At 72.7% G+C, this 57,671-nt stretch carries 44 protein-coding genes (2 of these 44 running past the window's edge); 24 read left to right on the plus strand and 20 right to left on the minus strand.

Annotation, left to right across the window (positions count from 1 at the left end; all coding sequences use genetic code 11):
- Positions 1–565, minus strand: partial view of a GH92 family glycosyl hydrolase gene (locus tag ACZ434_RS10860; RefSeq protein ID WP_468454040.1) — the start only. 3,254 nt of this gene lie to the left of the window's left edge; 565 of the gene's 3,819 nt are visible here — the first part of the coding sequence; the start codon lies at positions 563–565; its stop codon lies off the left edge, out of view.
- A gap of 674 nt (positions 566–1,239) precedes the next feature.
- Here ACZ434_RS10860 and ngcE point away from each other — a divergent pair.
- From ngcE to ACZ434_RS10905, 9 genes are all read left to right on the plus strand, one after another.
- Positions 1,240–2,583, plus strand: coding sequence for an N-acetylglucosamine/diacetylchitobiose ABC transporter substrate-binding protein (gene ngcE / locus ACZ434_RS10865; protein ID WP_468454523.1), 1,344 nt, complete (start codon positions 1,240–1,242; stop codon positions 2,581–2,583).
- Between the two features lie 7 nt (positions 2,584–2,590).
- Positions 2,591–3,652, plus strand: coding sequence for a carbohydrate ABC transporter permease (locus ACZ434_RS10870; RefSeq protein ID WP_468454042.1), 1,062 nt, complete (start codon positions 2,591–2,593; stop codon positions 3,650–3,652).
- Positions 3,649–4,557 carry a carbohydrate ABC transporter permease gene (locus ACZ434_RS10875; protein ID WP_468454044.1) on the plus strand — a complete coding sequence of 303 codons (909 nt, stop codon included), beginning with the start codon at positions 3,649–3,651 and terminating at the stop codon, positions 4,555–4,557. Before ACZ434_RS10870 ends, ACZ434_RS10875 begins: the two co-directional genes overlap by 4 nt.
- A 228-nt stretch (positions 4,558–4,785) precedes the next feature.
- Positions 4,786–5,997 carry an ROK family transcriptional regulator gene (locus ACZ434_RS10880; RefSeq protein ID WP_468454046.1) on the plus strand — a complete coding sequence of 404 codons (1,212 nt, stop codon included), beginning with the start codon at positions 4,786–4,788 and terminating at the stop codon, positions 5,995–5,997.
- Between the two features lie 120 nt (positions 5,998–6,117).
- A complete protein-coding gene (locus ACZ434_RS10885) occupies positions 6,118–7,230 on the plus strand; it encodes an ABC transporter substrate-binding protein (RefSeq protein ID WP_468454048.1) in 1,113 nt (370 codons plus the stop codon).
- Positions 7,231–7,410: 180 nt separating this feature from the next.
- Positions 7,411–8,202, plus strand: a complete 792-nt coding sequence (locus ACZ434_RS10890; protein ID WP_037940698.1) for an ATP-binding cassette domain-containing protein — start codon at positions 7,411–7,413, stop codon at positions 8,200–8,202.
- The gene (locus ACZ434_RS10895) at positions 8,199–9,512 is read left to right on the plus strand and encodes a sugar ABC transporter permease (RefSeq protein WP_468454051.1); all 1,314 of its coding nucleotides are present in this window, start codon (positions 8,199–8,201) and stop codon (positions 9,510–9,512) included. The genes ACZ434_RS10890 and ACZ434_RS10895 overlap by 4 nt, the downstream gene beginning before the upstream one ends.
- Before the next feature lie 242 nt (positions 9,513–9,754).
- The gene (dxs, locus tag ACZ434_RS10900; protein ID WP_468454525.1) at positions 9,755–11,686 is read left to right on the plus strand and encodes a 1-deoxy-D-xylulose-5-phosphate synthase; all 1,932 of its coding nucleotides are present in this window, start codon (positions 9,755–9,757) and stop codon (positions 11,684–11,686) included.
- A gap of 148 nt (positions 11,687–11,834) precedes the next feature.
- Positions 11,835–13,361, plus strand: a complete 1,527-nt coding sequence (locus ACZ434_RS10905) for an amino acid permease (protein ID WP_468454053.1) — start codon at positions 11,835–11,837, stop codon at positions 13,359–13,361.
- A 214-nt stretch (positions 13,362–13,575) separates the two neighbouring features.
- On the opposite strand, the gene ACZ434_RS10910 is transcribed toward ACZ434_RS10905, so the two are convergent.
- From ACZ434_RS10910 to ACZ434_RS10935, 6 genes are read right to left on the minus strand one after another with little or no spacing between them, the layout of a single operon-like run.
- On the minus strand, positions 13,576–14,799 hold the full coding sequence (locus tag ACZ434_RS10910) for a beta-ketoacyl-[acyl-carrier-protein] synthase family protein (RefSeq protein WP_468454055.1): 1,224 nt from the start codon (positions 14,797–14,799) through the stop codon (positions 13,576–13,578).
- Positions 14,796–15,056: an acyl carrier protein gene (locus ACZ434_RS10915; RefSeq protein WP_468454057.1), complete on the minus strand. Its 261-nt coding sequence runs from the start codon at positions 15,054–15,056 to the stop codon at positions 14,796–14,798. The genes ACZ434_RS10910 and ACZ434_RS10915 overlap by 4 nt, the downstream gene beginning before the upstream one ends.
- Positions 15,020–16,066, minus strand: coding sequence for an NAD-dependent epimerase/dehydratase family protein (locus ACZ434_RS10920; RefSeq protein WP_468454059.1), 1,047 nt, complete (start codon positions 16,064–16,066; stop codon positions 15,020–15,022). Before ACZ434_RS10920 ends, ACZ434_RS10915 begins: the two co-directional genes overlap by 37 nt.
- On the minus strand, positions 16,063–17,643 hold the full coding sequence (locus ACZ434_RS10925; RefSeq protein WP_468454061.1) for an AMP-binding protein: 1,581 nt from the start codon (positions 17,641–17,643) through the stop codon (positions 16,063–16,065). The genes ACZ434_RS10920 and ACZ434_RS10925 overlap by 4 nt, the downstream gene beginning before the upstream one ends.
- Positions 17,640–18,581, minus strand: a complete 942-nt coding sequence (locus ACZ434_RS10930; RefSeq protein ID WP_468454063.1) for an alpha/beta fold hydrolase — start codon at positions 18,579–18,581, stop codon at positions 17,640–17,642. The genes ACZ434_RS10925 and ACZ434_RS10930 overlap by 4 nt, the downstream gene beginning before the upstream one ends.
- Positions 18,578–19,600 carry a 3-oxoacyl-ACP synthase III family protein gene (locus ACZ434_RS10935; protein ID WP_468454065.1) on the minus strand — a complete coding sequence of 341 codons (1,023 nt, stop codon included), beginning with the start codon at positions 19,598–19,600 and terminating at the stop codon, positions 18,578–18,580. Before ACZ434_RS10935 ends, ACZ434_RS10930 begins: the two co-directional genes overlap by 4 nt.
- Before the next feature lie 160 nt (positions 19,601–19,760).
- On the opposite strand from ACZ434_RS10935, the gene ACZ434_RS10940 reads away from it, so the two are divergent.
- Positions 19,761–27,398, plus strand: a complete 7,638-nt coding sequence (locus ACZ434_RS10940) for an SDR family NAD(P)-dependent oxidoreductase (protein ID WP_468454067.1) — start codon at positions 19,761–19,763, stop codon at positions 27,396–27,398.
- 120 nt (positions 27,399–27,518) lie between these two features.
- On the opposite strand, the gene ACZ434_RS10945 is transcribed toward ACZ434_RS10940, so the two are convergent.
- Complete coding sequence (locus tag ACZ434_RS10945) at positions 27,519–27,890, minus strand: PIN domain-containing protein (protein ID WP_468454069.1); 372 nt, start codon at positions 27,888–27,890, stop codon at positions 27,519–27,521.
- A 67-nt stretch (positions 27,891–27,957) separates the two neighbouring features.
- Between ACZ434_RS10945 and ACZ434_RS10950 the strand changes: the two genes are divergently transcribed.
- A complete protein-coding gene (locus ACZ434_RS10950) occupies positions 27,958–28,974 on the plus strand; it encodes a PLL family lectin (protein WP_468454071.1) in 1,017 nt (338 codons plus the stop codon).
- A gap of 81 nt (positions 28,975–29,055) precedes the next feature.
- On the opposite strand, the gene ACZ434_RS10955 is transcribed toward ACZ434_RS10950, so the two are convergent.
- The 5 genes from ACZ434_RS10955 to ACZ434_RS10975 form a co-directional block, all read right to left on the minus strand.
- A complete protein-coding gene (locus ACZ434_RS10955) occupies positions 29,056–31,185 on the minus strand; it encodes a 3-hydroxyacyl-CoA dehydrogenase NAD-binding domain-containing protein (RefSeq protein ID WP_468454073.1) in 2,130 nt (709 codons plus the stop codon).
- Positions 31,182–32,399, minus strand: a complete 1,218-nt coding sequence (locus tag ACZ434_RS10960; protein ID WP_468454075.1) for a thiolase family protein — start codon at positions 32,397–32,399, stop codon at positions 31,182–31,184. The genes ACZ434_RS10955 and ACZ434_RS10960 overlap by 4 nt, the downstream gene beginning before the upstream one ends.
- A 305-nt stretch (positions 32,400–32,704) precedes the next feature.
- Positions 32,705–33,985 (minus strand): HRDC domain-containing protein, encoded by a 1,281-nt coding sequence (locus tag ACZ434_RS10965; protein WP_468454078.1) that lies wholly within the window; start codon positions 33,983–33,985, stop codon positions 32,705–32,707.
- A gap of 167 nt (positions 33,986–34,152) precedes the next feature.
- The gene (locus ACZ434_RS10970; protein WP_004923664.1) at positions 34,153–34,815 is read right to left on the minus strand and encodes a helix-turn-helix transcriptional regulator; all 663 of its coding nucleotides are present in this window, start codon (positions 34,813–34,815) and stop codon (positions 34,153–34,155) included.
- A gap of 268 nt (positions 34,816–35,083) precedes the next feature.
- Positions 35,084–35,713 (minus strand): DUF3000 domain-containing protein, encoded by a 630-nt coding sequence (locus ACZ434_RS10975; RefSeq protein ID WP_468454080.1) that lies wholly within the window; start codon positions 35,711–35,713, stop codon positions 35,084–35,086.
- A 187-nt stretch (positions 35,714–35,900) separates the two neighbouring features.
- Between ACZ434_RS10975 and hemE the strand changes: the two genes are divergently transcribed.
- From hemE to ACZ434_RS11020, 9 genes are all read left to right on the plus strand, one after another.
- Positions 35,901–36,995 (plus strand): uroporphyrinogen decarboxylase, encoded by a 1,095-nt coding sequence (gene hemE, locus ACZ434_RS10980; RefSeq protein WP_468454082.1) that lies wholly within the window; start codon positions 35,901–35,903, stop codon positions 36,993–36,995.
- 105 nt (positions 36,996–37,100) lie between these two features.
- The gene (locus ACZ434_RS10985) at positions 37,101–39,119 is read left to right on the plus strand and encodes a SpoIIE family protein phosphatase (protein WP_468454084.1); all 2,019 of its coding nucleotides are present in this window, start codon (positions 37,101–37,103) and stop codon (positions 39,117–39,119) included.
- Between the two features lie 157 nt (positions 39,120–39,276).
- Positions 39,277–40,194 carry a ribokinase gene (locus ACZ434_RS10990; RefSeq protein ID WP_468454086.1) on the plus strand — a complete coding sequence of 306 codons (918 nt, stop codon included), beginning with the start codon at positions 39,277–39,279 and terminating at the stop codon, positions 40,192–40,194.
- Positions 40,191–41,228, plus strand: a complete 1,038-nt coding sequence (locus ACZ434_RS10995) for an ABC transporter permease (RefSeq protein WP_468454088.1) — start codon at positions 40,191–40,193, stop codon at positions 41,226–41,228. Before ACZ434_RS10990 ends, ACZ434_RS10995 begins: the two co-directional genes overlap by 4 nt.
- Before the next feature lie 135 nt (positions 41,229–41,363).
- Positions 41,364–42,389: a sugar ABC transporter substrate-binding protein gene (locus ACZ434_RS11000; protein ID WP_468454090.1), complete on the plus strand. Its 1,026-nt coding sequence runs from the start codon at positions 41,364–41,366 to the stop codon at positions 42,387–42,389.
- On the plus strand, positions 42,389–43,963 hold the full coding sequence (locus ACZ434_RS11005; protein ID WP_468454092.1) for a sugar ABC transporter ATP-binding protein: 1,575 nt from the start codon (positions 42,389–42,391) through the stop codon (positions 43,961–43,963). Before ACZ434_RS11000 ends, ACZ434_RS11005 begins: the two co-directional genes overlap by 1 nt.
- An 84-nt stretch (positions 43,964–44,047) precedes the next feature.
- A complete protein-coding gene (gene rbsD, locus ACZ434_RS11010; protein ID WP_468454094.1) occupies positions 44,048–44,503 on the plus strand; it encodes a D-ribose pyranase in 456 nt (151 codons plus the stop codon).
- A 126-nt stretch (positions 44,504–44,629) separates the two neighbouring features.
- The gene (gene deoC, locus ACZ434_RS11015; RefSeq protein WP_468454096.1) at positions 44,630–45,343 is read left to right on the plus strand and encodes a deoxyribose-phosphate aldolase; all 714 of its coding nucleotides are present in this window, start codon (positions 44,630–44,632) and stop codon (positions 45,341–45,343) included.
- A 109-nt stretch (positions 45,344–45,452) separates the two neighbouring features.
- Positions 45,453–46,211: a GntR family transcriptional regulator gene (locus ACZ434_RS11020; RefSeq protein WP_468454098.1), complete on the plus strand. Its 759-nt coding sequence runs from the start codon at positions 45,453–45,455 to the stop codon at positions 46,209–46,211.
- Between the two features lie 43 nt (positions 46,212–46,254).
- On the opposite strand, the gene ACZ434_RS11025 is transcribed toward ACZ434_RS11020, so the two are convergent.
- Positions 46,255–47,076 carry a rhomboid family intramembrane serine protease gene (locus ACZ434_RS11025; RefSeq protein WP_468454100.1) on the minus strand — a complete coding sequence of 274 codons (822 nt, stop codon included), beginning with the start codon at positions 47,074–47,076 and terminating at the stop codon, positions 46,255–46,257.
- A 134-nt stretch (positions 47,077–47,210) separates the two neighbouring features.
- Between ACZ434_RS11025 and ACZ434_RS11030 the strand changes: the two genes are divergently transcribed.
- Positions 47,211–47,531 (plus strand): hypothetical protein, encoded by a 321-nt coding sequence (locus tag ACZ434_RS11030; RefSeq protein ID WP_468454102.1) that lies wholly within the window; start codon positions 47,211–47,213, stop codon positions 47,529–47,531.
- A gap of 33 nt (positions 47,532–47,564) precedes the next feature.
- Here the strand turns inward: ACZ434_RS11030 and ACZ434_RS11035 are convergent, their stop codons facing one another.
- Together ACZ434_RS11035 and ACZ434_RS11040 are read right to left on the minus strand one after the other, a co-directional pair.
- The gene (locus tag ACZ434_RS11035) at positions 47,565–48,962 is read right to left on the minus strand and encodes an FAD-dependent oxidoreductase (protein WP_468454104.1); all 1,398 of its coding nucleotides are present in this window, start codon (positions 48,960–48,962) and stop codon (positions 47,565–47,567) included.
- 44 nt (positions 48,963–49,006) lie between these two features.
- Positions 49,007–50,005 carry a DUF4349 domain-containing protein gene (locus ACZ434_RS11040; protein WP_468454106.1) on the minus strand — a complete coding sequence of 333 codons (999 nt, stop codon included), beginning with the start codon at positions 50,003–50,005 and terminating at the stop codon, positions 49,007–49,009.
- A 156-nt stretch (positions 50,006–50,161) separates the two neighbouring features.
- Between ACZ434_RS11040 and hemG the strand changes: the two genes are divergently transcribed.
- Together hemG and hemQ are read left to right on the plus strand one after the other, a co-directional pair.
- The gene (gene hemG, locus ACZ434_RS11045; RefSeq protein WP_468454108.1) at positions 50,162–51,619 is read left to right on the plus strand and encodes a protoporphyrinogen oxidase; all 1,458 of its coding nucleotides are present in this window, start codon (positions 50,162–50,164) and stop codon (positions 51,617–51,619) included.
- A 5-nt stretch (positions 51,620–51,624) separates the two neighbouring features.
- Positions 51,625–52,356 (plus strand): hydrogen peroxide-dependent heme synthase, encoded by a 732-nt coding sequence (hemQ, locus tag ACZ434_RS11050; protein WP_468454110.1) that lies wholly within the window; start codon positions 51,625–51,627, stop codon positions 52,354–52,356.
- 47 nt (positions 52,357–52,403) lie between these two features.
- On the opposite strand, the gene ACZ434_RS11055 is transcribed toward hemQ, so the two are convergent.
- The 3 genes from ACZ434_RS11055 to ACZ434_RS11065 all read right to left on the minus strand — a co-directional run bounded on the left by ACZ434_RS11055 (position 52,404) and on the right by ACZ434_RS11065 (position 56,309).
- Complete coding sequence (locus ACZ434_RS11055; protein ID WP_468454112.1) at positions 52,404–54,014, minus strand: alpha/beta hydrolase; 1,611 nt, start codon at positions 54,012–54,014, stop codon at positions 52,404–52,406.
- 88 nt (positions 54,015–54,102) lie between these two features.
- Entirely contained in the window at positions 54,103–54,888 is a 786-nt protein-coding gene (locus ACZ434_RS11060) for a TIGR04222 domain-containing membrane protein (RefSeq protein WP_468454114.1), read from the minus strand.
- A gap of 110 nt (positions 54,889–54,998) precedes the next feature.
- Positions 54,999–56,309: an MbnB/TglH/ChrH family RiPP precursor modification enzyme gene (locus ACZ434_RS11065; RefSeq protein ID WP_468454116.1), complete on the minus strand. Its 1,311-nt coding sequence runs from the start codon at positions 56,307–56,309 to the stop codon at positions 54,999–55,001.
- Positions 56,310–56,481: 172 nt separating this feature from the next.
- On the opposite strand from ACZ434_RS11065, the gene ACZ434_RS11070 reads away from it, so the two are divergent.
- Positions 56,482–56,682, plus strand: coding sequence for a DUF2191 domain-containing protein (locus ACZ434_RS11070; protein WP_468454118.1), 201 nt, complete (start codon positions 56,482–56,484; stop codon positions 56,680–56,682).
- Between the two features lie 25 nt (positions 56,683–56,707).
- Here ACZ434_RS11070 and ACZ434_RS11075 read toward each other — a convergent pair whose 3' ends face one another.
- A protein-coding gene (locus ACZ434_RS11075) for a neutral/alkaline non-lysosomal ceramidase N-terminal domain-containing protein (RefSeq protein WP_468454120.1) crosses the window boundary here: on the minus strand, positions 56,708–57,671 show its final stretch. Its footprint extends 1,103 nt past the window's final position; only the last 964 of its 2,067 coding nucleotides appear in the window; its start codon lies off the right edge, out of view; its stop codon occupies positions 56,708–56,710.

Below are 57,671 nucleotides of genomic sequence, written 5' to 3' on the forward strand. Positions count from 1 at the left end.
CGAGGGTGTAGGTCTTCGTCTGGAACCGTTCCGCGAAGGTCTCGCCCGAACGGCTGTCGAGGGTCTTCCAGTTCTCGCCGTCGGTGGAGCCCTTGAGCGTCCAGTCGCGCGGGTCGCGCTCGGCGTGGTCGTTGGCGGAGGTGAGCGCGTAACGGAGCACCTCCGCCGGGGCGTCGAAGTCGAACTCCACCCAGGCGGTGGACTCGAAGGCCAGCCACTTGGTGCTCGAGAGGCTGTCGACGAGGTGTTCCTTCACCTCCCGGCCGTCGGTGTTCTCCGCGCTCGCGCGGACGTCCGTGACATGGTCGGTGATGTTGCCCGGGATGCCGGAGCTGTAGCCGCCGTTGACTCCCGAGGCGCGCTTGCCGCCGCCCGGCGTGGTGTCGACGGTGTTCAGCCAGTCCGGGGCGGGGTCCCCGGACTCGAACGACGACGCGAACTCACGGTCCGCCTTCGGCGGCGCCTGGGGCAGCGCCACGGCGACACCCTGCGAGCCCGCGGCCAGAGCGAAGGCGGCCGCCGAGACGACCGCCGTGCTCCATCTGTGCCGAATCCTCTGTTCCATGCGCGAGCACCCTCCCTGCGCTGGACAACGTTGTCAAACAAAGTGCGCAAGGACCAGTAGTGGACCAAGTGGCCCATGGTGTCAAGGTGTTGAATGTGCCATTCGGGACCGGTGGTAAGGACATTTCCACAATGGAACACGCCGGGCGCTCGTATTTCCGCGAGGTCTCAACTCGGAAAAGACGTATGAGGAACCTTGCATTCGATCTTGCTCCGTCGGTGTGAAGTGGACTATACCTGTCGGCACTCCGGGGCATCTTCACCGCTCCCGACCTTGTACGGCCGCACTTCCTGCACGACCCAGCTTGACCCGAACGCGGTGCCGGGAGGATCCGGTTCACCGCCTGAGTCCTGGAGAAGGCGAGGACTGGAGCAATGGGATCCACCACCGGTGCAGGCCATCGCGATCCGATCAGGTGGAGCGCGACCGCCACTCCGGCCTCGGCGACCGATATGCCGGCATCACTCAGCTGATCATCGGCGCCGCACCGCGGCTCCGAGACGACGGCGACAACGCCCCACGTGCGGCCGGCGCAGGACCGGCCCGGCCACGGCGACCGCACACGCAGCACACCCGCACAGAACCAACCGATCAGTGAGGATGCAGAGATGACCATTCGTGCCGGCTCTCTTGACAGGCGGACGCTCCTGCGCGGGGCCATCGCCACTGCGGCGATGGGCTCGTTCGCGGTCGCGTGCAGCTCTCCCTCCAGCGAGGGCAGCGACGGCGACGGCGGCCCGAAGGGCGAGAAGAGCGCCAAGAACCCGTTCGGTGTCGCCGCGAACTCCACGGTCGAGGCGGCCATCTTCGACGGCGGCTACGGCACCGACTACGTCGACTACACCAACCAGGTGCTCGGCAGCCAGGTCAAGGGCCTCAAGGTCCAGGTCGAGCCGGTCGTCGACATCGCGCCCCAGCTCCAGCCCCGCTTCGTCGGCGGCAACCCGCCGGACCTCATCGACAACTCCGGTGAGGACCAGATCGGCTTCCTCGGCATCCTCGACCAACTGGAGGAGCTCGACGACCTCTTCGAGGCCAACACCTACGAAGGCAAGAAGATCGCCGACATCGTCTACCCCGGCGTCAAGGCCCCCGGCACGTTCAAGGACAAGTTCGTCGCGCTCAACTACGTGATGACCGTGTACGGCGTCTGGTACTCGAAGACGCTCTTCGAGGAGAACGGCTGGACCCCGCCGAAGACCTGGGACGAGGCGCTCGACCTCGGCCAGGAGGCGAAGAAGAAGGGCAAGTACCTCTTCGTCCACGGCAAGGAGGCGGCGACCTACTACCGCACGCTCCTGATCGACTCGGCGATCAAGGAGGGCGGTGACGAGGTCCGGCTCGGCCTGGAGAACCTGGAGAAGGGCTGCTGGTCGCACCCGGCCGTCCAGGGCGTCATCAAGGTCATGGAGACCATGGTCAAGCAGAAGATGTTCGTCCCCGGTGGCTCGGGCACCCAGTTCCAGAAGGCGCAGGCGATCTGGAGCAACGACCAGAAGGCGCTGCTCTACCCGTCCGGTGGCTGGATCGAGAACGAGATGAAGAAGGCCACCAAGGCGGATTTCCAGATGACCGGATTCCCGTCGATGACGCTCACCGACAAGCCGCAGCTGCCCTACGAGTCGCTCCGCGCGGCCGCCGGCGAGCCGTTCATCGTGCCCAAGCAGGGCAAGAACCCGGCCGGCGGCAAGGAAGTGCTGCGGGCGATGCTGTCGGAGAAGGCGGCCGCCAACTTCTCCAGGACGAAGCTGGCCCCGACGATCGTCAAGGGCACCGTGCCCGCCGACGGTTACGGATCGACGGCTCTCGTCTCGCAGACGCAGATGCTGGAGGCCGCGGGCACCAACATCTTCAACTACATGTTCGTCGAGACCTACGGGATGAACACCGACCAGCTGGTGCCGTGGAACTCGTTCCTCGCCGGTGACCTCGACGGCAAGGGGCTGACCTCGGCCCTGCAGAAGATCTCCGACAAGGTCCGGGAAGACGACTCCGTCGACAAGGTCAAGGTCAGCTAGCACCGCGATGAAGGATTCGATCCCCACTGCCGAAACCGCGAGCCGCCGGCCCGAGCCGGCCGCTCGCGGCGGGCGGCCACGACGCCGCAAGCTCACGTTCGACCGGGTGACGTTCTTCCTCGCGTTCCTCGGTGTCCCGCTGGCCATCTTCGTGATCTTCGTCCTGATCCCGTTCGGCCAGGCGATCTTCTGGGCGATGACCGACTGGCGCGGCTTCAGCCCGGACTACAACTTCGTCGGCTTCGACAACTTCACGAAGATGTTCCAGGACGACGTCTTCCTGAAGGCGTTGCGCAACGTCGCCCTCCTCGCGGCCTTCGTACCGCTGGTGACGCTGACGCTCGCCCTCGGGGTCGCCGTGGCCATCACCCTGGGAGGGCCGAGCAAGGGCCCCGTCCGAGGGATCCGGGGAGCGTCGTTCTACCGGATCATCTCGTTCTTCCCCTACGTCGTGCCGGCGATCATCGTCGGTCTGATCTGGGCGCAGATGTACGACCCGAACGCCGGCCTGCTCAACGGCGTCCTCACCGGCCTCGGCCTCGACCAGTTCGACACGTTCGCGTGGCTGGGCGAGAAGGCGACGGCGATGCCGGCCGTGATGTTCGTCATCATCTGGGGGCTCGTCGGGTTCTACGCGGTGCTCTTCATCGCCGCGATCAAGGGCGTTCCCGCCGAGCTGTACGAGGCGGCGAGGATCGACGGGGCCGGCCGGTTCCGCACCACGGTCTCGATCACCTTGCCGGCGATCCGGGACAGCGTGCAGACGGCGTACATCTACCTGGGCATCGCCGCCCTCGACGCGTTCGTCTACGTCCAGGCGATGGTGCCGAACGGCGGCCCGGACAACTCCACCCTGACCATCAGCCAGCGTCTGTTCAACGTCGCTTTCGCCAAGCAGCAGTTCGGCTACGCCACCGCGATGGGCGTCGTCCTCGCCGTCGTCACCCTGGTGTTCGCGGCGCTGGTGTTCCTCGTCAACCGCCTCACGGGCGGCGGCGAGGGCGAGAGCAAGAGGAAAGCACCTGGGTCCAGCGCTCGGCGTGCCGCAGCCGAGGGAGGTGCCCGGTGAGCGTCATTGCCGCCGACCGGAAGCCGGCCAGTGACCGGAAACCGGCGAGCGACCGGAAGTTGACGCGCGTCGCCGCGAGCAGCGACCGCAGATTCGCGGCGATCTCGCACGCCCTGCTGATCCTGTGGTCCGTGATCGTGATCGTGCCCATGCTGTGGGTGCTGATGTCGTCGTTCAAATCGACCGGCGAGATCCTTTCGTCGCCCTTCTCTCTGCCGGACAAGTGGCGGATCGAGAACTACGCGAACGCGTGGACCGACGCGAACATCGGGAAGTACTTCCTGAATTCCGTGATCGTCGTGGTCTCGGCACTGATCCTGGTGATGCTGCTCGGCGCGATGTGCGCCTATGTTCTCGCCCGGTTCGAGTTCCCCGGCCGCCGGCTGATCTACTACGTGATGCTCGCCGGCCTGACCTTCCCGGTCTTCCTGGCGATCGTTCCGCTCTTCTTCCAGTTGCAGAACTTCGGGCTGCTGAACACGCGTCCCGGACTGATCCTCACCTATGTCGCGTTCGCGCTGCCGTTCACGATGTTCTTCCTCTATTCGTTCTTCCGGTCGCTGCCGCACGACGTGTACGAGGCCGCGCTGATCGACGGTGCCGGGGACTGGCGGGCGTTCTTCCAGGTGATGCTGCCGATGGCCCGTCCGGGCATGGCGGCGGTGGCGATCTTCAACTTCCTGGGCCTGTGGAACCAGTTCCTGCTGCCGGTGGCGCTCAACACCGACCAGGACAAGTGGGTCCTCACCCAGGGCATGGCCGCCTACGCGTCCTCGCAAGTCTACGACATCGACTACGGCGCGCTGTTCGCGGCGATCGTGATCACGGTGGTACCCGTACTGATCGTGTACTGCGTCTTCCAGCGGCGGATCGCCGGTTCGGTGTCACAGGGAACCTTCCGCTGACGCCCACCGTCGCTCCACCCGTCGTACGCAGGGGTCCGGCCCCGGAGAGACAACTCTCCGGGGCCGGACCCCTGTGACGCACCGTCGGTAGTCGGCCGGACACGGCCTGGAACCGATTTCTGTCAAGGTCTTGACGGCACTGGGCGATTCAGCGGAGTTTGGACTTCATAACTTGTACAAGGCCTCGTCACCCAAGGTGACGCGGGCCAGGGATGAGGGTGAGAGTCAATGGAGACTCCGGGGTCGCAGTCGTCGCTGCACCGAGCCAACCTGGAGCGGGTCGTCCGAGCGGTACGTCTGGCGGGCTCACTGACCCAGGCGGAGATCGCGAGGACGACCGGCCTGTCCGCGGCCACGGTCTCCAACATCGTCCGGGAACTGAAGGAGCACGGAACGGTCGAGGTCACCCCCACCTCGTCGGGCGGACGCCGGGCCCGCAGCGTCTCGCTGAGCGGGGACGCCGGCATCGTCATCGGGATCGACTTCGGCCACACCCACCTGCGGGTCGCCGTGGGCAACCTCGCCCACCAGGTGCTGGCCGAGGAGTCCGAGCCGCTGGACGTGGACGCCTCCTCGACCCAGGGCTTCGACCGGGCGGAACAGCTGGTCGGCCGGCTGATCGACGCGACCGGCGTGGACCGGTCCAAGGTCGCCGGGGTCGGCGTCGGCGTACCCGGCCCGATCGACGTGGAGTCCGGCACGCTGGGCTCCACCGCGATCCTGCCGGGCTGGACCGGCGCCAAGCCCGCCGAGGAGCTGCGGGCACGGCTCGGCGTGCCGGTGCACGTGGACAACGACGCCAACCTCGGCGCCCTCGGCGAGATGGTCTGGGGCAGCGGCCGGGGCGTGCGCGACCTGGCCTACATCAAGGTGGCCAGCGGCGTCGGCGCGGGCCTGGTGATCAGCGGCAAGATCTACCGAGGGCCGGGCGGCACCGCGGGTGAGATAGGGCACATTACACTCGACGAGTCCGGCCCCGTGTGCCGCTGCGGCAACCGCGGCTGCCTGGAGACCTTCACGGCCGCGCGCTATGTGCTCCCGCTGCTCCAGCCCGGCCACGGCACCGACCTGACGATGGAGGGCGTCGTCAGGCTGGCACGGGACGGTGACCCGGGCTGTCGTCGGGTGATCGCCGACGTCGGCCGCCACATCGGCAGTGGAGTCGCCAATCTCTGCAACCTGTTGAACCCGAGCCGGGTGGTGCTCGGCGGTGATCTCGCCGAGGCCGGTGAGCTGGTGCTCGGGCCGATCCGGGAGTCCGTGGGCCGCTATGCGATCCCCAGCGCGGCACGCCAACTCTCCGTTCTCCCAGGGGCACTTGGGGGCCGTGCGGAGGTGCTCGGAGCGCTCGCCCTCGCACTGGGCGAGATGGGCGATTCGACCCTTCTGGACGGTACTGCGACAGGGTCGCTCACCGCGGCCGGCGCTGCCTTCACTTAGAGAACGGATGGCACCGTTGCCATCTCGTTAAGGATTTACTTCTTGACGTCGCACGTGTGGCCGAGTTGACTTCCAGCCACCTCGGCCGCAACGACGCGGCCTCGTCAGGGAGGTTTCTGAATGAACACGCGTATGCGTCGTGTTGCCTTTGCCGTCGCGGCCGGTGCGATGGCCGTCTCGCTCGCCGCTTGTGGCAGCGCCGCCGAGTCCGGCGACAAGAAGGACTCCGGCGACTCCGCCGCCAAGGGTGACGACATCAAGGTCGGTCTGCTCCTTCCGGAGAACCAGACCGCGCGGTACGAGAAGCTCGACAAGCCCTTGATCGAGAAGAAGGTCAAGGAGCTCACGAACAACAAGGGCGAGGTTGTCTACAACAACGCCAAGCAGGACGCCAGCCTGCAGAACCAGCAGGTCGAGACGATGATCACCAACAAGGTGGACGTGATCGTCCTCGACGCGGTGGACTCCAAGGCCATCGCCGGCTCGGTGAAGAAGGCCAAGGACGCCGGCATCCCGGTCGTCGCCTACGACCGCCTCGCCGAGGGCCCGATCGACGCCTACACGTCGTTCGACAACGTGACCGTCGGCAAGACCCAGGGCCAGGCCCTGCTGGACGCGCTGGGCGACAAGGCCAAGGACGGCCAGATCGTCATGATGAACGGGTCCGCCACCGACCCGAACGCCGCCATGTTCAAGGAGGGCGCGCACTCCGTCCTCGACGGCAAGGTGAACATCGGCCGCGAGTACGACACCAAGGAGTGGAAGCCGGAGAACGCCAACGCCAACATGGAAGGCGCCATCTCGGCGATCGGCAAGGACAAGATCATCGGTGTCTACTCCGCCAACGACGGCATGGCGGGCGGCATCATCACCGCGCTGAAGGCCGCCGGCATCGCCGACGTCCCGGTCACCGGCCAGGACGCCGAACTCGCGGGCGTGCAGCGCATCGTCACCGGTGAGCAGCACATGAGCGTCTACAAGCCCTACCCGCAGGAGGCCGAGGTCGCCGCGGAGATGGCCGTCCTGCTCGCCCAGGGCAAGTCCCTGGACTCCATCGCCAAGGACAAGGTCGACAGCCCCACCACCAAGGGTGTCCCCTCCGTGATCGTCCCCGTGGTCTCGCTGACCCAGGAGAACATCAACGACACGGTGATCAAGGACGGCATCTACACCGTCCAGGAGATCTGCACGGACAAGTACAAGGCCGCCTGCGACAAGATCGGCCTCAAGTAAGCAGTCCCCACGTCCCGTGACACACGAGGGAGTCCGCACGCCGGACTCCCTTCCGGGACCGACTGCCACGCGCTTCCGCCGGCGCCCCGCACACATCAGCCCCGCAAGCTACGCGGGGCGCCGGACGGAACACCCCCCAATCCTCTGCACAACCTCCCGCCGGGTCAGGCGGCGAAGGAGATGGTTCACGTGTCCGCTACGCCCGTGCTGGCGTTGCGCGGGGTCTCCAAGCGGTTCGGTGCCGTCCAGGCGCTCACCGACGTAGAGCTTGAGGTCCACGCCGGTGAGGTGGTCGCCCTGGTGGGCGACAACGGTGCCGGAAAGTCCACGCTGGTCAAGACGATCGCCGGCGTGCATCCCATCGATGAGGGCGTCATCGAGTGGGACGGCAAAGCCGTCCAGATCAACCGCCCGCACGACGCCCAGAACCTGGGCATCGCGACGGTCTACCAGGACCTCGCGCTGTGCGACAACATCGATGTCGTCGGCAACCTCTACCTGGGCCGGGAGCTCCGCAGGCGCGGCGTCCTGGACGAGGTGGAGATGGAGCGCCGCTCCCGCGAGCTCCTCGACACCCTGTCGATCCGCATCCCCAGCGTCCGGATCCCGATCGCCTCCCTCTCCGGAGGCCAGCGGCAGGTCGTGGCCATCGCCCGGTCCATGCTCGGCGAGCCCAAGCTGGTGATCCTCGACGAGCCCACCGCCGCCCTCGGCGTCGAGCAGACCGCGCAGGTCCTGGACCTGGTCGAGCGGCTGCGCGAGCGCGGTCACGCGGTCATCCTCATCAGCCACAACATGGCCGATGTGAAGGCCGTGGCGGACAAGGTCGCCGTCCTGCGCCTCGGGCGCAACAACGGCGTCTTCGAGGTCAAGTCGACCTCGCAGGAAGAGATCATCTCCGCCATCACGGGCGCCACGGACAACGCCGTGACCCGTCGTGCGGCGCGCACCAATGGGGAGATCAAGAAGTGAGCACCGAAAAGACCTCCGCCTCCGCCTCCGCCTCCGCCTCCGCCTCCGCCGAGGACCACGCCGTGGAGAACCCCGAGGCCGCCGCCGCGGTCACCGTGGTCGACCCCCGACTGCTGGTCCGCGAACAGGGCTTCAAGGGCTACTGGAACGAGTTCAAGCGGAAGATGAAGGCCGGTGACCTCGGCTCCATCCCCGTCGTGGTCGGCCTGCTGATCATCTGGGGCATCTTCACCGGCCTGAACCCCAACTTCCTCACCGCCGGCAACTTCTCCGACATGTCCGTCGCCATGGTCGGCACGGGCATGATCGCCGTCGGTATCGTCTTCGTCCTGCTGCTCGGCGAGATCGACCTGTCGGTCGGCTCGGTCAGCGGTGTCGCGGGCGCCGCCTTCGCGGTCATGAGCGTCACCCACGGGATGAACGAGATCCTGGCCCTGGTGCTGGCGATCCTCACCGGCACGGTGGCCGGCGCCATCCACGGCTTCATCTTCGCCCGCATCGGCGTCCCCGCCTTCGCCGTGACCCTCGCCGGACTGCTGTTCTGGCAGGGCTTCATGCTCCAGATCCTGGGTGCCAACGGCACCATCAACCTCGACTCCGAGGGCCTGGTCGTCAAGCTGACCAGCTACTACTTCAGCGATGTGGCCGCCGCCTACGGCCTGGCGATCGTCGTGACCGCGGGCTACTTCCTCACCGCGTTCTTCGACAACCGCCGCCGCGAGGCCGCCGGAGTGCCCTCCCGGCCGCTGAACGAGATCATCGTGCGGACCGTGCTGCTCGCGGTGCTGGCGTTCGCCGCCGCGATCGTCTTCAACCAGTACAAGGGCCTGCCGCTGGCCGTGGTGATCTTCCTGGCCTTCCTGGTCCTCACCGACTTCGTGCTGCGCCGCACCTCCTACGGCCGCAAGGTCTTCGCGCTCGGCGGCAGCGTCGAGGCGTCCCGCCGCGCGGGCATCAACGTGGAGATGGTCCGCATCTCGGTCTTCGCGATCGCCGGTACCTTCGCCGCGATCGGCGGCCTGTTCGTCGCCTCGAAGATCGCCTCCGCCAACCAGGGCGCGGGCACGGGTGAGTTCCTGATGAACGTCATCGCCGCGGCCGTCATCGGTGGTACGTCGCTCTTCGGCGGCCGTGGCCGCACGTGGGACGCGCTGCTCGGTGTGATGGTGATCATCTCGATCACCTACGGTCTGGCGCTGGAGGGCATCGCGTCGCCGGTGCAGTACATGATCACCGGTGGTGTGCTGCTGGCGACCGTCGTCATCGACGCGGTCACCCGGAAGACGCAGAAGACGGCCGGGCGGGCGTAGGTCGTCCGGTGCGGCCCGGCTGTGGCCGGTCGCGCCCACGCGGCGGAGCCGCTTATCGGCCGAGCCCGCGCCCCTGACGTACGTCGCTGTTGCCCGGTGCCTTTCAGGTGCCGGGCAACACTGCCGTGTTTGTGGGTACCGCTCATCGGGTGATGTATGACGCACCGCCCGGAGACCGATCGGTCGAGCGGAACATTAGACTCGACCCGCCCGGCAAACAGCTCTACTGCAAGGAGGCACGGGTGCCGTTGCTGACCCGCATCAGGGGACCGCGCGATCTGGACCGGCTCGGCCCGGAGGAGCTCGACCGGCTGGCCGGGGAGATCCGGACCTTCCTCGTCGACGCGGTCTCCAAGACCGGCGGCCACCTCGGCCCCAACCTCGGCGTGGTGGAGCTCACCATCGCCCTGCACCGCGTCTTCGAGTCGCCGAAGGACAAGGTGCTCTGGGACACCGGCCACCAGTCCTACGTGCACAAGCTGCTGACCGGCCGGCAGGACTTCTCCAGGCTCAAGATGAAGGGCGGCCTCTCCGGCTACCCCTCGCAGGGGGAGTCCGAGCACGACGTCATCGAGAACAGCCACGCCTCCACCGTCCTCGGCTGGGCCGACGGCATCGCCAAGGCCAACCAGATCATGAAGCGCGACAGCCACGTCGTCGCCGTCATCGGCGACGGCGCGCTCACCGGCGGCATGGCCTGGGAGGCGCTGAACAACATCGCCGACGCCAAGGACCGCCCGCTCGTCATCGTCGTCAACGACAACGAGCGCTCCTACTCGCCCACCATCGGCGGCCTCGCCAACCACCTCGCGACCCTGCGCACCACCGACGGCTACGAGCGCTTCCTGACCCGCACCAAGGACCTCCTGGAGCGCACCCCGGTCGTCGGCAAGCCCCTCTTCGACACGCTGCACGGCGCCAAGAAGGGCCTGAAGGACTTCATCGCCCCGCAGGGCATGTTCGAGGACCTCGGCCTGAAGTACGTCGGCCCCATCGACGGCCACGACATCGAGGCCCTGGAGTCCGCGCTGACCCGCGCCAAGCGCTTCGGCGGCCCGGTCATCGTGCACTGCCTCACCGAGAAGGGCCGCGGCTACCAGCCCGCCCTCCAGGACGAGGCCGACCGCTTCCACGCCGTCGGCAAGATCCACCCCGACACGGGCCTGCCGATCGCCAGCTCCGGCGCCGACTGGACCAGCGTCTTCGGCGAGGAGATGGTGAAGCTCGGCGAGGAGCGCGAGGACATCGTCGCCATCACCGCCGCCATGCTCCAGCCGGTCGGCCTCGACAAGTTCGCCAAGCGCTTCCCCGAGCGGGTCTACGACGTCGGCATCGCCGAGCAGCACGGCGCCGTCTCCGCGGCCGGCCTCGCCCACGCCGGCGTGCACCCCGTCTTCGCCGTGTACGCCACCTTCCTCAACCGCGCCTTCGACCAGGTGCTGATGGACGTGGCCCTGCACAAGTGCGGTGTGACGTTCGTGCTCGACCGGGCCGGTGTCACCGGCACCGACGGCGCCTCCCACAACGGCATGTGGGACATGTCGATCCTCCAGGTCGTCCCCGGCCTGCGGCTCGCCGCCCCGCGCGACGCCGACCAGGTCCGCGCCCAGCTGCGCGAGGCCACCGCCGTCGAGGACGCCCCCACCGTGGTGCGCTTCTCCAAGGGCGCCGTCGGCCCTGCCGTGCCCGCCGTGGGCCGCGTCGGCGGCATGGACGTCCTGCGCGAGCCGGGCACGGACGCGCCCGACGTGCTGCTGGTCTCCGTGGGGGCGCTCGCGCCGATGTGCCTGGAGATCGCCGCGCTGCTGGACCGGCAGGGCATCTCCACCACCGTCGTCGACCCGCGCTGGGTCAAGCCGGTCGACGAGGCGATGGCCCCGCTCGCCGAGAAGCACCGCGTCGTCGTCACCGTCGAGGACAACTCCCGCGTCGGCGGCGTCGGCTCGACGATCGCCCAGGCGCTGCGCGACGCCGGCGTGGACGTCCCCCTGCGCGACTTCGGCATCCCGCCGCGCTTCCTCGACCACGCCTCGCGCGCCGAGGTGCTGGCGGAGATCGGCCTGACCGCGCCCGACATCGCCCGTCAGGTCACCGGCCTGGTGGCGAAGCTCGACGGGAAGTACGAGCGCTCCTCCGCGGACGCCGTCGACTCGGTGCAGCCGGCCCGCGACTGACGTCGCCCACGCGTCGCCCGGACGGGCCGCCCGTGCCACTGTGAAGAGTGGCGCGCGCGGCCCGTCTGCGTGAAAGAGCCCGCGCCGGGGCATACGAGCTACGCCCCCTCTCGATCATGTCGAGGACGACAAGCGTGGGAGGTTACCCGTGACAAGCCCCCTCTTCCGGACGAAGAAGGTCGAACAGTCCATCCGTGACACGGAGGAACCCGAGCACGCGCTCAAGAAATCCCTGTCGGCGCTGGACCTCACCGTCTTCGGCGTCGGTGTCATCATCGGCACCGGCATCTTCGTCCTCACCGGTACGGTCGCCAAGGACAACGCCGGACCGGCCACGGCCCTGGCCTTCGTGGTGGCCGGTGTCGTCTGCGCGCTCGCCGCGCTCTGCTACGCCGAGTTCGCCTCCACCGTGCCGGTGGCGGGCTCCGCCTATACGTTCTCGTACGCATCCCTGGGCGAGCTGCCCGCGTGGATCATCGGCTGGGACCTGGTCCTGGAGTTCGCGCTCGGCACGGCGGTGGTGGCCGTCGGCTGGTCGGGCTACATCCAGTCGCTCATGGACAACGCGGGCTGGCAGATGCCCGCGGTGCTCGGCAGCCGCGAGGGCTCCGACGTCTTCGGCTTCGACATCCTCGCCGCCGCCCTGGTGCTGGTCCTCACCGGCATCCTCGTCCTCGGCATGAAGCTGTCCGCCCGCGTCACCTCACTGGTCGTCGCCATCAAGGTCACCGTGGTCCTCGTCGTCATCATCGCGGGGGCCTTCTTCATCACCGCGGACAACTACGACCCGTTCATCCCGGAGTCCAAGCCCGTGCCGGCCGGGCAGAGCCTCGACTCCCCGCTCATCCAGCTCATGTTCGGCTGGGCCCCGGCCAACTTCGGCGTGATGGGCATCTTCACCGCCGCCTCGGTGGTGTTCTTCGCCTTCATCGGCTTCGACATCGTCGCCACGGCGGCCGAGGAGACCAGGAACCCGCAGCGCGACATGCCCCGCGGCATCCTCGGCTCCCTGTTCATCTGCACCGTGCTGTACGTGCTGGTGTCGATCGTCGTCACCGGTATGCAGCACTACAGCGAACTGTCCGTGGACGCGCCACTCGCGGACGCCTTTAAGGCCACCGGGCATCCGTGGTTCGCGGGCTTCATCAGCTTCGGGGCCGCCGTCGGCCTGACGACCGTCTGCATGATCCTGCTGCTCGGCCAGACCCGGGTCTTCTTCGCGATGAGCCGCGACGGACTGCTGCCGAGGTTCTTCTCCCGGGTCCACCCCCGGTTCCGGACCCCGCACCGGCCGACCATCCTGCTCGGTGTCGCCATCGCGATCCTCGCCGGCTTCACCCCGCTGAACGAGCTCGCCGCGCTGGTGAACATCGGCACCCTGTTCGCCTTCGTCATCGTCGCGATCAGCGTGATCATCCTCCGCAGGACCCGGCCCGACCTGCACCGGGCGTTCCGCACCCCCTGGGTGCCGGTGCTGCCGATCGTGTCGGTCGCCGCCTCCCTGTGGCTGATGCTGAACCTGCCCGCCGAGACCTGGGTCCGTTTCGGGGTCTGGATGGCGATCGGCGTCGTCGTCTACTTCCTCTACAGCCGCACCCACAGCCGTATGGCCAAGGGCGAGGACGCGGAACCCGGGGCGCCGCTCGGACCGTCCGGCGGCCCGGACCCCCGCTGAACCCGCGCGCCGGGCGTCCCTCCCGCCCGGCGGGCTCCCCGGGCGGCCGTGTCCCACGGCGGGGTGCGGGGGATCGAGCACTCGGCGTTTCCGGTACGAGGACCGTGGCGATCCCGGCACGGGCGGCAGCCGCGAAGCGCCGAGCCGGGTCGAGTGCCCGGCCCGCGGACCCCTGCACCCGGATGCCCCGCGCGGCCTGGCGGGATGCCGTCCCTCAGGCTCGGGCCAGGACGAGGACGACGTTGTGCCCGCCGAAGCCGAAGGAGTGGCTGACGGCGACACGCACGTCCTGGCGGCGGGGCTCCTTGGTGACGCAATCGATGTCGAACCCCGGCGCCGGGGCGTCCAGGTTCGCGACCGGCGGCACCGTGCCGTGCTGAAGGGTGAGCACGGTCAGCGCCGCCTCCACGGCGCCCGCCGCGCCCAGGCTGTGGCCGAGCACGCCTTTGGCCGCGGTGACACTGGGCCGATGCGGCAGGACCCGGGCGATCAGGGCCGCCTCACCGGCGTCGCCCAGCAGTGTCGAGGTGCCGTGGGTGTTCACGTGGTCCACGTCGTGCGGAGCCAGCCCGGCGTCCGCCAGGGCGGTGCGCAGGGCGGCCTCCGCGCCCCGGCCGTCCGGGGCGGGCGCGGTGGGGTGGTGGGCGTCCGAGGTGCTGCCGCAGCCCAACAGCCTGGCGCGCACGCGCGCACCGCGGGCGGCCGCGTCCCCGGCCCGTTCCAGGACGACGACACCCGCGCCCTCCGCCATGACGAAGCCGTCACGGTCGGCGGCGAAGGGCCGTGACGCGCCGGCGGGGTCGCCGGTGCGCCCGGAGAGGGTGCCCGCGCGCCGGAACGCGGTGACCGCGAGCGGGGTGACGGCGGATTCGGTGGCCCCGGCCACCGCAATGTCGCACCGGCCCAGGAGCAGGAGGTCGCGGGCGACCGCGACGGCGGTGGCACCGGTGGCACAGGCGGTGGCGGGGGCCAGCCCGGGGCCGCGGGCTCCCAGGTCGATGGAGACCTCGCCGGCCGCCATGTTCGGGATCAGCTGCGGAGCGGTGAGCGCCGAGACCATGTCGGCCCCCAGCTCCCGCAGCCGCCTCCCCTGCTCCTCGCGTTCCGCGTCCGCCCCCATCCCGCAGCCGATGACGACGGCGACCCGGTCCCCGTGCCACGTCCGGGGGCCGAGCCCGGCGTCGCGCACCGCCTCACGGGCGGCGAGCACCGCCAGCACGGCGTTGCGCGACATGCGCCAGGAGGTGCGCCCGGCGCGCCGGTCCAGGTCCTCGCGGGACAGGGGGACGCGGCAGGAGAAGTCCACGGGCAGTCCGGCCAGCGCCGGATCGTGGGAGGCGGTCCCGGCCCCGCGGCAGACGCCGTCCCAGGTGGCGTCGGCGCTCTCCCCGGCGGGGGTCAGCATGCCGAGGCCGGTGACGGCGACGGCGTCCGTCACGGTGTGCTCACCGCTCCCGTGCCGTCGGCGCGCAGCGCGTCGAGATGGTCGGCGATCTGCGCGAGGGTCGTGCCGCGGGAGACGTACTCGTTGCCGATCCGCACCCCGAGGCGTTCGTGGACGATGAGCACCAGCTCCGTCAGGGCGAGGGAGTCCAGGTCCAGTTGGCCCAGGGTGAGCTCGGGCCGGATCTCGTCCTCGGGGACGCGGAAGGCGCCGGTCAGGATGGAGCGGAGGGTGTCGTAGGCGGACGGCACGGTGTCTCCTCGCTGGTGTCGGGGGCGGGTGGGGCGAGCCGGGTGAGTTCCGCGACACCGTCGTCGAAGCCGACCGGCGGCTCGAAGCCGAGGTCGCGGCGGGCTGCGGTGAGGTCGAACCAGTGCGGGTGCAGCAGCTCCGCGACCAGGAAGCGGCTCAGGGCGTGGGTGCGGCGGCTGCGGGCCGCGCGCAGCACGGTCTCGGCGGCGGCGGCCCCGGCGGTGGCGAGCCGCGGCGGCAGGGCGCACCAGCGGGCGTCGATCCCGGCGGCCCGCAGGAAGTGCCGGGTGATCTCGCGCAGCGGCCGGGGGTCGCCCTGGGCGATGAAGTAGGCGCGCCCGCCCGCCTCCGGTGACTGCCGCAGCCGGTCCAGTGCCAGCAGATGGGCGTGGGCGGCGGTACGGACATGGGTGGTGTCGACGAGGTTGCCGCCGTCGCCGGGCATCGGCAGCCGGCCGGCCCGTACGGCCCGCGCGAGGGCGGGGGCGAAATGGGGGTCGCCCGGCCCCCAGATGATGTGCGGTCGCAGGGAGACGGTGGCCAGTTCCGGGCCGTGGGCGGAGAGCACCAGAGCCTCGGCGCGGGCCTTGGTGGCGGGGTAGGCGGCCAGGTGGCAGGGGACGGGCGGAAGGCCTTCGCGGACGCCCTCCAGACCGCCGGGACGGAAGACGACGCTGGCGGTCGAGGTGTAGAGGAGGGTGCGCACGCCGTGGGCGCGGCACTGCTCGATCACCCGGCGGGTGCCGACGACGTTGGTGCGCCAGTAGGGCCGCGGCGGGCCGCTGACGCCCGCGAGCGCGGCGTTGTGGACGACCGCGTCGCATCCGGCGACGGCCCGGGAGACCGCGCCGGCGTCGGCGAGATCGCCCAGGTGCTGCCGGACGCCCAGCCGTTCCAGCGCGGTGCTGGGGCGCCGGGCCAGGGAGGAGACGACGACGCCGCGTGCCGTCAACTGCCGGCAGATCTCCCGGCCGAGGAAGCCGCTGCCCCCGGTGACCAGTACGTTCATCGTGTCCTCCCGCGCAGGCGCCGCGCGGCCCAGCCGGCCAGCCGCATGCGGTCGATCTTGGAGTTGTGCCGGGGGTCGGTGGGGAAGCCGGTGCGGATCAGCAGGGCGCCGACGCGGTGTCCCTCCGGATGGTCCATCAGGACGGCGCGTACGGCCGCCAGGGCGGCGGCGCGGGGGGTGAGGGGCAGCGGTTCCACACAGAGCACGGGCAGTTGGCACACGGCGGGGCCGACACCGACCAGGGCGGTGCGCCGGATGCCCGGGGCGGTGTCCGCCGCCGCCTCGATGTCCTCGGTGGCCAGGGTGAATCCGGTGCCGGTGACCAGGTGGGCCTTGCGGCCGGCGAACCACAGCCGGCCCTCGTCGTCGAGCCGGCCGAGGTCCCCGGTGCGGTGCAGCACACCGTGGCCGGTGGCGGTCTTGGCGGCGGCGTCGGCGTCGGGACGCGCGTGGTAGGCGGGGCTGACGGTGGGACCGGTGACGGCGATCTCCCCGAGCCCGGTGGCGTCGGCGTCCAGGATCCGGGCGCGGATGCCGGGCAGGGGCCGGCCCAGGCAGGTGCCGGCGTGCCCGGTGGGCGGCCGGAGGCGGGTGGCCCGCAGGTCGTGGTCGGCGATGGCCGACACGGGCAGGCACTCGGTGGCACCGTAGACGCTGAGGATCTCGGCGTCGTCCGGCACGGCCCCGCGCAGGGCGTCGGCGAGGCGGACCCGCAGCGGGGCGCCGAAGGACAGGATCTGCCGGACCGAGGGCAGGGTGATGCCGCGGCGGGAACAGTGGCGGGCGATCAGGGTGAGCACGGCGGGCGACGCCAGGACGACGGTGGCCCGGTGCCGCAGGATCGGCCCGACGAGTTCCCCGGGTGACGTGCGCGCCGGGGCCAGGTGGTTCACGGCCGGGACCACGGTCGTCATGCCCAGCAGCGGACCGAGCAGCGCGACCGGGAGGAATCCGGCGAGGAGTACGTCGTCGGGGCGGGGGCCCATCAGGGTCGTCAGCGCGTCGAGCTGTCCGGCCAGGGTGGCGTGGCGGTACTCCGCGCCCTTGGGCCGCCCGGTGGAGCCGGAGGTGAAGGCGACGAGCGCCGGCTCGTCGTCACCGGCCGCCCGCACCTCCTGGGCGAGGGCGTCGTCGCCGGCCGGGGTCCGGGTGGCCAGCCGCCGGACCCCGGGAAGCGGTACCGGGCCGGTGACCAGGGAGATCCGGACATGGGCGCGGCCCCAGCCCAGGGCGCGTCGTCCGAGGTGGGCCAGCGGCTCCCCGACGAAGACGTCCGGGACGACGTCCTCCAGGCAGCGGCCCACCTCGGCGCGCGGTTCGATCAGCACCGGCACGGCGCCGAGCAGCCCGAGGGCGTAGGAGACGGCGGTGAGATCGTGGGCGTCGCGGGTCATCACGACCGCCTTGTGGCCGGCCCGGACACCCGCGTCGTGCAGGGCACGGGCGATGTGGTGGCAGCGTCGCACCAGTGCGCCGCGCGAGGTCGTACGGGAGGACCCCTCGCGGCATTCGACGAGGGCGACGGCGTCCGGCCGGTCGGCCATGCGCGCGGCGATGGGGGGAAGAGACGCGGTCATGGGGCTCCCTGGAGGAAGTCGCGGATGAGATCGCCCAGTTCGGCGGCGGCGTCCTCCATCACGAAGTGCCCGGCGTCGGGGAAGCGGTGCACGGCGGCGTGCGGATGACGGCGGACCCACTCCTCCAGCAGCACCGGGGTGAAGACGGGGTCGCGCATGCCCCAGCCGATGAGCAGCGGCAGTTCCGACAGGCCTCCTCCGCCGCCCGGGGGTTCGAGCAGCCGCCACGCCGGATCCGCGGGGCCGCGGGGGATGGCGCGGACGGCGTCGGTGACCGCCCCGCGTTCCGTGCGGCGGGCCAAGGGCCGCAGACAGGCCCGGCGCTCGGCGGTGAGCAGGGGGCGCCGCACCCCGGCGCGTACGGCGACGCGGGCGAACGCGTTGGTGGCGTGGACGAGTTCGGCGACCGGACGGTGGTCGCGGATCCACCGCAGGTAGAACGGCAGCCGGAAGCCGTCCGGGAAGGGGAAGGCCACGGTGTTGCAGACGACCGCCCGGGCCACCACGCCCGGGTTGCGCAGGGCCCAGGCGACGCCGAGCGGGCCGCCCCAGTCGTGCAGCACGAACGTCCAGCCGCGCTCGGGCAGCCCCGCGTCCCGCACCAGGTGCCGGTACAGGATGTCCAGGCCCTCCAGCTGGGCCTCGTACGGGTCCGGCACCCCGTCCGCCGGGCGCAGCCGCCGGGACAGCCCGAAGCCCGGCAGGTCCGGGGCCACACAGCGGGCGTGCGGGGAGAGCCGGTGCAGCAGCGCGCGCCACACGTAGCTCCACGACGGGTTGCCGTGCAGGAACAGCACCGGCGGGCCGGAACCGAGGTCGAGGTAGTGCTGGCCGGTGAGCGGCACCCGCCGCCAGTGCCGGGGCGCGGGATAGCCCGGCAGCAGCCGTGCCAGGGCGGCGGAATCCGGTGCCGGGGTCTGCCCGGCTCGTGCGGTCACCACCGGACGAGAGCCAGGCCGAAGCTGAAACCGCTGGCCAGACCGATCATCGCGACCAGGTCGCCGCTCTCGACGCGGTCCGCCTCCCGCGCCTTGACCAGTTGGAGGGGCAGGGAGGCCGCCGCGCAGTTCCCGTGCTCGGCCACCGCGGGCAGGCACCGGTCCTCGGGCAGCGAGAACCCTTCGACCATCTCGCGGTACTGCGGCATGGCGATCTGGTGGAAGGCGACGAAGGCGGCGGAACGCGCCGTCTCCAGCTCGGCCCCGGAGGTGTCCAGGATGCGCGGGAGGACGTCGATCATGCTCTGGCGCAGATCCCCGTTCAGCCGCAGTGTGGTGTGGTCGTCGTGCACGGAGAGGTGGTGCATGCTGCCCCCGCCGGCCACGGTGCAGGCCTCCCAGGCGGCGGAGTTGCTGACGAACCGCAGGGACAGGATTCCGGGATCGCCGTCACCGGCGGGGCCCGCGGTGAGCACCATCGCGGCGCCGGCGTCGGAGGCGGTGTAGCCGGGCAGCGCCCTCAACAGGTCCTCCCGCTCGGGCAGATGCCAGCGGGTGGCCAGGGTGGAGGGTTCACCGCAGGCGATGAGGACCGTGCGGTAGCGGCCGGTCTCGATGAACGAGGCGGCCACCTCCATGGCGTTGAGGAAGCTGTTGCAGGCGTTCTTGATGTCGAACACCGGGCAGGAGGCGCCCAGTTTGGCGGCCACGATGTGGGACGTGGCGGGTTCGACCAGGTCCTGCGCGGTCGAGGCGAACAGCAGCAGACCGACGTCGCCGATCTTCAGGCCGGCCTGGTCGAGCGCGCGCCGGGCGGCCTTCACGGCGAGGTCGGAGGAGTTTTCGCCGTCCTCGTGCACATGGACTCCGCGCACGCCGGTGAGATCCTCCAGCAGACCGGGCGGCGGAGCGTACCCGCCCGTCTCGGCGATCTTGACGCGAATGTTGTCCAAGGTCCGGTAGCGGGACGGAAGATGAGCCGAAACGGCGGCGATGCGGGCACGGAGGGCATGGGGCACCGCGTCACCGTAGCGGCGCCACGACCACCGGCGGACCGGAATGCCGTCTGTACGACGATATCCACCCCAACGGGTGATGACCCCTGGCTTTTTCACCACTCGACCCCTTTCAATCCGCAGCAGGGATCTGCAATCGGCGGAAAAGGCGGGGGACTTGACGATGCAGCAGCACGAACGGGCCGTAGCTGTGGTCGGCGTGGGGTGCCGGCTCCCCGGAGGCGTCACGGACCTGGACGGACTGTGGTCCGTGCTGCGCGACGGACGCGACGTCGTCGGCGAGATGCCCGCCGACCGGCTGCCCCGGGACCGGACGGTCGACCCGGGGACCGTGCGGCCCGGCCGCAGCTACACCGCCGCCGGTGGATTCCTCGACGACGTCGCCTCGTTCGACGCCGCCTACTTCGGCATGTCCCCCGCGGAGGCCCGGCACATCGACCCGCAGCAGCGGCTGCTGCTGGAGATGACCGCCGAGGCGCTCGACGACGCGGCCCTCCCCGCCGCGTCACTGGCCGGCTCGGACACCTGCGTGTACGTGGGCGTCTCCGACCCCGGCTACGGCGTGAACCTGTCGATGATGCAGGACCACACGAGCCCGCACACCATGCCCGGCGCCACCCTGTCCATCACGGCCAACCGGATGTCGTACGCCTTCGACCTGCGCGGACCGAGCATGGCCGTCGACACGGCGTGCTCCTCCGCCCTGGTCGCCCTGGACCGGGCGTGCCGCACCCTGCGCGAGGGATCGAGCCGCGTCGCCCTCGTCGGCGGCGTCAACGTGCTCTCCAACCCCTACTCCTTCGCCGGCTTCTCCTACGCGAACATGCTGTCGCGGCGCGGGCGTTGCGCGGCGTTCTCCGCCGACGCCGACGGATTCGTCCGCGCGGAGGGCGGCGCGGTGCTCGTCCTCAAGCGCCTCACCGACGCGGTGGCGGACGGCGACCGCGTCCACGCCGTACTGGCCGCCACCGGCAACAACACCGACGGCCGCAGCACCGGCATGATCGTGCCCAGCGCCGAGACCCAGGAGGCGCTGCTGCACGCGGTCTACGCGGAGGCCGGGATCGCGGCCGACGACCTGGTCTACGTCGAGGCCCACGGGACCGGCACCCAGGTCGGCGACCCGGCGGAGGCCGAGGCCATCGGCCGGGCCCTGGGCCGCAGCCGCACCGTGGGGTCGCTGCCGATCGGCTCGGTGAAGTCGAACGTCGGCCACCTGGAGCCCGCCTCCGGAATGGCCGGCCTGCTCAAGGCGATCCTGGTGCTGCGCCACGGCCTGGTACCAGCGTCCCTGCACGCCCTTCCCCTCAACCCGCGCATCGACTTCGACGGCCTGGGACTCGCCCCCGCCGTCGGCCCCGTACCCGTGGAGGTGGGGGAGCGGTCCGCCGTCGGGGTGAGCGCCTTCGGCTTCGGCGGGGCCAACGCCCACGCCGTCCTCACCCCGCCCCCGGCCGCCGCACCGCCGTCCGGCACCGGCCCGGTACCGGACGGGCGCCCGCTGCCCCTGGTCGTCTCCGCACGCTCCGCCAAGGCCCTCAGGGAGATGACCGCCCGCATGACGGAGCGGCTGCGGGCGGCCGGACCCGGGGAGTTCTACGACCTGGCCCACACCGCCACCGTGCGACGCACCGCGCACCCGCACCGCGCCGCCGTCCTGGCCGCCGATCCCCGGGACGCCGCCCGCCAGCTGGAGCTGCTGACGGCCGCGGAGCCCGCCCGCGGAGCCACCGTACGCGCCGGTGAACGGGCCGGGACCGCGTTCGTGTACTCCGGCAACGCCTCCCAGTGGCCGGGCATGGCCGCCGATCTGCTGACGGGCGAACCGGCCTTCCGCCGGGCCGTCGAGGAGGCCGACGCGGCCCTCGCCCCCCACCTGGGCTGGTCGGTGACCAAGGAACTGGCCCACCCCTCCCCGCGGAAGTGGCAGCGCACCGAGATCGCCCAACCGGCGCTGTTCGCCGTACAGGTGGGCCTGACCGCGCTGCTCGCCTCCCACGGAGTGCGCCCCCGGGCGGTGGCCGGACACAGCGTCGGCGAGGTCGCCGCCGCCCTCACCGCCGGGGCCCTCACCCTGGAACAGGCCGCACGGGTGATCGCCGAACGCAGCCGCACCCAGGGCGCCACGGCCGGCCGGGGCCGGATGGCCGCCGTCGGCCTGCCCGAGGCACAGGCCCGCGAGGAACTGCTCCGCCACGACGGCGCCCTGGAGATCGCGGGCATCAACAGCGAGAGCGACGTCACCGTCGCCGGGGACGCCGACGCACTCGCCGCCTGGGGCGCCGAACTGACCGGCCGCGGCGTCTTCTTCCGCGAACTGGACCTCGACTACGCCTTCCACAGCCGGGCCATGGACCCCCTCGCGGAACCCCTGCTCGACGCCCTCGCCGGACTCCGGCCCGCCCCGGCCCGCATCCCGTTCGTCTCCACCGTCACCGGCACCGAGCTGGCCGGTCCCGAACTCGACGCCCGGTACTGGTGGCGCAACGTCCGCGAGCCCGTCCGGTTCGCCGAGGCCACCGCCCGCCTCACCGCCGGACACGCCGGCGTCCTGGTCGAGATCGGGCCCCACCCGGTGCTGCGCCCCTACCTGCGCCGCACGGGCGCCACCTGCGTCGCCACCCTGCACCGCGACGGCGACGGTCCCCGCGAGACCGCGGCGGCGGTCCCCGCCGCCCTCGCCGCCGACACCGCCACCGACTGGCGCCACCACTTCCCCCGCCCCGGCCGGGTGGTCGGCCTGCCCGCCTACGCGTGGCAGCACGAACGGCACTGGCACGGCACCGCCCAGGACCGGGTCGCGGGCACCAGCGGCAACGGCCTGCTGGACCATCCGCTGGTGGGCGAGCGGATGCCCGCCCCGCACCCCGTGTGGCACGGCACCGTCGAACCGCAGCTGGTGCCCTGGCTGGGCGACCACCGGATCGGGGACGACGTCCTCATGCCGGCCGCCGCCTACGTGGAGATGGCCCTGAGCGCGGGCCGGCGGGCCCTGGACCGTCCGGTCGAGGTGCGGCACCTGGAGATCGGCCGCCCGCTGTCGGTGCCGTGGCCGGACCCCACGCCGGTCGCCCTGCAGACCGCGGTCACCCCCGACGACGGCGCCGTGACCATCAGCGTGCGCGAGGAACACGGCGGGGAGTGCCTGCCCGTGGTACGCGCCCAGGTCCGCACCCTGCTCGGCACGGCACCGGCGCCCCTCGACGTCGACGCGGTCCGGGCCCGCTGCGACCGCCGCGTCGACGGCCCGGACTTCTACCGTACGTGCCGGGCGATCGGGCTCGACTGCGGGCCGGCCTTCCAGCTGATCGACCGCATCGACGCCGGCGACGGCGAAGTGCTGGTCCGCTACCGGCTGGAGCACGCCGCCGACGCCTACACCGCCCACCCGGTCCTGATCGACGCGCCGCTGCAGGCCACCGTGGCCCTCGCCGGCGAGGAGGCGGAGAACGCCGCGTTCCTGCCGACCGTGTTCGCCGCCGTACGGGTGTGGCGCACCCCCGCGCCCACCGGGATCGTGCACCTGCGCCGCCGCAGCCGCAGCGCCAACGAGATGTGCTGGGACATCACCTACGCCGACCCGGACGGCACGGTCACCGCCGAGATCGACGGCTGCCGCACCCGCCGCGGCCACCTGACCCGGCGCACCCCGCTGACCGTCCAGCGCACCGTGCTCCGGGCCGCCCCCCACCCGGCGTCCCCCGCGCCGCCCTCGCCGCTGCCGCCGCCCACCGAGGTGGCGCGCGCGGCGGGCCCGCGGATCGCCGCCGCCCGTGCCGCCCTGGAGGACAGCGGCCACACGCGGTTCACCGCCGCCGCCGGACGGGCGGGCGCCCACTGCTGGGCGGAGACGCTGCGGGGTCTACTCACCGATCCGGCCGCCCCGTTCGCGATGGGCGACCTGGTGGCCGGAGGCATGCAGCCCCGGCACCGGCGGGCGGCGCGGCTGATGCTGCCGCTGCTGGCCGAACACGGCCTCGCCCGTCCGTCCGGGGAGACCTGGCGGCTGACCGGGGCGGAGATCCTCGCCGCGACGCACCTGCGCGCCCTGGTGGAGGACCACCCCGCGTTCGGCGCCGAGACCCTGCTCCTCAACCGGTACCTGCGCCGGCTCCCCGACCTGGTGCGCGGACGCGCCGACGCCCGCGAACTCCTGCCGGCCGGGGACAGCGTGTACGAGCAGCTCCACGAGACCGGCCCGGCCCACCGCTTCGCCCACCGCACCATGCAGGCGCTGCTCGGCGACATCGTCGCCCGCTGGCCCGGGGACCGTCCGCTGCGCGTCCTGGAATTCGGCGCGACCACCACGGCCCTGACGGCCGCCGCCCTCCCCGTACTGCCGGCCGACCGGACCCGCTACACCTTCGCCGCCACCACCGGCGGCGGGCTCGCCCGCGCCGAACACCGCTTCGCCGCGTACGACTTCGTCGACCACCGCACCGTGGACCCGGACGCCGACCCGATCGGCCAGGGCCTGCCGCGCGGCGGATTCGACCTCGTCCTCGCGGGCGACGCCCTGCACGCCACCACCGACCTCGCCGCCACCCTGCGCGGGCTGCACACCGTGCTGGCCCCCGGCGGACACCTGCTGGCGACCGAACCGCACCACGCCCTGCTCCAGGCCCTGCTCTCCGGCACGCTGAACGACTTCTGGGAGCGCGCCGACCACACCCTGCGCCCGGCCTCCCGCATCCTCCCCCGCGACCAGTGGACCCCACTGTTGCACCGGTGCGGCTTCCCCACCGTGGCCCAGACCGGCCCGGACGACCGCTCCGTCCTCCTCGCGGCGACGGACCACGGTCCGGTGCCGAGCGGTGAGCCTGCCACGGGGGCGGTTCATGATGCGGCCGACGGTCCGCCGGTGGACGGTGGGTCCTCCGCCGGGGCGGGCCGGGTTCCTGCGGTTTCCGGTGGGCTCCGCGCTGCGGTGGACGACGGCGCGGCGGACCCGGGCGAGCTGCCCGTCGCGGCGGACGGTCCGCCGGTGGACGGTGGGTCCTCCGCCGGGGCGGGCCGGACGTCCGCGGTCCCGGCCGGGCTGACTCCCGAGGCCCGTCACGGCCGTGCGGCCGGCGACGGAGCGCGGCGAGAGGCGGCCCGTGCCCCGTGGGTGATCGCGGTCGAGGACGACACCGAGACGCCGACCGCTCGGGCGCTGGCCGCCCGCCTCGGCGGGGCGGCCGTCGTGGTCGCGCCCGACGACGCCACCGGCTGGCGCGCGGCGCTGCCCGCGGACCGCGCCCCGCACGTCGTCCTGCTGCTCGCCGAACCCGGCCCGCACGGCACCGTCGTCACGCGCACCACCCGCCGCGCGGCGCTCCTGCGCTCGCTGGCCACCGCCTGCGACGACCTGACGGGGAACGGCAGCCCCGAGGTATGGCTCGTCACCCGCCCGACCGGTCTCCTCCCGGCCCCGGAGCAGCCGTCCCACCCGGTCGACGCCGCCGTGTGGGCGGCCTGCCGCAGCCTCGCCAACGAGCGCCCCGACCTCCGCCTGCGACGCCTGTCGTGCCACCGCACCGGCGACCCCGGCACCGACGCCGGCCGCCTGGCCGGGGAACTCCTCGCCCCCGGCGGCGACCCGGACGGCCAGGAGGACGAGATCGTCCTGACCGCCGGGGGACGGTTCGTGCCCCGGCACGTGGAGCACCCGGCGGACGAACCGGCCCCGGTCCCCGCCGGCACGCCGTACATCCTCGAGGCCCGCGACCCCGGTCTGCGCCGGCGGCTGATCTGGCGGCAGACGGACCTCCCCGAACCCGGTCCGGACGAGGTGGCCCTGGAGATGCGGGCCGTGGCCCTCAACTACCGCGACCCCATGCGCGCCAACGGTCTGCTGCCGCCCGAGGCGGTGGAGAACAGCCCGCTCGGCCGCGGACTGGGCACCGACGGAGCCGGCATCGTGCGCGCGGTGGGAGCCGCCGTACGCGACCTGAAACCCGGAGACCGGGTCTGCGGCCTGGTGCCCGCCGCCCTCGCCTCCCACGCGACGACCCCCGCCGCCGCCGTCGTCCGCATCCCGGACGGGCTGGGCTTCACGGAGGCGGCGACCTACCCCGTCGCCTTCCTGACCGTCCACCGCACCCTGGTCGACCAGGCCCGCCTCGCACCCGGGGAGACCGTGCTGGTGCACGGCGGTGCCGGGGCGGTGGGCCTGGCCGTCCTGCAGTGCGCCCGCCGCCAGGGCGCCCGCGTCATCGCCACCGCGGGCACGGAGACCAAACGGGACCTGCTGCGCACGCTCGGCGCCGAGCACGTGCTCGACTCGCGCGGCCTGGACTTCGTCCCCCGGGTGCGCGAGCTGACCGGCGGCCGCGGTGTGGACGTCGTGGTGAACTCCCTCAGCGGCGAGGCCATCGCCCGGGGCCTCGATCTGCTGTGCCCGAACGGCCGCTTCGTCGAGCTCGGGAAGCGGGACATCTTCCTCAACAACCCCCTCACTCTCCGCCCGTTCGACCGCAGCCTCAGCTTCATCGGCTTCAACCTGGACGCCGTCGTGGAGTCCCCGGAACTCCGCGGCCGTCTGCTCGGGGACTTCGAGGCCGAGGCCCGCTCCGGCACCTACCGGCCCCTGCCCCACACGGTCTACCCCGCGGCCCGGGTCGAGGAGGCCTTCCACCTCCTCCAGCACTCCCGGCACACCGGCAAGGTCGTCGTGACCTTCGACCCGCTGGACGAGCCCGTCCCCGTGGAACCCGCGCCCGGCTCCCGCCGCCTCGACGGCGCGGGCACCTACCTGATCACCGGCGGGCTGAGCGGACTGGGCGCGGCCACCGCCCGCCTGCTGGCCGACCGCGGGGCCCGGCACCTGGCCCTGCTGTCCCGCGGCGGTCCCGACGCCCCGGAGGCGCCCGCCCTGCTCCGGGAACTGACCGACCGCGGCGTACGCGCCACCGCGTACGCCGCCGACGTCACCGACGAAGCCGCGCTGCGCCGGGTCCTCGACGCGGTGGACGCCACCGGCCACCCCCTGCGCGGTGTGGTGCACGCGGCGATGCACATGGACGACGCGGTCCTGGTCGACCTCACCGACGACCGGTTCGCCGCCGTACTGGCCCCCAAGGCGCAGGGTGCGGCCCTGCTGGACCGCCTCACCGCCGACGGCGACCTGGACCTGTTCCTGACCTACTCCTCCGTCTCCGCCGGTATCGGCAACCCCGGACAGGCCGCCTACGCGGCGGCCAACGCCTACCTGGAGGCCCTCACCCGGGCCCGGCGCGCCGCCGGCCGGGCGGGTACGGCACTGGCCTGGGGCCCGATCGGCGAAACCGGCTACGTCGCCCGCAGCGGCATGGCGGCCGCGATGTCCGGACGCGGTCTGGAACTGCTCACCCCCGCCGAGGTCCTGACCACCGCCGACCGTCTCCTGGCCGCCGGCACCGACGTCGCCGGAGCGGGCCGCTACCGCTGGGGGACCGCACGTCATCTGCTGCCCGCCCTGGCCACCCCCCGCTTCGCCCCGCTGGCCCCGGCGTCCTCCGCGGCCTCCCCGGACGCCCGCGACGAACTCCTCGGCACGCTGGCGGACCTCCCGCCCGAGGAGGCGGTCGCGAGGATCACCGACACGATCACCCAGCTCCTCGCCGGTGTCCTGCAGACCGCCCCGGCCGACCTCGACCCCACGCTCAACGTCACCGACTTCGGGCTGGACTCCCTGCTGGGCATGCAGTTCCTGGTCCAGGCGAGGGACCTCTTCGGCATCCGCCTCGGACCCGCCGACCTGGCCACCGGACGCACCCTGGCCCACTTCGCACGCCTCATCCACCAGCGCCTGGACCCGGCCGCCGGCCGACAGGAGTAGCCGCGAGGCCGACGGCTCACCGCGCCGCCGCCCCCGTCGGCGGGCCGGCTGGGCGGGGGCGCACGGGGCGTGCCCGCCCGGGGCGTTCACCGGGCGGTGGGCCGTCCCGTTCCCCGGGACTCAGCGGGGCACGGACCGCGGGCCGGTGACCTCCGCGCCCAGGGCGGTCACCCTGCGGCGCAGTTCCCGGTCGGCGGTGACGACCAGGACCGGGCGGCCGTCCGCCGCGGCGACCAGCGCGACCATGTGGTCGTCACCGCTGCCCGGCGCGGACTCCACCCGGACCCCCGGCACCGGCTCCACCCCGCGTGCGGCACCCTCGACGACCAGCACGATCTCCACCGGCCCGGCACGGCCCGGCAGGCCGTCCCGGGCCAGCCGGTCGCGCAGGCGCTCCGCTGCGCCCCGGCGGTCCCGCCACCATCCGTCGGGCACCGACCCGACGACATTCGCGGCGTCGACGATCACGAGCAGGGCGGCGGTGTCGTTCATACGGCCAGCGTCCCACGAGGGGCCGCCCCGCCCGCGCCCCTGGAACAGCTGTGCGTAAGGTGAGGTGGTGAACGGCGACTGGCTCCTCCGCGGCCGCGACGGCCGCCTCACCGTCTACCTGCCGTCGGACGACGCCCTCCTGTGCCGCGCGGAACTCGCCCCCGGCGGCCCCTGGGAAGCACCCCGCAGGATCGGCGGCGACCAGACACTGCGTCCGGGACCGGCCGTCGGCCAGGGCGCCGACGGCTACGCCCACCTGGTCGCCTGGCGGCCCACGGCGAAGGGCGAGTCGGGGCTGGTGCACTCCACCCACTTCCGTCCCCGGCTCGCCCCGCTGGACTGGAGCCCGCTCGGCCACCCCGACAAGAAGGGCGACCGCACCGGCACCCCGGCCGTCGCCGTCGACGACCGGGGGCGCGCGCATGTCTTCGTCCGCGACGGGAGCGGCGGCGTCGGCATGGTCGCGCAGAAGGAGAAGGGCGGCTGGGACCCCTGGACGGACCTCGGCGGAGAGGACGTCCACGAGCAGCTCACCGCCGTCACCGGGGAGTCGGGACGCATCGAGCTGTACGCGGCCGCCCCGGACGGCATCCTGCACTGGCGTCAGGAGGCGCCCGGCGAGCCGCCCGGGCAGGCGGAGGGCATCGACGTCCGGGCACGGCCCGGCACCCTGCGCGCCCTGGCCACCTCCGCCGGGCACACCACCCTCTTCTTCACCGACGAGCGCGGGGAGTTGTGCGCCTGGCGCCCCGGCGGCGCACCGGTACCGCTGGTCACGGCGGCCGGACCCGGCCCCGTCTCCGCCGTGCGCTGCGCGATAGAGGGCCACGACTGCACCGTGCTCGCCCAGCGTTCGGCGAGCGGCCGCGTCGCCTTCGCCGCCTACCCCACCGAACAGGAGCCGGCCGGGGCCTGGTGGACCGAGTCCGGCCCCCTACTGGCCCCGGGAGCGGCGGTCTCCGTCGCCCTCGACGAACACGGTGAGCTCGTCGCGGCCTCCCTCGCCCCGTCCTCCGGCACCCTCCTGCTCACCCGCCGCAAGGACGAGCCGGGCCTCGCCCTCCGCGCCTGGCAGGAGATCTGACGGCAGCCCACGTCAGCGGCACATGAGAAGAGGGCCCCCGCCATGTCGGCGGAGGCCCTCCTCACGTTTCCCGCGAGACCGTTACGCCGGCACGCTCGCCACGCCCGGCTCCAGGAACCGCTTGCCGTTGACCCGCTCGGAGACGCCCTCACGGTCCAGGTACGGCGTGATGCCGCCCAGGTGGAACGGCCAGCCGGCACCGGTGATCAGGCACAGGTCGATGTCCTGCGCCTCGGCGACGACGCCCTCGTCGAGCATGAGCCCGATCTCCTGCGCCACCGCGTCCAGCACCCGCTCCCGCACCTGCTCCTCGGTGAGGACGGTGTCGCCCTGCTCGAGCAGCGCGGCGACCTCGGGGTCGAGCTCCGGCTTGCCGCTGTCGTAGACGTAGAAGCCGCGCTTGCCCGCCTCGACGACCTTCTTGAGGTTCGGGGAGACCGTGAACCGCTCCGGGAACGCCCGGTTGAGGGTCTCGGAGACGTGCAGGCCGATCGCCGGACCGACCAGTTCCAGGAGGACCAGCGGCGACATCGGCAGACCGAGCGGCTCGATGGCCTTCTCGGCGACCTCGACCGGGGTGCCCTCGTCGATGACGTTCTGGATCTCGCCCATGAAGCGGGTCAGGATGCGGTTCACGACGAACGCCGGGGCGTCCTTGGTGAGCACCGCGGTCTTCTTCAGCTTCTTGGCGACGCCGAACGCCGTGGCCAGCGCCGCGTCGTCGGTCCGCTCGCCGCGCACGATCTCGAGCAGCGGGAGGATCGCGACCGGGTTGAAGAAGTGGAAGCCGACGACCCGCTCGGGGTGCTTCAGCTTCGACGCCATCTCGGAGACCGACAGCGAGGAGGTGTTGGTGGCGAGGATCGCGTGCGCCGGGGCGACCGCCTCGACCTCCGCGAACACCTTCTGCTTGACGCCCATCTCCTCGAAGACCGCTTCGATGATGAAATCGGCGTCGGCGAAGCCCTCGGCCTTGTCCAGGACACCGGACACCAGCGCCTTGAGGCGGTTGGCCTTGTCCTGGTTGACACGGCCCTTGCCGAGCAGCTTGTCGATCTCGGCGTGGACGTAGCCCACACCCTTGTCGACGCGCTCCTGGTCGATGTCGGTCAGCACGACCGGCACCTCCAGGCGGCGCAGGAACAGCAGCGCGAGCTGGGAGGCCATCAGACCGGCGCCGACGACACCGACCTTGGTGACCGGACGGGCCAGGCTCTTGTCCGGGGCGCCCGCGGGACGCTTGCCGCGCTTCTGCACCAGGTTGAACGCGTAGATGCCGGAGCGCAGTTCGCCGCCCATGATCAGGTCGGCGAGGGCCTGGTCCTCGGCGTCGTAGCCCTGCTGGAGGTCGCCGTTCTTGGCGGCGGCGATGATGTCCAGCGCGCGGTAGGCGGCCGGGGCGGCGCCGTGCACCTTGGAGTCGGCGATGAAACGGCCCTTGGCGACGGCCTGGTCCCAGGCCTCGCCGCGGTCGATGACCGGACGCTCGACGACGATCTCGCCCTTGAGGACGGCCGCGGTCCAGATCAGCGACTGCTCCAGGAAGTCCGCGCCCTCGAAGATCGCGTCCGCGATGCCGAGTTCGTGGACCTGCGCGCCCTTGAGCTGCTTGTTCTGGTTGAGGCTGTTCTCGATGATGACCGAGACGGCCCTGTCGGCGCCGATCAGGTTCGGCAGCAGGGTGCAGCCGCCCCAGCCGGGGACCAGACCGAGGAAGACCTCGGGGAGCGAGAAGGCGGGGAGGGCGGCCGACACCGTGCGGTAGCTGCAGTGCAGGCCGATCTCGACGCCACCGCCCATGGCGGCGCCGTTGTAGTACGCGAAGGTCGGCACGGCCAGCTTCGCCAGGCGCTTGAAGACGTCGTGGCCGCCCTTGCCGATGGCCAGCGCGTCCTCGTGCCGCTTCAGCAGCTCGACGCCCTTGAGGTCGGCGCCGACGGCGAAGATGAACGGCTTGCCGGTGACACCGACGCCGACGATCTCGCCGTCCGCGGCCTCCTTCTCGACCCGGTCGATCGCGGCGTCGATGTTCGCCAGCGACTGCGGGCCGAGCGTGGTCGGCTTGGTGTGGTCGTGACCGTTGTCGAGGGTGATCAGCGCGAAGCGCCCGGCCCCCAGCGGCAGGTCGAAGTGGCGTACGTGCGCGCTGGTGACGACCTCGCCGGGGAACAGCTCGGCCGCACCCTTCAGAAGCTCTGCGGTGGTGCTCACTTGTCTCCCTCGAAGTGCGGGTTCTCCCAGATGACCGTCGCGCCCATGCCGAAGCCGACGCACATGGTGGTGAGGCCGTAACGGACCTCGGGCTGCTCCTCGAACTGGCGGGCCAGCTGCGTCATCAGACGGACGCCGGAGGAGGCGAGCGGGTGACCGAACGCGATGGCGCCGCCGTACTGGTTGACGCGCGCGTCGTCGTCGGCGATGCCGTAGTGCTCCAGGAACGCGAGGACCTGGACGGCGAAGGCCTCGTTGATCTCGAACAGACCGATGTCGGAGATGGACAGCCCCGCCTGCGCGAGGGCCTTCTCCGTCGCCGGGATCGGACCGTAGCCCATGACCTCCGGCTCCACACCCGCGAAGGAGTAGGAGACCAGGCGCATCTTGACCGGCAGGCCGTTCTCGCGGGCGAAGTCCTCGGAGGCGATGAGGGAGGCGGTGGCGCCGTCGTTCAGACCGGCCGCGTTGCCGGCGGTGACCCGGCCGTGGACGCGGAACGGGGTCTTCAGACCGGCCAGGTTCTCCAGCGTGGTGCCCGGGCGCATCGGCTCGTCGGCGGTGACCAGGCCCCAGCCGGTCTCGCCGGCATCCTCGTTGGTGCGGCGCACCGAGACCGGCACCAGGTCGGCCTGGATCTTGCCGTTGGCGTACGCCTTGGCGGCCTTCTCCTGCGAGCGGACCGCGTACTCGTCGGCGCGCTGCTTGGTGATGGTCGGGTAGCGGTCGTGCAGGTTCTCCGCGGTCATGCCCATGAACAGGGCGGACTCGTCGACCAGCTTCTCGGAGACGAACCGCGGGTTGGGGTCGACGCCCTCGCCCATCGGGTGGCGGCCCATGTGCTCGACACCGCCCGCGATGGCGACGTCGTACGCGCCGAAGGCGACGGAGCCGGCGACCGTGGTGACGGCGGTCATGGCGCCGGCGCACATACGGTCGATGGAGTAGCCCGGGACCGAGGTGGGCAGGCCCGCGAGGATGCCGGCCGTGCGGCCGATGGTCAGGCCCTGGTCGCCGATCTGCGTGGTCGCGGCGACGGCGACCTCGTCGATCTTCTTCGGGTCGAGACCGGGGTTGCGGCGCAGCAGCTCCCGGATCGCCTTCACGACGAGGTCGTCGGCGCGGGTCTCGTGGTAGATGCCCTTCGGGCCCGCCTTGCCGAACGGGGTGCGGACGCCGTCGACGAAGACGACGTCCCTGACGGTACGAGGCACGATGGCTCTCCTCCAGGTACGGGATGCTGAGCGCTTGCTTACGCCATGCTACTTATGAGTAACGTGACTGCCCAGTCCCGTCGCCTGGAGCGGCGAACATCACACGATCGGCCGCGTAGGGCCAAGCCGATTCCGCCCCCGCCGCCCCTTCCCGTCCCGAACCTGGGGCTCCGCCCCAGACCCCGCTCCTCAAACGCCGGAGGGGCTGACTTCCAGCCCCTCCGGCGTTTGAGGAGCGGGGGTCCGGGGGCAGCGCCCCCGGGGACGGGAATGGGAAGGGGCGGCGGGGGCGGAACGGACTCCCGCTACACGGACAACGCGGCCACCAGCACCGGCGTGACCTGCTCGACCTGCCAGGCCCGCGCCCCGAGAGCAGCCAGCGCCCCCGCTACCGACTCCGCGCCGGCAGGCGAGGGCGGCTCCCAGCACACCCTCCGCACCGTGTCCGGCGCGATCAGGTTCTCCGCCGGCATCCCCAGCCGCTCGGCGAGCGCGTTCACCCCCGTCCGCGCGGCCGTCAGGCGTGCCGCGGCCTCCGGGTCCTTGTCGGCCCACGCGCGCGGCGGCGGGGGACCGGTCACCGGCTGGCCGGGCTGGGGCAGCTGTGACTCGCTCAGCGCCTTCGCCCGGTCGACGGCCGCCTGCCACTGCTCCAGCTGGCGCCGCCCCACCCGCTGCCCGAACCCGTTCAGCGCGCCCAGGGCGTGGTGGTTGGCCGGCATGGCGAGCGCGGCTTCGACGATGGCCGCGTCGGAGAGCACCTTGCCGGGGGAGACGTCCCGGCGCCGGGCGATCCGGTCCCGGGTCTGCCACAGTTCCCGGACGACGGCCATCTGCCGGCGCCGGCGGACCTTGTGCATGCCGGAGGTGCGCCGCCAGGGGTCCTTGCGGGGCTCCGGCGGGGGCGCCGAGGCGATCGCGGCGAACTCCTGCCGGGCCCAGTCGAGCTTGCCCTGCCGGTCGAGCTCCTTCTCCAGCGCGTCCCGCAGGTCGACCAGGAGTTCGACGTCGAGGGCGGCGTAGCGCAGCCAGGGCTCGGGCAGCGGGCGGGTGGACCAGTCGACGGCGGAGTGGCCCTTCTCCAGGACGAAGCCGAGCACGTTCTCGACCATCGCGCCGAGCCCGACCCGGGGGAACCCGGCCAGCCGGCCGGCCAGCTCGGTGTCGAACAGGAGGGTGGGCACCATGCCTATCTCGCGCAGACAGGGCAGATCCTGGGTGGCGGCGTGCAGCACCCACTCGACGCCGGACAGCGCCTCGCCCAGACCGGACAGGTCGGGACAGGCGACGGGGTCGATCAGGGCGGTGCCCGCGCCCTCGCGGCGCAGCTGGACGAGGTAGGCGCGCTGCCCGTAGCGGTAGCCGGAGGCGCGCTCGGCGTCGACGGCCACGGGCCCGCGGCCCGCGGCGAAGGCGGCGACCGCCTCGGCGAGGGCGGCCTCGTCCGCTATCACGGGAGGAATGCCCTCGCGCGGTTCCAGCAAGGGGATCGGCGCCTCCGTCGCAGAAGATCCGCCGTCGTCCGGAGGGGCGCCTCCGGTGGTTCGCAGTGAACTGTCTGCTGCGGTGTCGTGGGCGTCGGTCACCTGTCAAGGGTATCCGTACGAGCCGGTGCCTGACCTGCCCCTACGCGCGGGAGCGGGACCGACCGGCGAAAACAGGCCTCGGCGCACGGCCGGGACGCGGGCGCCCGTGAAGGCGCCCGCCGACAGGGGCGCCGGCGGGCGCGGGCAGCGTGCGAAAGGGTCGGTGGTCAGTGGATGATTCCGGTGCGCAGGGCCACCGCCACCATTCCGGCGCGGTCACCCGTGCCGAGCTTGCGGGCGATGCGGGCGAGGTGGCTCTTGACGGTCAGGGCGGACAGGCCCATCGAGACGCCGATCGCCTTGTTCGACTGGCCCTCCGCCACCAGCCGCAGCACCTCGACCTCGCGGCCGGACAGTTCGCGGTAACCGCCCGGGTGGCTCGGGGCACCCGGGGGGCGGCGGTGGAGACGGGCGGCGGCGGCGCCGATGGGGGCGGCACCGGGCCGGGTGGGGAGCCCGAGGTTGGTGCGGGTGCCGGTGACGACGTATCCCTTCACCCCGCCGGCCAGCGCGTTGCGCACGGCGCCGATGTCGTCGGCGGCGGACAGGGCGAGGCCGTTGGGCCAGCCCGCGGCGCGGGTCTCGGAGAGAAGGGTGAGGCCGGAGCCATCCGGCAGATGGACTTCGGCGACGCAGATGTCGCGGGGGTTGCCGATGCGGGGACGAGCCTCCGCGACGGACGAGGCCTCGATGACATCGCGCACACCGAGCGCCCACAGATGGCGGGTGACGGTGGAACGGACGCGCGGGTCGGCCACGACCACCATGGCGGTCGGCTTGTTCGGGCGGTAGGCGACCAGGCTTGCGGGCTGCTCGAGGAGAACGGACACCAGGCCTCCTGGGGTGCGGGACGGGGCCGGCTCGTGGGGGTGAAGCCGGGACGAACCGTGCTTTCAAGGTCACAGTCGTCTTCGGCAGCAAACCGGGAGTCCTTTAGGAAATGATCACGAAGTAGTGAGTAACAATCTGGGCAATTCGGACGCACGGTCGATCATTCGAAGATCGAACGGTTTCGGTCTGCGTCACAACGCTTCCGAAAGTGGCCGTATCGACAAAGAGATCGTCATCGAGGATTGCCGGGAGCCCGCAACGGGAAGCTCAGCGCGACTGCGGCCCCCTGCGCTGCGGCAGCGTCACCACCGACGCGTCCCCCGGAGCGGCCGGCGGCAGCCCCGCGACCTGCGCGAGCAGATCGCACCACGCGACCAGATGGGCCCCCGTGTCCGGCACCCCGCCCCGCCCCTCCCGGGGCGTCCAGGAGGCCCGGATCTCGATCTGCGAGGCGGCGGGCCGTGCCGACAGCCCGCCGAAGTAGTGGGAACTCGCCCGCGTCACCGTGCCGCTCGGCTCGCCGTACGCCAGCCCGCGCGCCGCCAGCGCGCCGGTCAGCCAGGACCAGCACACGTCCGGCAGCAGCGGATCCGCCGCCATCTCCGGCTCCAGCTCCGCGCGCACCAGCGTCACCAGGCGGAAGGCGCCCCGCCAGGCGTCGTGCCCGGCCGGATCGTGCAGCAGCACCAGCCGGCCGTCGGCCAGATCCTCCTCGCCGTCGATGACCGCGGCCTCCAGCGCGTACGCGAACGGGGCCAGCCGTTTCGGCGCGGGCGTCGGCTCCACCTCGATCTGCGGCCGCAGCCGGGCGCCGCGCAGCGCCTCGACCGCGGCCCGGAAGGGCGGCGGAGGCGCCCCCCCGTGCCCGGGGTCCCCGGCCCCCTTCGGTTCGTCCATTCCGCCAGCGCCGTCCGACAGTCGTCCCTGAGCCGCAGCCATGCGGGGAAGATTAAGCGGAACGGGCCCCCGGCGCAGGGAGGGACACCCGCACCGCCCGGGGGTGTCCGGAACCCGGCCGGCGTGCACCGCGTACCGGACGACCTCGGGTCGGGGCGGTCCGGCCGGTCGTGCGAGACTGGCTCATGTGAGTGCCAACGCAAGCCCGAAGGGCCAGACGCCGACCGCGACCTCCGAGGCCGTCGAGGAGAACGCCGTCCAGGATTCAGCCTTCCTCAAGGCGTGCCGCCGCGAGCCGGTGCCGCACACGCCGGTGTGGTTCATGCGCCAGGCCGGGCGCTCACTGCCGGAGTACCGCAAGGTGCGTGAGGGCATCGGGATGCTCGACTCCTGCATGCGCCCGGAGCTGGTCGCCGAGATCACGCTGCAGCCCGTGCGCCGCCACGGCGTCGACGCGGCGATCTACTTCAGCGACATCGTCGTCCCCCTCAAGGCCATCGGCATCGACCTCGACATCAAGCCCGGCATCGGCCCGGTCGTCGAGCAGCCGGTCCGCACCCGCGCCGACCTCGCCCGGCTGCGCGACCTCACCCCCGAGGACGTCTCCTACGTCACCGAGGCCATCGGGATCCTGACCCGGGAACTCGGCCCCACCCCGCTGATCGGCTTCGCCGGCGCCCCGTTCACCCTGGCCAGCTACCTCGTCGAGGGCGGCCCGTCCCGTACGTACGAGAACGCCAAGGCGATGATGTACGGCGACCCGGAGCTCTGGGCCGACCTGCTCGACCGCCTCGCCGAGATCACGACCGCGTTCCTCAAGGTCCAGATCGAGGCCGGCGCCTCGGCCGTCCAGCTCTTCGACTCCTGGGCCGGCGCCCTCGCCCCCGCCGACTACCGCCGCTCGGTGCTGTCCTCCTCCGCGAAGGTGTTCGACGCGGTGGCCGGCTACGGCGTACCGCGCATCCACTTCGGCGTCGGCACCGGCGAGCTGCTCGGGCTCATGGGCGAGGCCGGCGCGGACGTCGTCGGCGTCGACTGGCGCGTCCCGATGGACGAGGCCGCCCGCCGCGTCGGCCCCGGCAAGGCGCTCCAGGGCAACCTCGACCCGACCGTCCTGTTCGCCGGCCGCGAAGCGGTCGAGACGAAGGCGCGGGAGGTCCTGGACGCGGCGGCCGGCCTGGAGGGCCACGTCTTCAACCTCGGCCACGGCGTCATGCCGAACACCGACGCCGACGCCCTGACCCACCTCGTGGAGTACGTGCACACGCAGAGCGCGCGCTGAATCCACCCCGTACGCGCCGCACGCGCGTCACACCCCGGGGGCGGGGTACTGGGCATACGCAGCGTCCAGCACGTCCGCTCCCGGGTACGGGCAGGTGGAGGCCCCATGAGGCTCGAGATGTTCGACCCCGCCCCGATCGGTGTCGTCTTCACCCAGGGGCCGGAGCACCGGCTCGCGTACACCAACCGGGTCTACCGCGAGATCTTCGGCGACCGTCCGCTGGGCCGGACCATCCGCGACGCCTTTCCCGACCTCATGCAGTCCGGCTACTTCGAGCTCTTCGACCGGGTGTTCGCCACGGGCGCCGCCGAGGTCCTCACCGGCGTTCCCATCGACCTGGCCTACCCGGGACCGGACAGCGGGGGAACGCGCTACTTCACCTTCAGCATCTCCCACGCCACGATGAGCGACGGCCGGCCCGGCGTGCTCGGGGTGATCGTGGAGGTCACCGAGCAGGTGACCGCCGCGGAACGGATCCGGGTGCTGTCCGAGGAACGCCGCCGCGCGCTGCAGCGCTACCGCAGCCTGGTGAACGCCGGCTCCCAGATCGTGTGGGTGACGAGCCCCAAGGGCGCGGTGAGCGAGCCGAGCCCCGGCTGGGAACGGGTGACCGGGCAGAGCTGGGAGGAGTTCCGCGACGACGGCTGGACCGACGCGGTCCATCCCGACGACCGGGCCGCCGCCGCCGAATCGTGGCACCGGGCCGTGACCGAGCAGGCCCCGCGCTGGACCCACACCTACCGGCTGCGGCTGGCCACCGGCGGCTACCGGCACTTCGCCGTCGACGCCGCACCGGTACGCGACGGCGACACGGTGATCGAGTGGATGGGCACCTGCACGGACATCGAGCAGGACTGGCAGGAGAGCCGGCGTGAGGAACTGCTGGCCCGCGCCACCGCCGCCACGGCCGAGACCGTCCGGCTGGACGAGATGCTCACCGAGCTCACCGGGGTGATCGTGCCCGACATCGCCGACGCCTGCACGATGTACCTCCTCCCGCACGCCCTGCACCGCCTGCCCGGAACCCCGCTCACCGCCGACCGGGTCGCCGCCACCACGGCCGAGGGCCTGCCCGACCTGCCCCCGCACCACGAGGAGCACCTGCGGCCCGGCAGCCCGCTCGCCCGCGCAGCCGACCAGCGCCTCCCCGTCCACGCCGTCTTCCCGCCCGGCCGGCCCCCGCCCGACCTCGCCCCGCCGGACGGCGAACCCTGGCTCGTCCCCGGCGCCAACAGCGTCGTCCTGCTGCCCGTCGTCGTCGACGGCACCACCGCCGCGCTGGTCGCCGCGTCCGCCAGCGGTGACCGTCCGCCCCTCGGCCAGGCCGAGATCAGCCTGCTGCGCGCCCTCCTCGAGCGGGCGCACACCCCGCTCAGCAACGCCCTGGAGTACCAGCGCACCCGGCAGGTGGCGCTGGCCCTCCAGCGCAGCCTGCTCACCCCGCCGCCGCACGTGCCCGGCCTCGGCATCGCCGTCCGCTACCGGCCCAGCACCGCTGCCGCCGAGGTCGGCGGCGACTGGTACGACTCCTTCGTGCTGCGCGACGGCGCCACCGTCCTCACCATCGGCGACGTCGCCGGGCACGACCTGCCGGCCGCCGTCACCATGAGCCAGGTGCGCAACATGCTCCGCGGACTCACCCTGGACCGCCAGGAGCCGACCGGGGCGATCCTGCGCCGGCTGGACGTCTGCCTGCAGACCCTCTACCTCGAATACACCGCCACCTGCGTCCTGGCCCGAGTGGAACGCCCGGAGTCCGGCGGTCTCCGGCTCCACTACTCCGTCGCGGGCCATCCGCCGCCGCTGCTGGTCGAAGCGGACGGCACCGCCCGCTTCCTGACCGCGGCCCACTCGCCGATGCTCGGGCTCGTCCCGCACCCCCAGTACGACACCGCCGTGGAACCGCTCCTGCCCGGCTCGACCCTGCTGCTGTACACCGACGGCCTCGTGGAACGCCGCGAGGAGGACCTCACCGTCGGTCTGGAACGCCTGCGCCACCACGCGTCGACGGCCGTCAGCCGCCCGCTGGAGGCCTTCTGCGACTCCGTCCTGGGCCACCAGCTCACCGTGGACAACGACGACGACGTCGCCATGGTCGCCCTCCGCCTGCCCGCGGCCGGCTGAGCGGACGAACGCCCGGCGGACCCGTGCCGGCCGGACGCGCACCCCTGCGCTCGATCTCCTGCGCTCCATCTCCTGTCCACCGAACCGTTGACTATGGACATCCCTGTACCTACGATCGCGCTTGTACACGGTTGTCCATACACAAAGTGGTGTGTCGATGAAGATCGCGGTTGTCGGAAGTTATGGAGCCGGGCTCACCATGAGGGTGCCGAAGGCGCCCGCCGCCGGTGAGACGGTCTCGGGCGGTCTGTTCGATTCGGGTGCCGGCGGGAAGGGCAGCAACCAGGCCGTCGGCGCCGCCCGGCTGGGCGCCGAGGTCTCGCTCCTCACCGCCGTGGGCGACGACGGGTTCGGCCGCTCCGCGCGGGAGCTGTGGCAGCGCGAGGGGGTCGGCGCCGAGCACGTGGTGACCGCCCAGGCGCCCACCATGGTCGGCTTCATCCTGGTCGAGCCGTCCGGCGAGAACCGCATCGCCATCGCCCCGGGCGCCCTGGACGAACTGGACGCCGCCGCCGTCGAGTCCTTCCGCGCCGAGATCGCCTCCGCCGACATCCTGGTCGTCTCCATGGAGATCCCCGAGGAGGCCGTGGTCGCGGCCCTCCGCACCGGCCGCGAGACCGGCACCCGCACCCTGCTCAACCCGGCCCCCGCCCGGCCGCTCCCGGCGGAGTGCTGGCCCCTCGTCGACTTCCTCACCCCCAACCAGACGGAGGCGCCCGTCCTCCTCGGCCTCGGTGAGGACCACGGACTCGGTGACGAGGACCTGGCCCGCGCGCTGCGCGAGCGCACCGGGGGCGTCGTCGTCATCACCCGCGGCGGCGAGGGCGCACTGGTCGCCGGCTCCTCCGGCATCGGCACGGTGCCCCCGCACCCCGCCCCGGCCGTCGTCGACACCACGGGTGCCGGCGACTCCTTCACCGCGGCCTTCGCCGTCGCCCTGGCCGAGGGACAACCCGTCGAGCGGGCCGTGGAGTTCGCCGCCGTCGCGGGCTCCCACACCGTGACGATCGCGGGCGTCGTCCCCGCCCTCCCCACCAGAGCCCAGCTGAACGCCCTGATTGGAAACGCCTCGTGACCTCCACCCTCTCCAAGCCGCCCACCACCGCCCCGCCGCCGTCCGAGGAGAACGCCTCGCGGCTGCCCCACGCACTGCGCCGCCTGCTGCACGCACGCGAGTCCGGCGTCTTCGCCGCGCTCGTCGCGCTCTTCCTGCTGGGCACGCTGCTCTCGCCGACCTTCGCCCAGTCCGACAACCTGCTCTCGGTGGGCCAGCAGATCGCGCAGATCGGCATCATGGCCATCGGGGTGACCTTCGTCATCCTCAACGGCGAGATCGACCTCTCGGTCGGCTCCATCTACGCCCTGTCCGCGATCTCCACCGGCATGCTCATCTCGGACGGCTGGAGCTGGCCCCTGGCCATGCTCGTGGGGCTGGCCGTGGGCGTCGTCGCCGGGCTCCTCAACGGCCTGGCCGTGGTGATGCTGGGCGTGCCGTCCTTCATCGTCACCCTGGGCACGCTCAGCGTCTTCCGCGGCGTCGCCCTGCTCATCTCCGACGGTGCCCCGATCTCCCTCAGCTCCTCCCAGCCCGGCGTCGCGGAGTTCAACCTCCTCGGCCAGGGACGGCTGTTCGGCCTGATCCCCATGCAGTTCGTCTTCTTCGCCGTCGTCGCCGCCATCGGCGTGGTCCTGCTCGCCCGTTCCCGCTTCGGCTTCAACACCTACGCCGTCGGCGGCAACCCGGAGGCCGCCCGGCTCGTCGGCGTCGACGTCAAGCGGGTCAAGCTCACCGCCTTCGTCCTGTCCGGCTTCACCGCGGGCCTGGCCGGCGTCCTCGGCCTGTCCTTCCTCTCCTACGTGCAGGGCGTGACCGGCCAGGGTCTGGAACTCACCGTCATCTCGGCCGTCATCATCGGCGGCGCCGCCCTCTTCGGCGGATCGGGCACGATGTGGGGCACCGTCATCGGTGTCGCCTTCATCGGCCTGCTCCAGAACATCCTCAACATCAAGGGCATCTCGTCCTTCTGGCAGACCGTCGTCACGGGCCTGGTCATCGTCGCCGCCGTCGCGGCCGACACCTGGCAGCGCAAGCGCAAGTCCCGCGCCTGACCGCCGCCGCCCCTCCTTCCACGCGCACCGCCCCCCCCCGTGCGCCCGCCGCGCCCCCGACCCGCACCGGCCCCACCCGTGCGCCCTCCGTCCCCCGCCGTGCCCCGGCCCCCTTCGCACACCCAAGGAGCCCCGATGTCCTCGCGCACCCTCCGCAGATGCCTCACCGCCGCGACAGCCGCCGCCGCGGCCCTCTCCCTCAGCGCCTGCGGCGCCGTCACCGCGGCCGACTCCGGCGGCACCGACGACGGCTCCTTCCAGCTCGCCCCGTACATCCAGGAGCGGCTCGACGACGACAAGCCGATGCGCATCAAGCTCAGCTACCACGACCCGTCCCTCGCCTTCGCCACGCCGATCGGCGCGGGCATGAAGCGGGCGGGCGAGGAGTTCGGCGCCGACGTCTCCCTCATCGGCCCGACCGGCGGTGACGCCGCCAAGCAGGTCTCCGAGATCCAGACGCTCATCCAGCAGAAGGCCGTGGACGGACTCGCCGTCTCCTCCGCCTCCAGCGACGCCCTCAAGCCGGTCATCGGCCAGGCCCACAAGGCCGGCATACCGATCATCTCCTTCAACACCGACAACCCCGACTCCGAACAGATGGGCTTCGTCGGCCAGGACCTCAAGGGCTCCGGCAAGGCCCAGGCGGAGGAGCTCCGCAAGAACCTGAACGGCGACGTCGCGGGCAAGTCCGTCGTCGTCTTCTCCGTCGACACCGGCGCCGGCTGGTCGCACGACCGCTTCAGCGGCTTCAAGGAGGGCCTGGACGGCAGCGGCCTGAAGATCGTCGGACCGGTCAACGTCGGCAACGAGCCGAACAGCGCCTACAACACCGTCGAGTCCACCATGTCCGGCCAGTCCGGCGTGGTCGCCGTCGCCGGTCTGGACTGCTGCTCGACCACGGCCGCCGCCAAGTGGGTGGCCCAGTCCGGAAAGACGGACGACATCACGATGGGCGGCTTCGACCTGCTCACCCAGACGTCCGAGTACATCGAGCGCGGCGTCCTGGACTTCACCATCAGCCAGAACCCGGCCGAGCAGGGCTACCAGGCGGTCAAGGTGCTCAACGACTTCCTCACCGAGGGCACCGAGATCTCCGGCGTGGACACCGGAGCGCAGTTCATCACCCGCGACAACCTCGCCGACGCGACCGTGGAGGACTGATGACCGCCGCACCCCGCGAGACCGCCCCCGGGGGCCCGGACCGCGCCGCGGACCCGGACACCGCCGAACCGGCCGTCCGCGTCCGGGGCCTGACCCGCAACTTCGGCCCGGTCCGCGCCCTGCGCGACGTCACCTTCGACGTCCCCGCGGGCGAGGTCACGGCGCTGCTGGGGGAGAACGGCGCCGGAAAGTCGACCCTGCTGAAGATCCTCGCCGGTCTCCAGCCGCCCAGCGAGGGCGGTGTCACCGTCTTCGGCGAGGAGGTCACGGCGTACGAGCCGAGCACGATGCTCAGCCGGCACGGCGTGGCGATCGTCCCCCAGGAGCTGTCGCTGCTCCTCGACCGCACCGTGGCGGAGAACGTGCTCAGCGGAGTCGAACCCGGCCACCGCTGGTTCCCCTCCCGGCGCCGGATGGTGGAGCGCACCGCCGAACTGCTCACCGAACTCGACCTGGACCTCGACCCGAACGCCTCCGTGCGGACCCTGGACCTGGCCACCCAGCAGCTCATCGTGGTGGCCCGCTCCATCGCCCGGGGCTGCCGCGTGCTGATCCTGGACGAACCGACGGCGATGCTCACCCCCGCCGAGGCCGACCGGCTGTTCGCCCTCATGGACAAGCTCAAGGCGGCCGGGACGACCATGCTCTACGTCTCCCACCGCATGCCCGAGGTCTTCCGACTGGCCGACCACATCCAGGTGTTGCGCGACGGCGCCCACGTGGCGTCCTGGCGCAGCGCGGACACCGACCCCGACCGGGCGGTCGCCGCCATGGTCGGCCGTGAGCTGGGCGGCTTCACCCGCCGCGCGGACCAGGAGACGAAGCCGGACCTGTCCGCCCCACCGGCCCTGAAGGTACGGGAGCTGAGCGGCCGGCGTCACCACGGCGTCTCCTTCGATCTGCGCCCCGGCGAGATCCTCGGAGTCGCCGGACTGCCCGACTCCGGCCGGGTCGAGCTGCTGCACAACCTCTTCGGCGGCGACCCCGGCACCGGTGGCACCGTGGAGCTGCTGGGCCGGCCCTACGACCGGCGCAACCCGATCGCCAGCGTCGAGCGCCGGCTGGCGTTCGTCCCCGGTGAGCGCCGCGCCCAGGGACTGCTCACCACCATGAGCGTCGGCGAGAACATCGGCGCCCTCACCGCGAAGACCTTCAGCCGGCTGGGCCTCGTCCGCCGCCGTGCCTTCGACGCGGCCGCGACCGAGCAGGCACGGCGGCTGCGGGTGAAGACCGCCACCATCGGCCAGCCCATCACCAGTCTGTCCGGAGGCAATCAGCAGAAGGCCGTACTGGGCCGCTGGCTGGCGATCGACCCCGGGGTGCTGATCCTCGACGAGCCCACCCGCGGCGTGGACATCGGTGCGAAGGCCGAGATCTACGCACAGCTGTCCGCACTCGCGGACGACGGCCTGGCGATCCTCTGCTCCTCCTCCGACCTGCCCGAACTGCTCACCCTGACCGACCGCGTCGCGGTGATGAGCGAGGGCCGCATGGTGGCCGTCGTCGACACCGCCGAGGCCACCGAGGAGTCCGTGATGACCCTCGCCACCGGAGCGGCCCCCGCCGCGGCGTGAGCCCGCCCACCCGACCGAACCCGTCACCCCCGTGGCCCCACGCCGCCCCCGCGGGCGGCCCACACCGGAAAGGCAGAAGCCACCATGAAGCGCTCCGGCATCCTCAACGCCGAACTGAGCGGAGTCCTGGCCACCCTCGGCCACACCGATCTGCTGCTCGTCGTGGACGCGGGCTTCCCCGTGCCGCGCGACGCCCACCGCATCGACCTCGCCCTCTCCGAGAACCTGCCCGACCTGCGCACCGTGCTCGGTCTGATCGCCGACGAACTGGTCGTCGAGGGCGTGGTCCGCGCGGAGAACGTGCCCACGCACAACCCCCGGCTCGACGCCTGGCTGCACGAGCGTTTCGCCGGCGCGGAGTTCACCACCCGCCCGCACGCCGAGGTGCTCGGCGGCCTGGCCCGGCAGGCCAAGGCCGTCGTCCGCACCGGAGCCTTCGAACCCTGGGGCAACGTCGGCCTGTACTGCGGTGTCGACGCCCCGCGCTGGTTCGGCGGAGAGGACGTCGTCGTACCGCCGGAGTACGCGTCCAAGCTCTGAGCCACGCCTCACCGTTTTCCCGGAGCCGGCCGCCGGCTCCGGTCACCCCGCGGCGCCCTCCACGGCACAACATCCGGCGACCGATCCGCCGGACCCCGCCGCACGTCATCCCCAGGGAGAACCCCCATGTCCAGCACCACCGCACCCGCCGCCGAACTCCAGCTCACCCCGGCGGAGTTGGCGTCCTACATCCAGCACACCAAGATCGACCCGGACGCGACGCGCGACGAGATGATCGCCCACGCCCGCGAAGCCGTCACCCACGGCTTCAACGCGGCGATGGTGTCCGCCTCCTGGCTGCCCGTCGTGGTCGCCGAACTCGAGGGCACCGGAGTCGAGGTCGCCACCGCCCTCGACTTCCCGACCGTCGGCGTCATGACCAGCGCCGGAAAGGCCGCCGAGGCCGCCGAGATCGCCCGGCTCGGCGCGGACCAGCTCGACATCGGCGTCCAGGTCGGCTGGCTCAAGAGCGGCCGCTACGACGACTTCCGCGAGGACATCGCCGGGGTCGTCCGGGCCTCGGGCCTGCCCGTCAAGGTCATGCTGGAACTGCCGCTGCTCACCGACGCCGAGAAGGAGGCCGCCGTCGAACTCGCCATGGAGGCGGGCGCCTCGTTCCTGAAGAACGCCAGCAGCGGTCAGATCGAGACTGCGAATCCGGCCAGTGTTCGTTACCTTGTTGACCGGGCGCGGGACGGGGTCCGGGTCAAGGCGTCCGGCTCGATCAAGAGCTACCGCCAGGGTCTCGAACTGCTCCGTGCGGGCGCCTCCCTGCTCGGGACGAGCGCCGGCCTGGCCATCGTCACCGACACCGGTGACGAGTCCACCGTCAGCTACTGACCGGCCCCACCACCCGCCGTGCCCCGGCCGCCCTCGCGGCCGGGGCACGGCTTGACGTCCGGAGCGGCACACGTCCTCCGGTGAGAGCGGAGAAGGAGATGCGACCACGGTGACAGCCGACGAACGGAGACCCCCGGGCATCAAACGGGACGTCCCCACGGCGATCCACGTCCAGATCTCGGAACACATCCGACTGCGTATCGCCAGCGGCGAGTGGCCGGCGCACTACCGGCTCAAGAGCGAGCCGGAACTGGCCCAGGAGTTCGGAGTCAGCCGCGGCACCCTGCGGCGGGCCCTGACCACGCTCATCGAGGAAGGTCTGCTGCGACAGGTGCGCGGGCGGGGCACCTTCGTCACCTCCACGACGATCGAGCCCGCGATCGCCCAGAAGCTGAGCACCCTCTCCGAGGACTTCGCCAGCCAGGGCATCGTCACCACGACCCAGGTGCGCGAGTGTTCCCTGATCGTGCCGCCCCGGCCCGTGGCCGCCCTGCTCGACGTCACCCCCGGTACCGGCGTGCTGCGCCTGGTGCGGGTCCGCCGGACCGATCAGGGGCCGGTCGCGCTGCTCTTCAACTTCGTCCGCACCGACCTCGCGCCCGGCATCGAGGAGGTGGACTTCACGTCCTCCAGCCTCTTCGGAGTCCTGGAGGACACCTACGGACTGAAGATCGCCACCGCCCGCCGGACGTTCGGCGCCGAGGCCGCCACCGCCGACGTCGCCGGCGCCCTCGAACTGGACGAGGGCGCCCCCGTGCAGTACCTCCAGCAGGTCACCTACCTCGCCGACGGCCGGCCGGTGGAGTACTCGGACGTGTGGATCCACAGCGGCCGCCTGCGGGTCACCTCGCTGCTGCTGCGCCGCTGACGCCCGCGCCGGGCCCGGCACGCCCTACCGGGTCCGCCGGGCCCTACCGGGTCCGCCGGGCCCGCCGGCCGAAGAGGACACCCTCCGGTTCCGGCGGCGGGACGGTGCCGGGCCTGAGCGGCCAGGCGAGGAGCATGCCCACCGCGAAGCCGGCCACATGGGCCACGTAGGCGACGGTGCCGGCCTCGGAGACGCCCTGGCCGGCGGAGTAGAACGCCTGGAGTACGAACCAGGAGCCCAGCACGATCCAGGCCGGCAGCCGCAGCGGCAGGAAGATCAGGAAGGGGACGAGGACCCAGACGCGGGCCTTCGGGAAAAGGACCAGATAGGCGCCCAGGACACCGGCGATCGCCCCCGAGGCGCCGATGAGGGGATCGCCCGAACCGGCGTTGAGCAGGGCGAAGCCGTACGAGGCCGCGTAGCCGCAGACGAGGTAGAACAGCAGGTACCGCACGTGCCCCATGCGGTCCTCGACGTTGTTGCCGAAGATCCACAGGAACAGCATGTTGCCCAGCAGGTGCAGCCAGCCGCCGTGCAGGAACATCGCCGTGAGGACGCTCAGCTCGGGGGATTTGTCGTACCCCGGGCGGTCCACCACACATCCCGGGCCCTGCGGGCCCACCCCGGTGCCGCCCGTGGGCACCAGATCCGGCATCCGGTGGCCGATCAGCTCCCGCGGGACGGCCGCGTAGCGGTCCAGGAACGCCTGGAGCCGGCACAGGTCGGCCAGATCGCTCCCGCCGGTCAGCGAACCGGCGACACCCGGAGTGAGGACGACGAAGACCAGGATGTTGGCGGCGAGCAGCGCGTACGTCACCCAGGGGGTGCGCCGCGCCGGATTCACGTCATGGACGGGGATGACCACATCCCACATGTGCCCGCGCGGCGGCCGGGGAATCCGCGGCGCGGCTGAACACCGCCGTCCGGGCGTGCGTATGACTCCTCAACCGCCCGCGGCGCGGGGAAGGTGCCGCGGGGCCGACGTGAGGACGACAGGCGATGAACGACCGAGTGACTCCCGCGATGCAGGCGCTGCCCGACGGCGAGGCCGAGCTCACGCTCGTGGTGCGCCTCCCCTGGGAGGACGTCGCCCGGCTCGGCCAGGAGGCGGGGCGGCTCGCCTCCCAGTTGCGGCGGCCGGTGACACTGGACGAGGCGGTGGGCCACCGGCTGCGCTCCGCGAAGGCCGCCGCGCACGCGAGGCCGGCGGGGGAGCAGCCGCCGCCGGTGCCGTCGAGCGCTTCGGTGTCCTCGCTGCCGTCGCGCCCGCCGGCGGAACAGGCACGGCAGGCGATCGAGAGGATCAACGGAACGGGGTGAGGACCCGCACACCGGCCCGGCCCCGCGCGCCGCTCACCCGGCAGCCCTGATCCTCGCCGACGCCTTGCGGGCGGCCACCTGGACCGGGTCCCAGACCGGGGAGAACGGCGGGGCGTAGCCGAGGTCCAGGGCGACGATCTGATCGACGGTCATACCGGCCGTCAGGGCGACCGCCGCGATGTCGACGCGTTTGCCCGCGCCCTCACGGCCGACGATCTGCACGCCGAGGAGCCGGCCGGTGCGCAGTTCGGCGAGCATCTTCACCGTCATGGGCGAGGCGTTCGGGTAGTACCCCGCGCGGCTGGTCGACTCGACGGTGACCGACTCGAACCGCAGCCCCACGCGGCGGGCGTCCTTCTCCCGCAGCCCCGTGCGCGCGATCTCCAGGTCGCAGACCTTGCTGACCGCCGTGCCGACCACGCCCGGGAAGGTGGCGTAGCCCCCGCCGGCGTTCGCGCCGATGATCTGGCCGTGCTTGTTGGCGTGGGTGCCCAGCGGGATGTGCCGCTGCTGCCCGGAGACCAGGTCGAGGACCTCCACGCAGTCGCCGCCCGCCCAGATGTTCTCGTGCCCGCGCACCCGCATCGACCGGTCGGTGAGCAGCCCGCCGGAGTCGCCGAGGGGGAGCCCGGCGGCCCGCGCGAGGGCCGTCCCGGGCCGCACGCCGATACCGAGGACGACGACGTCGGCCGGGTACTCCTCCCGTTCCGTGGCAACCGCGCGGACCTGGCCGTCGTCACCCGTCAGCAGCTTCGTGACCTCGGCGTCGTTGACCATGGTGATGCCCATGCCCTCCATGGCCCGGTGCACCAGACGGCCCATGTCGGGGTCGAGGGTGGCCATGGGCTCCCGGCCGCGGTTGACGACCGTCACCTCGTAGCCGCGTTTGATCATCGCCTCGGCCATCTCCACGCCGATGTACCCCGCGCCGACCACCACCGCGCGGCGGCCACGTGCGCGGGCCAGCGTGTCCAGCAGCGCCTGCCCGTCGTCCAGGGTCTGCACACCGTGCACCCCGGGGGCGTCCATGCCGGGCAGCTCCGGACGGATCGGCCGCGCACCGGTCGCGATCACCAGTTTGTCGTACGACGTCCAGGACTCGGCGCCGGAATCCACCTCACGCGCGCGCACCCGCCCGCGGTCGACGTCGATCTCCGTGACCTCGGTGCGCAGCCGCAGATCGATGTCCCGCGCGCGGTGCTCCTCGGCGGTGCGCGCGATCAGCCGGTCCCGGTCGGGGACGTCCCCGCTCACCCAGTAGGGGATGCCGCACGCCGAGAACGAGGTGAAGTGGCCGCGTTCGAACGCCACGATCTCCAGTTCGTCCGGGCCCTTCAGCCGGCGGGCCTGGGACGCCGCGGACATCCCCGCGGCGTCACCGCCGATCACGACCAGACGTTCCCTCGCACCGCGCGCATCGCTGTTGTCCATACGGACACGCTACGGCGCGAGGGCACCCGGGTCCGGGGTCCGGGTCAGTCCTGCCGGTGGTCCTGCCCACCGGCCGGCCGCGCAGCCGGAACGGGAGGCACCGGAGCCGGAACAGGGGCCGCCGCCGGGTCCGCGGTCCGCGAGCGGCCCGGCAGCAGCGGCCGTACGGCCTTCACCCACAGCAGGGCCAGCAGCGCCGCCAGTGCGGCGAACGGCAGGACCGCGCCCGCCGCCACCGTCAGCCAGCGCAGCATGGTCAGGAACACGTCCCAGCCGCCCGCGAGGGCGTCCACGAAGCCGGGATCGTCGTCCTTGCCGTCCTGCTCCGCCGGAGCCGCGGACAGGGACAGGGTGATCGTCGCCAGGCTCGTACGGTCCTTCAGGGACGCCTGCTGGGCCAGCAGGGACTCCAGGTCCGCCTGGCGGGTGCTCAGTTCACCCTCCAGGGTGACCACGTCACTGAGCTTGGTGGCCCGGTCCATCAGCTCGCGGACGCGGGCCACGCTGGCCCGCTGGGACGCGACCCGGCTCTCCACGTCGACCACCTGTTCGGTGACGTCCTCCGCCTTCGCGCGGCGTTCGACGAGCTCGCCCGCGCCCTCGAGACCGGCGAGGACCTCCGCGTAGGTGGCGACGGGCACACGCAGCACCACACGTGTGTGCTCGTACCCCTCCGCGTCCCGGCGGGTGGTCTCGTCGCCGACGTGGCCGCCCGCGTTCCCGGCCGCCGCGCGGGCCTCGGCCAGCGCCTTCGGCACGTCCTTCACCCGCACGGTCAGCGAGGCGGTGCGGATGACGTGGTTCGCGGTGGCGCCGGGCGTGGCCGCCGGGGCACCGTCCGCCGAGCCGCGCGATCCGCCCTGTCCGGCGCCCTCGTCCCGCACGGCCCCCTGCTCCCGCCCCTCGGCCGGCGCGGCGGCGGCCTTGTCCGCCCCGGAACCTGCCGAGTCGCCGCCGGCACTGCACCCGCCGGCCGCGAGGGCCGCCGCCAGCAGGACCCCGGCCAGGGCGTGGGCGGGTCGTACGGATCGTCGTGTGCGCATGTGGGGCTCCCCCGGCATCGTGATGACTGACGTTCCTTCGACGCCGCGGGGGTGCGAATCGTTGGCGCCGGACGGTCCCGATGCGGTCACGGTAGGGACTCGGCAGGGCCACATGGCCCTGGCGGGAGCGCCGGTGGCGTCTGAGAAGGTGGAGGCATGAGCGGATCACATGCGGGCGGCGGGCCGCGGGCCGTCGTCGTCGGAGCCGGGATCGCGGGGCTGGCCGCCGCGCACCGGCTGCTGGAGCGCGGGGCGCGCGTCACCGTCCTGGAGGCCTCGGACCGGGTCGGCGGCAAACTGCTGCCCGGGGAGATCGCGGGCGCCCGCGTCGACCTCGGCGCGGAGTCGCTGCTGGCCCGCCGCCCCGAAGCGGTCGGCCTCGCCCGGGAGGTGGGCCTCGCCGACCGGCTCCAGCCGCCGGCCACCGCCTCCGCCGCGCTGTGGACCCGCGGCGCCCTGCGGCCCATGCCCAAGGGCCACGTCATGGGCGTGCCCGGCACCTCCGCCGCCCTCGCCGGCGTGCTGTCCGACGAGGGGCTCGCCCGGATCGAGCGCGACGCCGACCTGCCCCGCACCGAGGTCGGCGACGACGTGGCGATCGGCGAGTACGTGGCGGCGCGCCTCGGCCGCGAGGTCGTCGACCGGCTCGTGGAGCCGCTGCTCGGCGGCGTGTACGCGGGCGACGCCTACCGCATCTCGATGCGCGCGGCGGTCCCGCAGCTCTTCGAGGCCGCCCGCACCCACACCTCCCTGACCGAGGGCGTCCGCGCGATCCAGGCGCAGTCCGCCGCGGCCCGGGAGAGCGGCCCGGTGTTCATGGGCATCGCCGGCGGCGTGGGCACCCTCCCCCTCGCCGTCGCCGAGTCCCTGCGGGCGCGCGGCGCCGAGATCCTGACCGGTACGCCCGTCACGGAGCTGCGCCGTGAACCGGGCGACGGCTGGCGGGTCATCGCCGGTGACCGGGCGCTGCACGCCGACGCGGTCGTCGTCGCCGTACCCGCGCCGGCCGCCGCCGCCCTGCTGCGCGCCGAGGCACCCGGGGCCGCCGCCGAGCTCGCCGGGGTGGAGTACGCCTCCATGGCGCTGATCACGCTCGCCTACCGCCGCGCGGAGACCGATCTGCCCGAGGGCAGCGGATTCCTCGTACCGCCCGTCGACGGGCACACCATCAAGGCGGCCACCTTCGCCTCCCGCAAATGGGGCTGGGTCGACGGGGAGAACCCGGACCTGGTGGTCCTGCGCACCTCGGTGGGCCGCCACGGCGAGACGGAGATCCTCCGCCGCGACGACGCCGACCTCGTGGAGGTCTCCCGGCACGACCTCAAGGCGGCCACCGGCCTGAGCGCCACCCCGGTCGCCACCCGCGTCACCCGCTGGCAGGACGGCCTGCCCCAGTACCCCGTCGGCCACCACGCGCGGGTGACCCGCGTCCGCGCGCACCTCGCGGGCCTCGCCGGGCTCGCCGTGTGCGGCGCGGCCTACGACGGTGTCGGCATCCCCGCGTGCATCGCGAGCGCGTACGCCGCCGCCGACCAGATCCACGGTGACCTGCACGGTGTGCAGGAACTCACCGCCCACCCGGTGCAAAGCCTCCACGGCGGAGCAGGAGAATGAGGCACATGAGTGACGACGCCACCACCCCCGCCCCCGACCGCATCCCCAACAAGGGCAAGCTGGCCAAGGACCTCAACGAGGTCATCCGCTACACCCTGTGGTCGGTCTTCAGACTGAAGGACGTCCTGCCGGAGGACCGCGCCGGGTACGCCGAGGAGGTCCAGGAGCTGTTCGACCGGCTCGCCGCCAAGGACGTCACGATCCGCGGCACCTACGACGTGTCGGGCCTGCGCGCGGACGCCGACCTCATGATCTGGTGGCACGCCGAGACCGCCGACCAGCTCCAGGAGGCGTACAACCTCTTCCGCCGCACCCGGCTCGGCCGCGCGCTGGAGCCGGTCTGGTCCAACATGGCGCTGCACCGGCCGGCCGAGTTCAACCGCTCGCACATCCCGGCGTTCCTCGCCGACGAGACGCCCCGCGACTATGTGAGCGTCTACCCGTTCGTGCGCTCCTACGACTGGTACCTGCTGCCCGACGAGGACCGCCGCCGCATGCTCGCCGACCACGGCAAGATGGCCCGCGGCTACCCGGACGTGCGGGCCAACACGGTCGCCTCGTTCTCGCTCGGCGACTACGAGTGGATCCTCGCCTTCGAGGCCGACGAGCTGGACCGCATCGTCGACCTCATGCGCCACCTGCGCGGCTCCGAGGCCCGGCTGCACGTCCGCGAGGAGGTCCCGTTCTTCACGGGCCGCCGCAAGGAGGTCGCGGACCTGGTCGCGGGCCTGGCCTGACACACCCGGACCCGCCCGGCGGGCGGGTCCCCCGGTGGCGGGCGGGTCTACCCGTCCCGCCGCTCCACCGGCCGGGTCCGCGGGGCGGGCCTCGGCTCCGGGTGCGGCGCGCAGGAAGCGCGCCGCCCCGGGACGCGGCCCTCCAGGAGATACGCCTCCAGGTGCCCGTTCACACAGGCGTTGGGGCCGCCCGCGATGCCGTGGCTGCCGGCGTCCCGCTCGGTCACCAGCGTCGACCCCGCCAGCCGCCGGTGCAGCTCCAGGGCCCCCTCGTACGGGGCGGCCGCGTCCCGCTCGGCCGCCAGGATCAGCGTCGGCGGCAGTTCTCCGCGGCCCGCGCGCACGTCCAGCGGCTGCTGCCGGGGCGCCTTCCAGTAGGCACAGGGCAGATTCGTCCACACGTTGGCCCAGGTCTCGAAGGGCGCCCTGCGCGCCAGCCGGGTGTTGTCCCGGTCCCACACCTTCCAGTCCGCCGGCCAGGGCGCGTCGTTGCACTCCACGGCGAGATACACCGCCCGTGCGTTCTCCGCCTCCGCCGCCGCCTCCGGATAGGCCTGCGCCTGCTCGACCAGCGGCGCGGGATCGCCCTTCAGATACGCCGACAGCGCCCGCGCGCGGTGCGGCCAGTGGTCGTCGTAGTACCCGGCCTGGAGCAGCGAGGCCTGCAACTGCTCCGGGCCGACCTTCCCGCCCGCCGGTTCCTCCGCCAGCCGCGCGCGTGCCGTCTCGTAGCTCTCCTGCACCTTCCGCGCGGTGTCGCCGAGCCCGTACACGTCGTCGTGCCGGGCGGCCCACGCCCGGAAGTCCGCCCAGCGGTCCTCGAACGCCGCCGACTGGTCGAGGTTGTTGCGGTACCAGATCTGCTCCGGGTCGGGGTTCACCGCCGCGTCGAACACCATCCGCCGCACGTGCGAGGGGAACATCGTGGCGTACAGCGCCCCGAAGTACGTGCCGTACGACGAGCCCAGGAACGTCAGCCGGTTCTCGCCGAGGGCGGCGCGCAGGACGTCCAGGTCGCGTGCGTTGTTGAGCGAGTGGTAGTGCCGCAGCGCCTCCCCGGCCCGCTCGGCGCAGCCCCGCGCGTGCGCCCTGGCCCGCTCGATCCGTTCCCGCTTGTACGCGGCCGAGGGGTGGACCGGCGCGTCCGTGGGCGCCTCGTGGAACGCCGCCGGGTCCATGCAGGACAGCGGCGCCGAACGGCCCACCCCGCGCGGGGCGTAGCCGACGAGGTCGTAGGCGGCGGCGATGCGCTTCCACTCGGGGAGCGCGCCCGTCATCGGGAAGTACATGCCACTGGCGCCCGGCCCGCCCGGGTTGTGGACCAGCGACCCCTGCCGGGGCACCGCGCGCCCGCCGTCGTCCGGGTCCTTCCCGGTGGCGCGGGCGCGGCTGACGGTGAGTTCGAGCTGCTCGCCGTCCGGGCGGGCGTAGTCGAGCGGGACGCGGACCGTGCCGCACCGGACGGTCCCCGGAAGCTGCAGCGCGGCCGGGCACGGGCCGAAGTCGATGCCCCGGTCGGCGGCGCGCGCGGCGGCCACGGCGGTACCGCGCAGCTCGGCCGCGTGGGGGGCGGCGGGGGTGCCGGCGCCGGCCGGGGCGGCGGCCAGGGTGGTGAGCAGCATGGACCCGGCGGCCACATGGACGGCGGCGGTTCTCATCGACGATCCCTTCGGTGCACAACGGCGACAAAGGGGATGTTTCGTTCGATGGTGGTGTGAGGCAAGCACCCCTCACCGGGGTGTGTCGTCACTGCTCCTGACGCGGCGCGCCGTGCGCCAGGGCGGCACGCAGCTCCGGCTCGCCCACCGCGCGGATGCCGCGTACCGCGACGGAGGTGAGGTACGTACGGTCGTCCCCGGCGCCGCCGGTGCCACGCGGCAGGGCGCCCAGCAGCCGCTGGCCGGCGGGGGAGGCCCAGCGCGAGTAGGGGTGCACCTCGAACCGCGCGATGGCCAGGGAGCTCAGCGCGAGGACCAGCGGCAGCGCGAACCACAGGGCGACCAGATGGCGCGGCAGGTCCGACGGGACCGGCATGAGCAGGGCGGTCGCCCCCAGCCCGGCCACGGCCGCCGCGGCGAGCCGCACCTGCCGGACCGCGTCCGCGACCGTCGTGCCGGCCCCGTCCGGCACCGCGAGTCCGGCGCTGACCAGCCGCTCCGCGATCCCGTGCACCGGATCGGCGGTCGCCGCGGCCGCCCGCACCGGCGCGATGCGCGACTGTCCCTGCGGGCCTATGGCCCCTATGACCGAGCGCTCCATGTCGTCCCGGCCGCGCGGGTCGACGACCGTCGCCCAGCCGGTGTGCGCCAGCAGCAGCCGCCGCCCGCGCGCCATCGCGACGAGCGTGACGTCGGCGACCCGCCCGGGGCCGCCCGACAGGAACGCGGCCTCGTACAGCGTCAGTTCGCGCCCCTGCGCGGTGCCGGGACCGGCGGCGGGCGCGGTGGCGCCGCGCACGGCGGCCAGACACAGCCGCAGGCACGCCACACCGGCGACGGCCCAGGCCAGGAGCAGGAGCGGGACCCAGAACATGAGTTGTTTGTAAGCGACGCGGTCGCGAGAACACCATGCCCTGTTCACCATCCGGACGCAGTGTTGCCGGTATGTGACGTTCCGCTCGGGTGCGCGCGGCCGGGCGGGGCTCAGCGCCGCAGCAACACCCGTCGCGTGGCCCGCACCAGCCGCACACCCGGCCTGCTCGACCGGGGCCCGGGCCCCGACCGCTCCAGCCACCACTCCCGCAGCTCGCCCCGCAGCCGCCCGTCCTCCGGCCGCCGGGCGAGGAGCAGTTCCTCGACGAAGTCCATCGCGTCCTGCCGGTAGCCGCCGGTCATCGGCTGCGTCTGCGCGTACGCCAGGAAGGCGGGCCGGTATCCGTCGCCGAGGATCACCGGCAGTTCGGGCGCGACCTTGGCGACCACGTCGGCCCGCTTGGCGGCGAGCGCCCGCGCCTGCACGCCCATCCGCACCCGGTCGAAGCCCTCGGGCACGGGCGTCCCGGCGACCAGCGCGGACAGCACGGCGGTCTGCGCGAGGGCGAGCCGCTGCCGCGCGGCGTCGACGGAACCCCGCGGGGACGCGGGCCGGGCGCCCGCCACCGCGGCCGGGCTCGCGTGCCGGTTCTCCGCACCCTTCTCGACCGCGTGCCGGATCGCGGCCAGCTCCCGCTCCATCTCCGCCGCTTCCGGGAAGTTCTCGTCCCGCTCCAGCAGGACACCGGGAGGGGACACCCGGGACGCGAGATCGGTGAGCACGTCCAGCACCGGCTGCGGCACGGGGTGCGCGTGACTGTCGTGCCACACGCCGTCCCGCTCGAACCCGCCCGCGACATGGACGTACGCGAGGGCCTCCAGGGGCAGTTCGGCGAGCGCCCGCGCCGGGTCCTCGCCCCGGTTGACGTGGTTGGTGTGCAGATTGGCGACGTCGACGAGCAGCCGGACGCCGGTGCGGTCGGCCAGCTCGTACAGGAACTGCCCCTCGGTCATCTCCTCGCCGGGCCACGAGATCAGCGCGGCGATGTTCTCCACGGCGAGCGGTACGGGCAGCGCGTCCTGGGCGATCCGGATGTTCTCGCAGAGCACGTCCAGGGCGTCACGGGTGCGCGGTACGGGCAGCAGATGCCCGGCCTCGATCCGCGGGGACGCGGTCAGTGCCCCGCCGGCCCGCACGAACGCGATGTGCTCGGTGACGAGCGGCGACCGGAGCGCGCCGGCCCGCTCGGCGAGCGCGGCCAGCCGTCCCTCGTCCGGCGGTTCGGCACCCCCGAGCCCCAGCGAGACCCCGTGCGGCACCACGGTCACCCCGCGCTCCCGCAGCCGCAGCAGCGACTCGGGCAGATGCCCGGGGCAGACGTTCTCGGCGACCACCTCGACCCAGTCGATCCCCGGCATGCGCTCCACCGCGTCCGCGATCTCCGGCCGCCACCCGATGCCGCTGCCCAGCCTCACGCCCATCCCCGCTCCCTCCTCCACCCGGTGATCCCACCCGGCCCCCGAACGCCCGCTCCCGGACGTGACGGGGATATGACCCCGCCATCCGCCCCCGAACCCCGCGACCGTGGCCTTCAGAGGAACATTTGAGCTTCGCGGCCCGTAGAGTACGGGCGGGTCGTGAAGAGGGGGCAGCGTGGCGAAGGTCAACATCGGTCTGGACGCCGAACTCGTGGTGGAAGTGATGGTCCTCGCGGGGATCGGCTCGCCGCAGGACGCGATCGAGGCGGTGGTGCGGGACTACGTCGCCCGTGGTCACCGCACGGAGGCGCGCACCGGGCTCAGCGACCGGAAGCTGCGGGAGGTCGACGCCAAGCCGCAGGAGCCGCAGGGCTGAGCCCCGCCGCCACGGGGCGCGCGGGTCAGCGCACCACGAAGGCCGGTGACGTGCCCGTGAACGCGGTGACGGTGCCGGCGAGGCTCCTCGCGTCGCCGTGGTGGACGATGCGGTAGGTGCCCGGGGCCGTGCCCTGGGGGATGTCCCAGGTGACGGTGACCTTGGAGGCGGCGATCCCGTCGCGTTTCCAGTGGAAGCGGGTCGGCCAGTCGCCGTCGTCGGCGACGGTGCGCCAGGTCCCGCCGGGCTCCCGGCGCTGGATCTCCAGGTAGGTGCCGCCCCGGTGCAGGTCGTTGCCCGGGTGGGCGCCCGCGAACACGGTCTCGGCCCGTTCGCCGGCCCGGTAGGTCTCCCGCGGCGGCACCAGGACGTCCCCGAACTTCCGCAGCAGCGGCGGCGCGTCCAGCACCACGCCCGGCTGAAGGGAGAGCGCCCTGCCGGACAGGTCCGGCGCCTCCGGGCCCAGCGGCGGCTCCGTTCCGTCGCGCAGGGCGGTGGCCAGTTCGGCGGCCGTCTGCTGGAGCGCCGGGAGCTGCCAGCGGCCGAAGAGGGTGCTGCCGCCCTCGTACTGCTGCGCGTCGTACTCCTCGGGGGTGGTGACGTAGTGGAAGTAGGCGTTCGCGTACCCGGCGACCAGTACGTCCTCGAGGTCCGCGCCCGTGATCTCCGCGACCGTGCGCCGCAGCCGCAGTCCCGCGCAGACGGTGACCTCGCCCGGGATGCCGATCAGGTGGAGGCGGCCGATGCGGACCAGCATCACCGGGACCCGCTCCTGCACCCACGGGTACACACGGTTCATCTCCCCGAGGGGCACGAAGACGTCCTTGGGTGCCTGCGCCTGCCTCAGCTCCGGCGAGACCGTGTAGACGACGGAGTCGGAGATCGCGTCCCAGAAGGGGTTCTCGCCCTCCTCGAAGCCGGGGAAGGCCGGCCCGTCCTCCATGCTGCCCGCCGCCATGGAGGCGCCGACGCACGGCGCGGACGTGCGG

This window comes from Streptomyces sp. NPDC030893, from assembly GCF_055571535.1.

Excerpts from the sequence above, each read along its gene's own strand:
- ACZ434_RS10985 (WP_468454084.1), top strand. The coding sequence starts at position 37,101 with ATGAGGCTCGAGATGTTCGACCCCGCCCCGATCGGTGTCGTCTTCACC.
- ACZ434_RS10975 (WP_468454080.1), bottom strand. The coding sequence starts at position 35,713 with ATGGACGAACCGAAGGGGGCCGGGGACCCCGGGCACGGGGGGGCGCCT.
- ACZ434_RS11065 (WP_468454116.1), bottom strand. The coding sequence starts at position 56,309 with ATGGGCGTGAGGCTGGGCAGCGGCATCGGGTGGCGGCCGGAGATCGCG.
- ACZ434_RS10920 (WP_468454059.1), bottom strand. The coding sequence starts at position 16,066 with ATGAACGTACTGGTCACCGGGGGCAGCGGCTTCCTCGGCCGGGAGATC.
- ACZ434_RS10990 (WP_468454086.1), top strand. The coding sequence starts at position 39,277 with ATGAAGATCGCGGTTGTCGGAAGTTATGGAGCCGGGCTCACCATGAGG.
- ACZ434_RS11030 (WP_468454102.1), top strand. The coding sequence starts at position 47,211 with ATGAACGACCGAGTGACTCCCGCGATGCAGGCGCTGCCCGACGGCGAG.
- ACZ434_RS11060 (WP_468454114.1), bottom strand. The coding sequence starts at position 54,888 with ATGTTCTGGGTCCCGCTCCTGCTCCTGGCCTGGGCCGTCGCCGGTGTG.
- ACZ434_RS10925 (WP_468454061.1), bottom strand. The coding sequence starts at position 17,643 with ATGACCGCGTCTCTTCCCCCCATCGCCGCGCGCATGGCCGACCGGCCG.
- ACZ434_RS11055 (WP_468454112.1), bottom strand. The coding sequence starts at position 54,014 with ATGAGAACCGCCGCCGTCCATGTGGCCGCCGGGTCCATGCTGCTCACC.
- ACZ434_RS10870 (WP_468454042.1), top strand. The coding sequence starts at position 2,591 with ATGAAGGATTCGATCCCCACTGCCGAAACCGCGAGCCGCCGGCCCGAG.
- ACZ434_RS10940 (WP_468454067.1), top strand. The coding sequence starts at position 19,761 with ATGCAGCAGCACGAACGGGCCGTAGCTGTGGTCGGCGTGGGGTGCCGG.
- ACZ434_RS11035 (WP_468454104.1), bottom strand. The coding sequence starts at position 48,962 with ATGGACAACAGCGATGCGCGCGGTGCGAGGGAACGTCTGGTCGTGATC.
- hemG (WP_468454108.1), top strand. The coding sequence starts at position 50,162 with ATGAGCGGATCACATGCGGGCGGCGGGCCGCGGGCCGTCGTCGTCGGA.
- ACZ434_RS10890 (WP_037940698.1), top strand. The coding sequence starts at position 7,411 with ATGGTTCACGTGTCCGCTACGCCCGTGCTGGCGTTGCGCGGGGTCTCC.
- ACZ434_RS10885 (WP_468454048.1), top strand. The coding sequence starts at position 6,118 with ATGAACACGCGTATGCGTCGTGTTGCCTTTGCCGTCGCGGCCGGTGCG.
- ACZ434_RS10945 (WP_468454069.1), bottom strand. The coding sequence starts at position 27,890 with ATGAACGACACCGCCGCCCTGCTCGTGATCGTCGACGCCGCGAATGTC.
- ACZ434_RS11005 (WP_468454092.1), top strand. The coding sequence starts at position 42,389 with ATGACCGCCGCACCCCGCGAGACCGCCCCCGGGGGCCCGGACCGCGCC.
- ngcE (WP_468454523.1), top strand. The coding sequence starts at position 1,240 with ATGGGCTCGTTCGCGGTCGCGTGCAGCTCTCCCTCCAGCGAGGGCAGC.
- rbsD (WP_468454094.1), top strand. The coding sequence starts at position 44,048 with ATGAAGCGCTCCGGCATCCTCAACGCCGAACTGAGCGGAGTCCTGGCC.
- ACZ434_RS10880 (WP_468454046.1), top strand. The coding sequence starts at position 4,786 with ATGGAGACTCCGGGGTCGCAGTCGTCGCTGCACCGAGCCAACCTGGAG.
- ACZ434_RS11000 (WP_468454090.1), top strand. The coding sequence starts at position 41,364 with ATGTCCTCGCGCACCCTCCGCAGATGCCTCACCGCCGCGACAGCCGCC.
- hemQ (WP_468454110.1), top strand. The coding sequence starts at position 51,625 with ATGAGTGACGACGCCACCACCCCCGCCCCCGACCGCATCCCCAACAAG.
- deoC (WP_468454096.1), top strand. The coding sequence starts at position 44,630 with ATGTCCAGCACCACCGCACCCGCCGCCGAACTCCAGCTCACCCCGGCG.
- ACZ434_RS11040 (WP_468454106.1), bottom strand. The coding sequence starts at position 50,005 with ATGCGCACACGACGATCCGTACGACCCGCCCACGCCCTGGCCGGGGTC.